This window comes from Hyphomicrobiales bacterium (assembly GCA_017642935.1).
Classification (GTDB): Bacteria; Pseudomonadota; Alphaproteobacteria; order Rhizobiales; family MH13; genus MH13.
On the sequence record JAEPOK010000002.1, the window covers coordinates 1 to 56,516 of the forward strand.

A 56,516-nucleotide genomic window follows, 5' to 3' on the forward strand; every position below is an offset into this window, starting at 1 on the left:
AGTGATGAGATCGTGGGCTTTGAGCAACCTGTAAACACTGGCCTCGGACACGAAGTAGCGCTGCGTATCGGTGAACCGCACAGCCAGTTCACGCGGCGATAGCTCAGGCTCGTCCAGTGCCATGTCGATAATCCGCTGCCGAACATCGTCCGGGATCCGGTTCCAGACGCTTGAGGGCTTGGGAGAACGGTCTTCCAAGGCCTCAACCCCACCGGTCAGATATCTGTCGTACCAACGGTAAAACGTGGTGCGGGGAACACCCAACCTGTCGATGGTTTGCTTGGTTGGCAGATGTGATTGTTCAACCAACCTGATGATCTCAAGTTTCTCGGATGCGGGATATCTCATTCGATATCTTCCCCATCCGCGATCATGCTTTTCTTGAGAAGACGAAGCTCAAGCGCTTGTTCAGCCACAACCTCCTTCAGGTCCCGCGCCTCACGACGCAAGCCCTGAACCTCGCCTGTGTTTGCTTCGCGCGCGGTGTCGCCTGCCAGTCGCTTCTTGCCGGCCTCCATGAACTCCTTCGACCACGAATAGTACTGGCTCTGGGCAATGCCTTCCTGGCGACAAAGCTCTGCGATCGTGTCCTCGCCGCGTAGTCCAGCCAGCACGATCCTGATCTTGTCTTCTGACGAATACCGCTTGCGCGTCTTACGGCGGATGTCCTTCACCGTGCGATCGGCAGAATCGGTATGGCGTTCGGGGCTATGTCTCATTCTTCACTCCAACTTGGTGAAGATGAGCCAGAAACTCTCACTTATGCAATCAGCTCAATTGATCCCGTGAGCGCTGACGGGGAACAGTCGTTTAATGGCGCCAACGGGATGTCGAGGACTATCGCAGAAAGCTGAGCTAAATCCCGCCAATCCCGCGAGAAGGAGAAAACCTTCTCTTCCCGTGGAGCCTTAGCGTTTTTCCTGTCCCGAGTGTCGATAGCGGCTATCCGCATTGACCACTCAAATCCGGTTAGTAGGAAATCTGGCTCATCACCGAGTGCGGTCACAACGGACCACGGATCAATGTTTCTATGGAGAATCCCTTGGGAATGTAGAAGCTCCACGCCTCTCACCAGCCGCAAGATGTTCGACCACAGCTGGCGACGGACCCTTGGTTGTCGGGCTTGCGCTAACTGTGGTGGCTTCCGGCTTGCATTCAGCAGTACCGCCAACGGGCTGCCTTGCCCCGGATCAAGCACCAGATAGAAGCCATCCTTGTCTTCGCCGCTTGCCAACATGGGCACGAACAATTCATCAGCGCCAGGTATCGCTGACAAACGTTGAAGCTGACGGATTTCGCTCCGCCAAATTGTCTCCAGATCCTGATCGTCAGTTGCTTTTGTTCTAGGCCAACTCTTGATCAGAACCTCAAGACCTTCGCCGTTCCTTGCAGTGTCGATGCCTGCCCGGCCGTGTTTTCGATCCGGTCTTAGAAGGTATCTATCATCGAGGGAGAACTCGGATAGAAATCCGCGCTTTGCTTTTGTTCGAGCCATTGGCTCCCCGGCTCCCCACACTCAGAGCGTCATCGTTCTTACGATGTTATCGCAAGATAGAGCTGTTCGGATGCAAAAAGCAAAATGCTGCAGCTCGGGTACTCCGCACTCAAGGTTGGCTCATTCTCTTAAAGTCAGTGGGTGTAATCATGAGAGCAGGACAGCTTTGCTTTACCTAGCCTTGGTTCGATGAAAAGGAGGCCTCTATCACGGCGAGCAAAATCATCGCTATCAAACTTATCGATAGCGGCATCCCTCTATCGCTGTGTTTCCACCTTCGTACGACCATCAATCTGTGGACCACCTAGTGCACGGACTAATGAATCCATCACATTAAACAGGATCTCGACAGCGTAGCCCACCAAGAAGGCCAGTGTGGCAGGCGCAATACTTGCCAATAAGCCAGTCTCATCCACTGGTATAAACCAACTTATGGCAATACCTCCAGTAACGCCAAGTATGACCCGGTAAAAATAAACGCCAACACTTTCGGGTCGAAAAGACATTCTTTCAATTTGGTTCGACCCAGATCTTAATATATAAACACAAACTCCGAGCAATGAAGTCAGAACAGGTAAAGCAAATCCCGATATAAGCGACACAACATTCTTCAAATTAGATATCTGGTCGCGCAATGCCTGGTCCAATGATTCACCCGGCTGTATTTCAATATCCGATCGAAGCAGTGTCTGTGTTAAATCAAAATTGTAAAGCATTAGCTGTTGAACTTGAGCTTTTCGATCTGCAACCAACGCTGACACAGCCTGATCGTTACCTTCGCTAGCAGATTCCAGCCCCGCAACAAGTGTTTCTATTGCCGTTGCAACAGTTATACCTCTTTCCAGGAGGAATGTTTCTCGCAGGGCGTTTTCTGAATTATTGATTGTCGATTCGCTTACCGATACGAAGGCCAGCGTGGCTACAACTATTATAAATATGATTGCTGAAAATATACCTATTACATTAAGTGTAAATAAATATAGTTTGGCTTGCTTTTCTCCATTATTCTTCCATTTACTTCCGGAGAAGCGCAGTGCATCAATATTTGCCGGTTTGGCGTAATTTGTCAGTCGTGAATAAGACTGCCAGAATTGAGTTTCTTCATTATGGTCAATGGTGCCTTTTTCTAGTTTCGATGTGAAACTGAGTATTTTCTGAATAAAATCAGGATCCAGAACGACGCCTTGTTCAGAAAGATAGCGAATTAAAATCTGCGCGTCGCTGGACGATTGCCGTAAGACATCGGTCCGCTGCTTAGCAAGTTGGTCTTTGTTCACAGTCTCATGTTGGCCGTCAGGCGCAGGCGGTACAACACTGGGAGACGAAGCTTTTTCAGTTATGGCCATGCGGGATAGCTCATCGATTAATTGATTAGACTGAAGCGGACACCACAGTCCGACGACATCTGGTTGATTGGACAGATGCGTCGACCTCGATGCTCAATCCAAACGTTGTAATGTCCTGGCACAACCAGCGCTTCTCTTCGTCTGGTGTCTGTTCGCCAGTCAAAGGTTGTACCTCGACCTAGACTGACCACTTCTGCATCAATTTGATTCTTATTCATGAATCCCGCACCTATCCTAACGGGGGCGAGTGGAATTCCGCGTAAGAATTGCTGGAAAACCATGAAAACTGGCTCGTTTTCAAAGTCGGGTAAATTTGAGTAACTCTTATCGCCTTGCAGCCGGACCCAAAAATATAGCCTTTGGCCTCGCCTTATCTCAATCGGGCCGACTGTACCAAGCGAGGTTTCCGGGCATCTTGAGTCCATGCTCATGATCGCAAACTCTGTGATAGCAAGGTACTCACTCATCACAGTTGGATAGTGTAAGTCTTCTAAGCACTCTCTGCCATCGATGAGGACGTCGCCCGCCTGCAATGTAGTAGACCAAGAAAAAAACGTGAAAATCAAAATAATAGGAAATAGGCGATAATAAAAAATCATTGAGGTATGTTCTAGGAATTTAATACATACAATTGTTGGTGATGCAAAAATATAATAGGCAGATTTTTTCATATTTTTTCCCCGACCACATATTTATCCGTGCGATTATTTTTCCTTCTGGATCTCGTAAGATGAATTTGAAACGTTACGTCTGCTCAAAAGGAATGAGATTTCGCGTGATGTGGCGTTGTCTTTTTGTGTTATCGTTTATCCCAATCGACATTTTGTCCTCGGGTATCAATGTGCACAAAGCTCGGATAGATGCCTATACCGCCTCTAAAGGCACCAGACTGGCGTAGGCGTTTGGCGATGTTACTCCAGTTGCCTGAATTACCAGCTCCACCGCCCAAGACTATAAAGTCAGCAGCATCAAATTGCATATGGCGGCTGTTGGTAGCACCACCAACATGGCGGTTGTAAGCAGGGTTGCGATAGACGCTGGTGAGCTGGACGGGCGCTCCAAGCTCCTCGCGAATTTGATCCAGAACATGCACCAGCGGCACCACATTTCCGTAGAGTTCAGGCGGTGGATCGGTGTTCAAGCCAACGCCGGTGTTGCTTGCGCCCTTTTCCAACAGTTCGCGCCAGTTGAAATACTCAATATGAGATAGGTTCTCCATCCAAAATCGTTCAAATGGATGAAGGTCAGCCATCTCGGCACTGAGAACCTGGGCTGGGCGCGAACTTGACGCGCCGGCGCCACCTGCCGCGCGCTCGGCTCCTTGACCAGCAGGCACAACGCCGCCTGCCGAAAGTGTGCCGCGCGTGCCATACAGTTTTTGCAACTTCGTCTTATGTTTTGAACCGGACGACGAACCAAAGTGAAACCCAACCACAGTCACAAAGGCCGTGGCCATGGCACCGAACGCGATGTAGAACACTTCTAGGTTGTTTCCAAACGTTCGGCGCGTCACGGGCTCACCTCTTATGTCCTCATAACCGCCGTTTGAATCCACCCGGACATCTTGGTTTGGAATTACCTGGTTCTGTGCATCTACAAACACCTCAATACCGATTGGGTTTTTCGCGATAAGCCAGATTAAAAGGAAAAACGCTGTCACAATAATTACCGACAAAACCGTATTGATCGACGATACCCACCAGCGTTCCGACAGAGCGGCTTTGGCTGCGTGGGCTCGGGCAGCTTGCGTGCTTTCCAAGGTTTTCTGAAAGTCTTCCAGCTCTTCCTTGTGATCCTGCTGTTCTTTGGCAAGCTCGCGTCGTCTGGCCTCCAGCTCTTCATTGTGCTTGGCCTCAAGCGCACGGTTGTCTGCCTCTGCTTGGCGGTTCGCAGCCTCTTCAATTTTAATTTTTAGCTCGGTCTGAAGGGCGGGATCGCTCTTAACGACCTTCATCTGATCTGCCGGAGCAAGGTGGCCCACAACCGCCTCCACAATATCGGCCACGTCCTTGGCCAATTGCTCCCCATCTTCATCATCGATCAGCGCGCCAATGGGCGGCAAAACAAGCTTGGCAATATCCAGTAGGGTTTGCAGTTGATCGCTCATAACACGTCTCCTGATCAGCTACGGCTTGCTCGAAAGGCTGTTTTGGCCTCTCGCGCCCAATTCAGCCGGCTATCAAAGTGTTTTTTGCCGGGCCGCTCAAATTTATCCATGAAACTGCGCGTTGCATCGGCAAGCGATCCAGTGCCTTTCAAATGTTGCAGAGCGTGCTTTTCAGAGGTCTCAAGCTCATGTTTGAGAAAGCCATAATTGGCAGCATCGTCCGATAGGTTGTCGAAGCCATTTGCTAGGCACCAAGCCTCAAAGTCTCTGCGACGAGGGCCCGTCCATTGGCACCATCCCCAGCCACCGCGAGAGCCAGGTACGATTGGCTTAATCTCTTGCAAAATCCGGAATCCGGCACACTCGTGACCAATGTTGCCAAGAACGCCGCAGGCCTGGTCCAGCGTTAGCCCAAAGTCCGCCATAAGGTCAGAGGCAATATCAGGGACCTTAAGGCGAAACAGCCCGAAGGTGCCACCAGGATCTGGGCGGGGCTCGGTTTCCACCCCGGGCAAATCAGATGCCAAAGGTGCGATGGCGCTGCCACTCCCCTGCGCGGATACTTGCTGGATACCGGGTGCATCTTCAGTGGGCACATCAATGATGAGCTCGTCTTTCTTTTTTGATCCAGACGACGACCCAAAATGAAAGCCGATGATCGTTGCGAACGCCGTCGCCAAAGTACCAATAGCAGTGAAGAAGATTTCAGGGTTTTTGAGATGATCCTCCTGTATGATGAAGATCAAAATCCAAATGAAACCGATAATGATGCCAACCGACAAGACGGGGTTGATGAGTGAAATCCAAAGCTTGTCAGTATCCGCAGCTTCCAGGGCGTGGTCACGGGCCGACTGAACAGATTTCAACTCAGCGTCCCAACGTTCCATTTTTTGCCGATGGCGCTGATCTCGTTCCGCTTTTTCGAGCTCAATGAAGGCTAGATCAATTTCCTTCTGGGCCGCCAGGGCTCGCTCCTGCTCGGCCAAAGCTTCGGCCTCGAGCGCAGAAAGGCGCTCGCGCAATTTTGCTTGAGCCTGATCATTTTCCTCCAGCTTGTTTGCGGCTGCTTTAATATCGGCTTCTGTCGGGTTGTCCTTGTTGATCCCAAGAACTTCCTTAACAGCTGCTATCGCTGCGGTTTGGACGTCACCGTCCTGTCGGTCGGCTTTGAGGACTTTGAAAAGGCTTGGAACTACCTTTACTGCTAGCCCAAGCAATCCTGATAAGAGCACACTCATGAACGATCCTCATGAATTCGTACGATTTGCCGGCGCTAATAAAATGAGTAATATTTACCTAGAAAACAATATTGATATTGATCGTGTCCATTTTACTAGTATGGATAATTACGAATGCGATCTCGAAATTTGAAGTTCACTAAAATGGCGTGCGTATAGGGGTTCGCCAAAACTGTTATTTTAACCTCGTCAAGAGCATAGTGGGGAAGCCGAGAGGCTCAGCCTCTTCTCTCCCAACAAGCAAAATAGTCACCGACCGGGTCCTCGCCCTAATGGGCTTGCGGGCCGCACCACTCGGCAACGATTTGGCTTGTCCCCTCCCATCTCCGTCCTCGCCGGAAGCAGGGTTGCATGAGCAACCCATTTCCAAAGGAGGAGACAATGGAAAACCAAACGAGAGATGTCAGAAATCAGATCATCCAGGGCAATTCAGCGGAGGTGCTAAAGGAGGTTAAGGCCGGAAGCATCGACGTGGCGATCACCGATCCACCCTATTTGGTGAATTATCGCGACAGTCATGGGCGCACCGTTGCCAATGATGCGAACGCAGAAGGGGTCTTACCGACATTCCCAGAGCTTTATCGGGTGATGAAGCCGAATAGCTTGGTCATCTGCTTTGCAGGATGGACAGCGCTTGATGCTTTTACGACCGCTTGGCGAGAAGTAGGCTTTCAGATCGTGGGACACATCGTTTGGGCGAAGGACTATGCATCCAGTTCGAGACAAACAGCGTTTCATCACGAGTCTGCTTATGTGCTGGCGAAGGGGAGGCCAAAGAAGCCGACTGTACCACTGCCGGATGTCCAAGAGTGGGTTTACTCGGGAAACAAGCTGCACCCCACGGAAAAGGCTGTAGAGATCATCAAGCCGCTGGTCGAGACGTTCTCTAAGCCCGGTGATCTGGTGCTGGACCCCTTCCTAGGTTCCGGGACGACAGCGGTTGCAGCCTCACTGATGGGCCGTGACTATCTTGGGATCGAATTGGAAGAGCGCTACTGCCAACTAGCGCGCAAGCGGCTCAAGGGCGTTGAGCGGTTTCGGTCGCGCGGGTCGGTTCAAAGCAAGAGAGCCGCTTGAATCGGACTGATCTCTGTAAAATCGGCGCCTGACGTTCTGGCCCCAGAACGTCAGGCGCTCTTACTGATAGATCAGGACGGGATGGCGTCATCCAAGCGTTTGAGACTGCGGTAGACGGTGCTTCGATGCACGCCGTGTGTGGACGCGATCTCGGACACGGTCGCCAGCTTTGCGTCGATTGAGGCCTTCGCGGCTGCGGCCTTGTCCTTCGTCATCTTGATCGGTGGGCCAAGGCGCTGGCCGCGCGCTCGCGCCGCTTTGAGCCCCTCAATGGTTCGTTCGGAGATTTTCATGCGCTCGCGTTCGGCTGCCGCAGCTTGCACGATGTAGGCCTAGCGGCCATCAGCCGACTGCGTTTCGATGTCGAAGTTCATCGCGTGAAAGCCGATACCGCGCTCGCGCAATGATCGCTCATGAAAGAGAGCGTCTTCGGTCGAGCGAAATGCGCGATCCAAGTCCCACACGAAAAGCGTGTCACCTTTGCGCAGCTCGCCAAGCATCATGTCGAAGACGGGACGTTCATCCGCGATCGCGGATAGTGTTTCGACAAAGAGTTTGTCGCACAGTCCCTCAGGCCGTTTATCTGACGGGCCGGATTTTGAGTCTTGGTGCTAACGCGCAAATATCCTATTTTCATTATAAATCAGTGCCTTAGCGGACGAAGCTGCACGCTCCCGTATGTCGCGTAAACGACCCTTTCCGCAATTCGGCTTGGCGGGGTGAAACGGCCCTTGGGCCGGTTTCCTCGTCTCCCGCTATCTTCCTGTAATCTCATATAATTGTAGCAAAATCGGGCCGGTGAAGTAAAATTTCGCATGAACGGTCGTTTATGCGTCAGGTTCACAAGACATGCTCATCGCTCATCAAGCTGGGATATCTGCTCGTTGTCGGTTCTGGTCTGAGCACAGCAAGCGTGGTGCATGCTCAGAACGCTGGGGATGTTCTGAACGAAATGGAGCCGCGTGAGCAGGCAAGTTACATCGCCGGTGTCATTGAAGGTCTGGCCTTTTCCAGGTTCCTCAATGAACGCCCAGACACGACCGGGATGCAGTGCATCTATGATTGGTACTACCAGAGCGAAACCGACCGTTGGCCCAGCATCGAGCAATGGTTCGGCAGGCACCCCGATCGTCCGGTGGGAGCCATGCTGCATGTGCTGATTGGGAGGGACTGTGGAAGCTAGCCTGACCCATCTTGCAAGCCACTTCGGACGCCACACTCATAGCCATGTTCTTGAGATGGCGCGCCGCGAGCACTGGTTCATCAAAGCCAGGGAAGACAAGAAGCGAAAAGAAGCTGAAGATGATCGCAGCGAAGCGGACTTAAGCGACTTCGGAGCAGCGCGAAGAGCTGCTACAGAGGCATGAAGAGCTTCAGATCGAGCGGGGGCAATTGCTCGACTTTCAAGGACGCCTGGACGAGGCTCGCGACCAGCTCGCGAATAGTAGCATTACTAGTGAAGCTCTTGAGGCGCTCGATAGAGAGCTCGACGAACTAATGCCAGTGGATGTTAGAGGGCAAGCAATGGCTGACTCAGGTCCACAATACTTGCCTTGCCGGCAATCAACAGACTTAACATCCAAGCACCAGAGACGGTGTTCTGCTCTGCATGAGCATCCAGCTCAGTATGCAGCGCCAACGCCCTAAATGGCGGGGGTAGCATGGCAGAAAAGGCTTGATTCCATATCAATCTGGCGATGCCTGCGCCGACTCGATTTTTTCTATCAATCGCTTGGCAGCTTGATCTCCGTTATTTGCTTCCTCTCGCATCAACACCACAGCTCTGTTGAGAGTTCGTCGATCGACGATGCTTGGGTCAGATACCAGCTGGCTAAGAATAGTTATCCGAGCTTGGCGCAGCATGTTCCTCTTCGAAAATTCTGGTAGCTTTGACCTTACAGACAAAGCATATTTTGATGCGATCACATGCGATCGTTCTTGATCGTGTTTTGTAGCGTTTGTAATAAATTCCAGCGACCGTGTAATTCTGTCGATCAAAAGGACTAGTTTATCTGTCTCAGTAGATGATTCATTCAGTTCTTGAAGAATATCCGAAGATATATGTATATCTTTCTGAATTAAGTCGTAATCGTCCTTCATATTAATTATCTTGTATTCTGCATCATTAATTTCTTTTTTCAAATTCTTTATATCAGCAAGATTTTTTTCAATGTATTCGGTGTTTTTCGCTACGTCCGAAGAAATCTTAAATGCATCAATAGCAAGCAAAAGAACATAGAATGCGGAGACAAATGCAATGATGGTTATCATTACTCCTGCAAAGCTCAGTGCATCAACCATAGATGGGAAAGTAGTAGTGGTATGATCTGAGGCGCCAGCCTCAAAAACGCCGCTGATCGCTGCACCCCCCAGCAACATACCCACCAAGATAACCAGCGCTATGCCGCCGGATTGAAGGGTGCGCCTTATCGAGAAGGCCGGGCTCGGGTCGGTATCGTGCGTCTCGTTAACCATTTGCGACAGTTCCGTTGAGGGCCCGTCGTATATGGTCAACAACATCCGTTGGCGTGTTTTCGTTCTTACTCATTATCACGACAGCGTTTTCTGATCCAAAGTCCTCCTGTGAAACGTCTCGCAAAGTAAATGCAACTATCCCACCTGTCACCATTGTCTCAGATGACATCAGGCGCTTGATCAGGGCTATTCCGGTTGACAATCCGTCTTCTGTTTCTGCAACGCCGAGTTCTTCGCCCGTCGGCATCATCAGATCGACAATCCAATAAGACCAGGTACCGCCAGACTCGATTGCCGCGAGGGCGTCATCTGCCGCTTCAAATTTCTCTACCGCTAGGCCAGGCATCTCGATGCCGAACAGTTCTTCAAATTCATCAACAACTGAGCCGCGATCGTCCACCACAGCAATTCTTAGATTAGCGACATCAAGCACAATTAAACTACCATTTCATTGGAATTCGAGCAGAAACGCGCGTCTTTATTCCAGACCCATCTAAAAAGTCACTGCCTGACTGAAGCCAGATATCACCATTCAGCGATGTGACAACCCTTTTTACATGCCAAAGTCCCAAGCCCAAACCCTGCGCACTTTTGCGATTGTCCACCTGGAACTCTTGCTCGAACACCCGTTCCTTTAGGTGGCCTGGAACTCCAACGCCGTTGTCCGTGGTCGAAAAGAGAAGACCAGGTGCGCGCTTATCTATGGGCGCGCCCAATCGATCCCACTCGCGATCTGAGTTAGCAAACATTCTTTGGACGGAAAACTCGCACCACGAATCTTTGCTCTTACGCTCTGAATATTTAATAGAGTTAGTAACTGTATTGATGAATATTGTTGATAGTATATTTATGTTTAAATCTAACAAAAGACAATAACGATCGACACGAATAGTGATATTATCATTCAAGAATCGGAAATCTTCGCAAACACGGCGGAGAGAGCGTTTCATTTGGGATAGTTCATGTTTGATTTCGTAGTTGTTCGAACCTTGAAGGTTAATTGTCTGGAGCTTCTGGTCGGTCAACTCTGTATTCATCTTGACCATTGCATGTCCTAGCCGGGTTGCATCTTCAATGCGCTCCACAGTAGACTGCCAAGAGTAGTGATCTGGATGTCTTTTATTTTTTGCGAGGAGACTTTGAATATCGAAGAACGGCTGTGAACTTTCGTGTGCTAAGATGCGCGAGTTGTTTCTTCGTCGCCGTTTTTCCGCTGCTGTCTCCGTGAAGGCCTTGAGGTGACTGCCTACGTCGATCATTAGTTCCCTGTCATCAAACCCAAAATCATTCACAAAGTACGGCTTACCTTCATTTTCTGTTCCAGCGCCATGCAGTGGGCATCTTGTCATCTTCCCATCGAAGACGTAGACGATCCGATCGCGAGGCCCTTCTCCATTCTGTTGCCACACCAGAGCTGAGCGCCGCTCGCCCTGGGGATCTGTGGTTAGACCGGGCAGTATCGTTGCTCCGGCATCGCTACCTAATCTCTCCCAGATGCTTCTGGCTTGTTTTTGAGTTAGCTCCTGTTCGTTGCCGCCGGCTGAAATCACCTTAATCGTTTTATTTCGGAGTGATTGTATCGAAAGACGATACGCATTCTTTGTCCGCGTGCAGTTTCGGCGGACGAATTCCAAAATCTGGGGGCTTTCTGGATCGTGGTTTTCTGATAAATGATCAGTTAAACATCGGACAATTTGCTGACGCTTGGCAGTAAATGAATTGTAAATCATATTTCCGATGCATGACTGCACCAAGCTTAAGTCAAGGTCATGTAAATCGGCCGCACGAGTGCCTGGGCGGCAATAAAATAAGCAAAAAAAACGAGGGCGGCCGTCACTGATATTTTTTGCGTGTTCTGTGTCTATTGGTAAAAAAACGAGCTCATCTAAATCGTACTTACTTACGGTCTCTTCAGAATGGAACAAATCCCACGCGCCTTGCGCGGAAATTGAATAATTGTATCGTTTGCGCTCTAGAAAATAATCGGATTGCAAAAGGCTCTTTATGCTTGCACATTCCGTCGTGCAAATAAATTCGTTTATGTTTTCGCCGTTGCAGCCCAACTGAGGAAAGAAGTGAATACTGGATCGACTATAAATAGACACTGTTTCACAGCAAGCATTATATCGCCACAAGCTTGCAAAAATAATATTATCTTTTAATCGCCTGCAAAAAAAATGTAAAAGTGCTTGAATAGAGTTGAGTTGCATACTAGAAGCAAGTTCTAGTAACTCAAGAATGTCAGCTCTATTGAGGTTAGACTTCACTGATGAAAACAATCTATGATTGGTTGTCGGTTGACTAGGAGATCCTGAGCGGTCGTTACAATTAAGTGGCAATCATGTCAGTTGATCATGCAAATACAAATAAGGCGACTGCGTCAAGCGGGGATGCGAATATACTATGTGTCGTTATGGAACTTAGTTTCTGGCACTTGTCACCTAGAGCGATGGCGTTTGACCGACGGAGATGTAGCAGGTTCAGTCTTGCTCTGAACTGTTTTGCGCGATGATGAGTAGAACTGCGAGATCTCACGGTGTCTAGTCATGGCGACATAGATGAGGTTCTCATCCATCGTTGAGCTTGAAAGAACAAAGCTGCGGTCGACCGTGCAGCCTTGGGCGCGATGGATTGTTACGGCGTAGCCATGATCGATGTGACGAAAGCGGCTGCGTGGGGTCGTAATGCTCTTTTGACTTTCATGATCATCACAGTCGATTTTCGCCGACACTCGGTTACTATCGATACCCGTTACTGTACCCAACATCCCGTTTCTCACTCCGAGTTCTTTATCGTTCCGGGTGAAGAGAATGCGATCGCCTTCGGCGAAGACTCGTGGCCCCATATCCGTCTCGACTAGCAGTTCGGGTACTGCACCTTCGAGTTCTTTTGTGGCTTGCCGTATCGCTTGATTGATCGCGTACACGTCCTTGTGCCGATGCGCCAATGCGAGCCGTGAGCGGTTTGGCCCATGTTTCTTCAGGTCTTCCATGTAGTCGCTGACCAGACTGGCGATCGCGTCATCAGCCGTCTCGTAATGATGTACCGCCTCTTCGTCGGCATAGGCTTGCAACGCTACCTCGGTGAAACCTTGCGCCAGGTCTTTTGACGCGGCGCGCTGCCATGCGTGCCTCTGGCGCCTGATGTCTGTGAGCTTAGCGGCACCTGCTGATTTGACGATGTCCCGGAAGGGCTCGCCAGCTTCGATCGGTTGAAGTTGTTCTAGGTCTCCAACAAGAACAATTTTGCAGCCAAGTGCGTTTAGGCGCGCCATGACCCGGTTCAGTTGGCGTGTACCAACCACGCCCGCTTCGTCGATGACCACAATGTCTCCGCAACCGATGGGCTCATAGCCGTTCTCCCAGCTTGTCTCCAAAGAGGCGAGGGTGCGTGATGGGATGTCGGATGCACTTTCCAAGCTATCAGCTGCTTTCCCGGCGAGCGCCGCGCCGTGGACCGTGTAACCCTGTCGCTCCCAGGCATCGCGGGCAACGGACAGCAGCGTGCTTTTGCCGGTTCCAGCAAGACCAACAACAGCAGACAGTTGGTTAGCGCCAAGCACATGCTCAATGGCTGCTACCTGTTCATCGCTCAGCGCTGCACCGACAGAACGTTTCAATCGTTTGTTCTCTCGGACAATGGCCCTAGCGGCTGAAAGCTTCGAGACCTTGAACCTACCGAGACGCGCCATCTCCGAACTGGTTGAGGACAGTTTCCGTTCAACCTGTTGGAACGACCGTGTGGTGAAGCGCTGCTCACTGTCCGCTTCAAGTGACACCAACTCGTTTGATCGCAGTGCGGTATCGATCGCGAATTGCAAATCGAGCGGATCATCAAGGAACTCCGACAAGGCACCGGCGATGTCGTTGCGCGTGAAGGACGCCTCACGCTGTGAGATATGCTCCAAGATCAGCGATGGATTGCGCCTAAGTTGGCCGACCGAGAACGCCGGCCGCTCTCTTGGCAGGATGAGCGGTTGGCGTGGATCAGGCGCATAACGTTTAGCGGTACGCCGTTCGAAAGATCGGGCCTCAGCTTCAAGCGCGTGCTGCGCGTTGATCAGGTCGAGCTGCTGATCGAGTTCGCGCCGCTCGGATAGGTGCCGTTCGATCACCCCCTCGGTCTCGCGACGATCAAGCGTGTCCCGCCGTTTGGCTTCTGCCTCGAGTGCTTTGAGCTTGCTCTGGTACTGTCCGGTCAGGCGGCTCCATGCGGCGGCAAAACCCGTGGGCAAGCTGGCTTGTGCTGCTTGTAACTCAGCGGTCTTCCGAACGGCTTGGTGGTCCTGAAGCTCTTGGCGCTCTGCACGCTGACGAGCGACCAGCTCATCCAATCTGGCTTGGTGCTCAGAAAGTGCCTTATCAAGCGACGCGTCAGGATGCTCAAACACTTGAGCATCAAGCCTGGCTTGCGCCTCTTCGATGCTGGGGAGCTGTTCTTCGCTGCCCAATCGCGCTCGGAGTTCTTTGGGTTTGACCCCACACCAGCGGGAGAGGGAGTAGACCTCACCCGTCACATCGACAGCGACGAAGCCGCGACGGTCACCGCGTGCCAAGGCAAATCCCTGATCTGACAGAGCAGCCCTGAATGCCACCAAGGAGTCAGACATGTCCCAACAGGATCGAAAGAGGGCTTTCAGTTCCTTGGGGTCACATTTTGCGCGTTTCGCTTGGCTGGCTTCAGCATGGGAGTAGTTAAGCGGGTCACGCTTCTGCGCATCTTGCAGACCAAGAGGCATGTCCCAACCGTGCTCTTGATAGAGAGATCGGGGGATAGCGGTCAGCTTGCGCTTGAAGTGCGGAAGGTTGATCCCCTTCCTCTGCTCTGCGTCAATACGTGACCAGACACAATGGGCATGCCGACGCCCGAGCTTCTCATGGAATACGATGGCCCGAGGCTGACCGGTCAATCCCTGCTCTCGCTCAATGGCGTCGATCGTTGCTTCGAAGGTCTCGATTGGGACCGTTTCCAGCTTCGGCGGGTTGAGGCTCAGCGAGAACAGATATTGCTGGCACTTGGTGCCCGTCGCGATTGCCTCGACCTCGGCAAACGCGTCACCAAGATCATCACCGACAAAGCCACGCAGTTCGTGCACCACCGCATGCTCGTTGTCCTCGACATTCAAAAGGTGACGCTCGAGCTCCTGTCCATGACCTCGACTGTTCGCGTTCAGGATCACCGAACAGCCCTCACGACCGGCCGCCGAGCGCTTTCAAAAGCAGCCCGCGCATTGCCACGACATGTCGGTAGGCCTCCTCAATCTGCGTCACGGCTTCATCGTCCATCTGCAACGCGCCGATATTGGCTTGGTAGGCCAGCTGGTTGAGGTTGTTGGCGATCCGTGATTGACCCAGCAGACCAAGCACTTGGGCTATGGTCTTATGATCAACCACCGGGTTCATCAGACGCCGTTTGCGTTTGGACAGGCTCTCATTCAGCGCAACGGCTCGAATGTAGGTGCTCAGCGCCATACCGTCAGCCAGTTCGCCCAAACGAGCATAGTCCGCTTCTGACAATCGAATGGTCACGCGCGGGCAGTCCCGAGGTGTGCCGTTACGCTCTTTGGAGCGCCGCTGATGATCAGCAGCACCTCTGCTCGCACTCTCGCCAAATGCATGTGTGAGCCCGCTCATGGTGATGGCCCCGAACGGCGCGGTGCTGATCGCGAGGGTGAAACCTGCGACGGATTACGGTCTCGCTCGATCTGATCCAGCTTATCGAGCGTGTGGATAAGTTCCGGATTCGATGAAAGAAATCGCCCCCAGTCTTCCAACTCGTCTAAGATCTCAGAAGCCTGAACGGGTTCTATGTTGTTCCGGTCAACTGCACCATTGCTATCCCACTTCACACTGAAGAACGACGGCAAAACGTTCCGGAACAAAGCCAGACGATCTGGTCGTTTGTCGCGACTAAATCACGCTTTGTCGCGACGATTTGGTGGCTAAACACCAGCACTCAGGCGCGGCTGTGGTTTTTGGGTAACGCTCGCTTAACCGTGAACACCGATCCTTGGACCGTTCAATCGTCGCCCCATGTTGGCCGCAATTCTAAGGCGTGACACCTCTCATGCGCATGGTTCTGGCTCTTTGTTGTGTTCTGCTGGTGACCGCCGTCAATGGTGGTGGGCTCGCGCTCGCCAAGAGCTTGGATGACCGAGCGATCGCCCCTGAAGCTGGTTTGATCGTTACCGATGCGGGCTTGGTCCTCGACAACTCCTACGCCGTCGACCGGCAGGCGGAAGCCACGCCGGTTAGGATCGCAAGCGCCATGCCCGTCGCGCCGACCGGCCCTTGCACGTCTGCCGATTGCGCCTGGTTGATTCCCAGTGCAGGCATGCCACCAATCTCCCAGACGGCGCAGCCCGTCACCGACAGCGCCAGTATCCTCTTGGCTATGGCAGAAGCACTGCAATTGCCACCTCCGCGCGTTTAGACCGCTGCCACCTTTTGGTGTGAACCAAGGCGCCAGCGCGGCGTTGAGGGTCACGACCTGTTGCATGCGCGAGTACCGCTGGAGAGCTCCATGAACGCCCCCTTTGCCAACACCCTCTTTAAGACTGCGCCGTTTGGTCGATCGATGACGAACGCGGCCACGTCGAAAACCTCGTCGACCCAGTCTCCGACACGCCGTCAGTTTCTTGCTGGCGCCGCCACCCTGTCCGGGCTTGCCGTTTCAGGGTGCATGACCGCCAATGTGGCCGAGCCGCAGCTCGTGCCCAATGCGGACGTTCGCCCAAGCCCTTATCTTTCCATGTATGCCGCGCTGCCGCAGGAGCAGTTTCCGATTCCGGCGGTGGATCTCAGCCAAGTCGAGGAGCGGTACCTGCGGCGCCAAGTGGATTACACGACCAGCGAGCCAGTGGGTTCGGTGATCGTCGATACCCGCAATTTCTTTCTCTACCATGTGATGGAGAACGGTAAGGCGATGCGCTACGGCGTTGGGCTTGGCCGGGCGGGATTTGAGTGGTCGGGTCGCGCCCGTATCGCTTGGAAACGACCCTGGCCGCGTTGGACACCGCCGGACGAAATGGTGGCCCGCCAGCCGGAACTTGAACCCTTTTCGATCGCCAATGGCGGCATGGATCCGGGGATCGACAACCCGCTCGGCGCCCGTGCGCTCTACATTTTTGAAGGCGATGTCGATACGCTTTATCGTCTGCACGGCACCAACGAGGTTTGGTCGATCGGCAAGGCGGTTTCTTCGGGCTGCGTGCGCCTGTTGAACCAGGACGTGATCCACCTTTATGGCCGCGTGGCAACCGGTTCGCCGATCTTGGTGGTCTAAGGCGCAGGCAATCAGCCGACCTTCGGGCGATTGAAAGGCAGCGCCGGCAAGCGCTAAGGTTGCAGCGATACGGGCCTAACTCGGTGAACTTTACCGGTTTGGCCCGCCCGCTGCATATCCTACCTGAGTGGCCAACCTTGGCGTTTTTTCCATCTGCACATGCCAACCGTTCTTGCCTGCATGGGCGGTCAGCGGTCCTGAACCGCCAACTGCCGCTATTGATGTTTGCCATCACATTGATGCTTGGCCTGGCCGCCTGTACCCATTTGGCAAGCGCGCCATCGCCAATCGATCCGTCGGTTGAGCGAGCGACGCTCGCCGATCTCAATGCGGTGTGCTGCCGGCAGGCTGAAGAGTTCCCAAGGCCGCTGGTGGCGATTGCCGATCTTGGCGCACCGGTCTTCGGGCGTATCACGCGTCTGTTCGAATCGCGCCCGGGTTATCTCAGCGACAAACTCGATGCGCAGGCACATTTGCGTCCGCAGTTCCGCCCGCTCGACATGGCGCTCATCACCTCCGATGCGCGGCTATCCAACAATCTCCTGCCGGGCGCCTTTTCGCACGTGGCGATTTATCTGGGCACAGAGAGCGAGCTACGCCGGATGGGTCTCTGGGACCATCCATCCATCGTCCCGCATCAAGCTGAGATCGCAGGGGGCGGCGTATTTATTGAGGCCGTTTCACCTGCGGTTCATCTCGCGCCTTTTGATCATGTGTTCAACGCTGACCGTCTGGTCTTATTGCGCTCGCATCTTCCTTCAGCCTCCGCCCGCCGGGAGGCCATCGCCCATTTCTACAGCCATATTGGCACGCCGTTTGATTATCGCTTTGATGGCTCGACCGAGGACTGCCTGTTTTGCACCGAGCTTGCTGAACATGTGTTGCAGCAATTGGCGCTTGAGTCTGCGCCAATCTACGATCGCCCGGTTCTTCTGCCGGACCAGATCATCCTAACGGCGCTCAATGGCAGCCGACGATTGACATTCGTTGATTATGTCGAAGCCTATCCATTGAGATGGGAGGTCGGTAGCCGCGCGGACCTCATCGCCAAACTTCATACGCGCTGGCGCGGCGATCCGGGCGCAGCGAGACATCCGATTACGGCGGGCTTGAATTAAACCCATGCGGCGGAGATTACTTCGCCTTTTGGCACGCAGGGTCGGGCAAAGACGATCTTGAAGCGGTTTCGCGCCGTTTGCGGGTGAACATACCGCTGAACTAGCGGACCGGTCGCCTCTGCCGCATTGTTGACATGAAATCGCCTTGCGACGATCACGCCGGGCAATGAACCAAATCGGCGCCGGGTCGTATTGTAGCTAACCGTCCCCTCAACCTCTTTGGTGAGTTTCATGCGCTTTGTTCTTGTTTTTTGTGCCGCGCTGCTTGCATTGCCGGCCTACGCTTCCTCCTTTTCAGCCAATGAGATCCGCTCCGACATTATCGGACACACGATCTATCTCGCGACGCCGTTTGGTGGTGAGTTTCCGCTGAACTATCGCCCAGGTGGCCGCGTTGACGGCGATGGCGAGGCCTTGGGCTTGGGTCGCTGGGTACAGCCCCAGGACGCTGGACGCTGGTGGATTGACGGCAATCGCCTCTGTCAACAGTTTGAGAATTGGTACAATGGCTCGCCCATGTGCTTTGACCTGACGCGAACGGGCGATCGCACGCTGAACTGGGTGCGCGACAATGGCGAAACAGGACGCGCCCGCATCGGCAGTGCTCTCTAGCGGCGGAGTTGGATAGGCCGCTTCCCCGGCTATGACAACCGATTCAAGACGAAAGGCCCGGTGATCGCTTCACCGGGCCTTTTTCTTTCGCTCGCAAGTGGTGATCAGGCTGTCAGAAATGATCGACTAGCCTGGGCCATTATGCCGTGCTCATTCGTCGAGCGCGCCATCCCAGAGACAATGCAACGGCACGATCCCTGCATGGACGGCCTGCTCAAGCGTGAGTTCACGTCCCGTGTGCGAACCGACAATCACCGCGCATGAGATGATCGATGCCACGCCTACAAAGACCAGAATTGGAACCCACGGTGTCGATGCTGAGCCGGATGCCACGATCGACGAGCTGTACATCGTTGCCTGGCTTTCCGTTGGTGCCAGCGTTGCACTGGTGAAGATCAGCGCAATCGCCAGTGTGAACAGTTGCAGGTACTTTTTCATCACTATGTCCCCCTGTTGCCCCACACGGACGTAAGGGAAGCACAGATGCAGTGAGCCGGCAAATCACGGTTCCATGGCATGTCACGTGCAAAGGCCCAGTCGAGTAGTCGACTGGGCCTTGGTCTGCAGTCTATGAGACGAACCTATTCGCCGTTTAGGTGCAGGTCGAACAGGCAGTGAAGTGGGAACAGGCCAGCGTGAACCGCTTCTTCTAGCGTCAACTCGCGCCCTTCCTCTGCACCGACGATCATCGCGCAAGCGATGATGGAGGCAACTCCAGTGCCTATGAGGATGACTGGCCAAGGGTTCAACGAAGACCCACCGCCTGCACTGCCGCCGCTCATCATCATTGGCATCTGTGTATAGTAATCGCTAGCCCCGGCGACGTCTGCCGATGTGATCGTTGCGACCGGTTGCACAGCCAAGGCTAGAGCGAGGGCTAGCGCGAAATAGCGCACCTTTTTGATGAACGTTTTCATGATGAAATTCCTTAATGTGTGTGAACGTCTCTCCGTCCTTAACGGAACGTAAACACAGGAAAATTCGCATGAAAATCAGAAGCTTGCGGTAAGCTTAAGCGGCAAGGTTAGCTGGCTTGGTGAATGGCTTTGGTTAACGCGGTTAACCTTCCAGAGACGCAAACTCTGCAGAACCCAGATCGCGCAAGACCCAGCCTAGGGATGGCTCCAAGTCACTGGCAACAAGATTGGGGCCTGCGTGTTGGCCCGCCGCGCCGTGTAGCCAAACACCCAGCGCGACTGTTGCGGCCGTGTCATCGGGCGGCCGATCACGAGCGGCAGACTGCGCCAACAGTCCGGTGAGGATACCTGTCAGGACGTCTCCCGACCCTGCGGTCGCAAGCCAAGGTGGTGCATTGCCGTTGACAAAGGTGCAATCAGCGCTACCGTTGGGATGCGCAACCACCGTATCGGCGCCCTTGAGCACCAGGATCGCGCCGGATCGCTCTGCCGTCTCCTTGGCCCGCTCAATCTTCGATGATTGCGACAGCTTACCGAACAAACGTGCGAATTCACCACCATGGGGCGTCAGGACGGTGCGCGCTTTTCGTGCCTTGATGCATTCAAACAGCGGTTCGGCCATCCCGGCAAAAGCGGTCAGCGCGCCAGCATCCAGAACAAGGGCGGCGTTGGACTCCAGGGCAACATAGACCAACTGCCGCGTCGCTTCGTCCGGCGCGAGACCCGGACCGAGTGCACAGGCAGTCAGGCGATCGTCACGCAGCAAACGCGCCAAGTCATGGGCGTCGTTGCAAGGCGCGCGCATCAGCGCCGGATAAAGCCCAACGCTACCGCTCATCGTTGCGTTCGGCGCGGCGAGCGTCACGAGCCCCGCTCCAACCCGCAACGCTGATGATGCAGCCAGAAACCCAGCACCGGCTTTTTTCGGTGGTCCGCCGACCAGAAGAGCGTGGCCGCGTGCGTATTTGTGGGCGTCAGCGGAATGCTTTGACAACCGTGCTGCCAGATAGGAGCCGGTAAGCTGGGCGGTGTAACCGGCTTCGCCAATGGCGTGCTCGTGAATGCCGATATCCGCCACAGAGATCGCACCACACAGCTCCCGCCCTGGAAAGAGAACATGGCCAGGCTTCATCCGGTGGAAGGTGACCGTGGCGCTTGCTCGGACAACTGCGCCCAACGCCTTTCCGTTTGCGCCATCGAGCCCGCTCGGCAGATCAACAGCAAGAACCGATCGACCGGAGTCGTTCAAGACGCTCACCAACCGGGCGGCCTCACCATCAAGCCCGCGCGTGAGCCCGGCGCCAAAGAGAGCATCGATGAGGAGATCCTGGCCGGCCAAGTGATCGGCATCGACTTGCTCTGATCGCAGGACAGGGCCCTTCCAACCTTGATAAGCCCAGTGCGCATCGCCGTTTAGAGCCTCAGGGTCACCAAGTGATGCGACCGTCACCGCATATCCCTGATATGCAAGCAAGCGCGCGGCGACATAGCCATCGCCACCATTGTTGCCCGGGCCCGCCAGAACCAAGATCGATCCACCGGCTGGCGTCATGGCGGCGGCTTGGTCGGCAACAGCGGTCCCGGCGCGCTCCATCAGATCGATTCCGGGCGTGCCCTGCGCAATCGTGAAGGCATCGCAGGCGCCCATCTGATCAGGGGACAGCAGTTCACGCATCAAAGCGGGCCATCATCGACATCGCCATCGACGACCGCTGAAGCAAGCCCATATCGAAACCCTGCCCGCGCGAGAGCAGCCAGATCGCGATCGCGCTTGTCAGCGCGGTTCGTGGTCCGAAACGGCCCGAGTCGCCTGCGCTGCGCATAGCGCCAAGCAGCGGCTTCATCGTCCCGGTCGTCATGGTCCAACGCGTGGTCGATCAATTCATCAGAAACGCCTTTGGCCTTCAGCCGCGCCTGAATGGCCTGCGCAGAGGCGCCGCGGCCACGCTGCTGATAGACTTGGTTTTCCGCGAAGCGCTTGTTGTCGATGAAGCCAGCGGATACCGCTTTTGCCACTTCGTCTTCGACCATTGTCTGGTAGTCCGATGGCTCTTCGCCATGGGCGCGTGCGGCTTTGTAAACGCGTCGTTCGAGCATGGCCCGAAAACTGGCTTCGCTGGCCTCATAGCGATCGAGGTAGGCGAGCGCGATGGTATGAAGGCGCCTCTCCGTCATCTTACGCGGGCGACGTTTCTTGGCACGCTTGGCGGCGCGCAGTATGCCGTCTTCGCCGGAGTCCAACGCGTCCGCGTCTCGCTCGTTGTCAACGAAAGAACCCTGGTCCGGAAGGGACCATTCAGAATTGCCCGTCATCATGGGCCAAGGGTCACCAGCGCGGTGCTCCGCTGTCAACCACGGTTGGCGCAAAAGAAAACGCCCGGTGATCAGAACGACCACCGGGCGTCAGAGTGAAATGGACGACAGTGCTTAAGCAGCAACCTGGCGCACAATCACGCGCGAACCGACGCGCACGCGATCGTAAAGCTCTTCCACATGCTCGTTGACCATGCGGATGCAACCTGAAGACATGGCCTGACCAATGGTCCAAGGCGCGTTCGTGCCGTGGATCCGGTAAAGCGTGTCGCGACCACCGCGATACAGATAGAGCGCGCGAGCGCCGAGCGGGTTGTCAACGCCACCAGGCATGCCGCCGGCCCATTCGCGCAGCTCAGGCTGGCGACGGATCATAGCCGGCGGAGGCGTCCAAGTCGGCCACTCGGCTTTACGACCAACGACGGCGGAACCGGCCCAGCGGAAGCCATCGCGGCCAACGCCAATGCCGTAACGGCGGGCGCTGCCACCTTCTTGGACATGGTAGAGATAGCGATTGGCGACATCGATGACGATGGTGCCTGGGCGCTCACGGCCCGAATAGGACACATCCTGCGGCAACCATTGGCGGTCGATGCGGAAACCCTGTCGTGACGCGGTGGCCGGATCAAGGCCGACCGAGTCGAGAAACGCGTCGATAGCGCTGTCGGCCTTGGCGGTGGAAGCGATAGCTGCAGTGCCGGCGGCACCAAGCAGCAAAGAACGGCGAGAAATCATTGGAGCTGTCTCCGAACTGGATTGAAGGTATCGAAAGTGGGAAGGGGAAAAGTCAAATCTCAGACCAAAAGCCTTGGCGGGCCGCGTAAAGCCGGTTGGTCGATGCCGATAGGGGACGTCTGGGAAAGAAAGAACCCGACGACCTGCCCACACGGCGTTGCTTGCTGCATCGCCGTTGGCAGGACGGTCTTGTCCATCGCGCATGAGCTTGGCAGCACGGCTGCAATTTCAACGTCGCCAGGAATGGAAAGCACAACCGGCAACATGGGCGCCTCGGGCGTCACATAGAGCGAGGCAAAACCCGTAATGGCGGCGATACGCGCGTCATACCCGCCATATTGCGACAGATGGTCGGCGTATTTTTGAGCATAGGACAACGAGGGAATGACTGTGCTTGCAGCAACAAGCACTGTCATCATCACAAGCGCAACGCAGCGCGCAATGAGCCTCAAACCAATCATGGCCGGACCATGGCGTGATTTGGGCGGCATGGCCAGACCCCATTGCGGCGCGAAACGGACCTCATCGGTGCCCTTAGGGCACTCTTTGGCGCATTGTTGCTTACGCGCCACAAAATCAGATGCCAGCGCAACACGGGTGACGGGATCTCGCGCCATCATTGCCTGATTCCCCCGGCCTTGCGGTCGTTGGGCGCCTGCGATCGCCCGCCTGCTCCATGCGGTTCGCGCGCGTGCAACACCCAGCTAATGACTTCGGCGACCGCCTGATAAAGCTCTTCAGGGATCGGCTCATCGAGCGGCGCGTTCTCTAACGCGCTGGCAAGCAAAGGGTTTTCGTCGATGGCAACGCCGGCTTCCTCAGCCGCGGCGATGATTCGCTCGGCAAGTGAGCCTTTTCCCGTGGCAACAACGATCGGCGCAGTGCCGTCCTCATCGTAGCGCAGCGCGACGGCGATCGTCGGCGGCTGGGCAGTACTGTTGAAGGGTGCTTTTTCCGCCGTCATGAGGACATATCCACCCGATGTTGGATGTTTTCCGATGGCGCTGGATCGCTGGGCATGTCCTCGGCGGGCGCGAGCGTCAGGCTATCAATCACCAGGCCGAGCGCCTGCAGGCGTTCCACCAGCGCCACGCGCGAGGAATCAAGACGGGCAAGAACGCTTGGTTCATGCGCCCAGACGGCAATGTCCAGATGCGGCTCCGCGTCGATCTTTGCGGGCGTCTGATGCAGCGCGACCAGGCCCTCAACGCCGCCCAGCGCTTGGCTTTCGAAGGCAAATCGGAACCGCCAACTGGTCAGGCGGTCGTCGCGGTCGTTCTCCGAGCCGCCATCCCGGTCAATGGCGACGCCCAAAACGGCAGCTTCTTGGCCGATCAGCAATGGAACATCCCAACGTAGCGCCGGGCCTGTGTCGCCAACACGTTGGTTGCCGGTATCGCCGCCGGCCTGCAGCAGGTTTAGCCGAGACAGCGCTGCTTCGGCCTTGCCTTTCAGCGTCTGCAGAACGGATGGATCGGTCAGGTCGGGTGCGTCGAGCGGCAAAGGATGGGCCAACAGCCGACTCGGCTGTGCGCCGTTTGGCAAGGGTGGCGGCGTGGCTGGCTGACCAGCTGACTTGCCTGGGGCATTGGGATGGGGCTGCTGTGCCGTGTTGTTCGACGATGACGATGTCGCCTGCGACGCTTGAGGCGTGGGCTTACCGTCGCCATCAGGCATCGCTAGGCCAAGGGCGCGAACTAGGGCGCCGAGCGCGGTCTGCATCGGTGTTTGAGCTGGCTGGGGACCGCCAGTGGATATCGCAGTTGAAGACGCCAAGCCTGAGCGTGCACCTTCGACAACGCTCTTTAGCGTGGTGGAATCTATCGGCGCATCAGCGTCCAACGCAAAGCCCATGATCCGGCCTAATGCCGCATCCAATCCCTTAGGCAGACTGGGTTGTCCAGTGAGCTTTGCGACATCGGCAAGCAGCGGTGCGAACGACGATTGGCGTGCCGCATCAGCTCGCACGACAGACGGCGACGTCTGCGCCGCGCTTGAAACCGTGACGCCAAGGCGCGGCGCGTTCGCGCCACCTTCGGCCTGCACAAGAACCTGCGTTCCAGATGGCGGTGGGGTGGTTCCGGCAGGCAATGGCAGGCTTGTCTGCACTGTGCTTGCTGGAGATCCCGTGGCGCCTTGTGGCAGCGACAGAGTAAGCGGCAAGCTCGACTGCGCACCTCCGCTGCCGCCAGGCGCTGGCTGACCGACCGAACCGGACAATGGCTTGCCCAGCGTTTGAAGAAGGGTCAACAGCGCTTGCGCACTGATCTGCTGTGGTTGGCCAGATGCTGGCGCGCCGGTTCCAGCCATCGATGCGCCCGCGACCAGGCCAGCAAGCGCAGAGGACTGCGCAACCGGCGCAACGCGCGAGCCCGCGCTGGCCACCGATTGGCCGGACGGCGCTGCCTGCGAGGCAGGTGATGTGGAAGAGACCGGAGCCATCATCATAACCATCGTCTAATGCGCGCAGGTTAAAGAATGCCTGATTCGAACCCTCAACGTCACGTCAAGCGATTTTGGGCCTTCCTGCGCTGGGCATTGCATACCCGCCCCACACCGCTTGCCGGCAAGCCAACAAGAAGGCGCGAGGCGGGGCAGAGCGGCCAAGGGTCGAGGCGGTGGGGCTTGCACCCGACCTCAAGCCATCTCTACAACTTGGCTGCCCGTCGCGGATTGTGATCCGTGCAGGCCTGCCGTTGTTGCAACGCCCGCATCGTGCCGGTCTGGATAGAGTGTCGCTGTGTTCTGCGTCACAGTTTCGGCGGGGACCCGCGTTTTTCGACGACACGTGGTGAGGACGAACAGACCTTATGGAACCGAGCCCATCTCCGCTGGCTGACGGACGTCAATCGGACCGTGCGCTGGCGATCCGGCGCGGCGTAGCGCGTTTCTTTGCGCAGTTGGGTGCGACCTGTCTGTTTGAAGCCAGTTTGGCGAACGGGCGCCGCGCCGACATTGTCGCGCTTTCGCCGGACGGTTTGATCACCATTATCGAGGTGAAATCCTCGCCTGCCGATCTGCGTGCCGACACCAAGTGGCCGGACTATATCGATTTCTGCGACCGTTTTTCGTTCGCGACCGCGCCGGACGTGTCGCAGGATATCTTTCCCCAGACAGAGGGCCTGATGATTGCTGATGGGTTCGGGGCGCATATCGTTCGCGAATCGCAGTTGATCAAACTGCACGCCTCGCGCCGCAAAGCCTTAACGTTGCGGCTAGCCCGAAACGCCATTGGGCGTCTGCATCGGCTGGATGATCCAACCGGCGGAGCGCCAGAGGCCTGATCCCAAATACGAAAAACCCCGCCTGCCGAATGCAGACGGGGTTTTTGGGAAGTGATGGCTAACTTACTGGCAGAAAGTGTAGTTGCCGGAGTAGGCCAAGAAGTAACCGGTCTGCGGGTTGAACGAACGATAGCGGTTCGAGCAGTAGGAATACCAAGCTGGGGTCCAAGGTGCAGGGCGGGCATGCACGACGACCGGCTGCTGGTGGTAGACAACGCGCGGCTGGTGGGCCTGGGTAAGCGCCGAGCCGACGATCGTGCCGGCGACAAAACCGATGCCGCCTGCGACATATTCATTGGCGTGGGCGGTGTTGGTGGTGGTGGCCGTAGCGCCAGCAATGGTGGCAACAGAAACAACAGCAGCAACGAGAGCTTTTTTGGGAGCGAAGGTCATTGGGTCATCCTCTTGGCTTCAAACCCGGCCGGTTGGGTTGGTTGGTCTTGGTGGCCGCGTTTCGATGATGGGAGATTGCCTGACCTGGCTTGGTTCAACTGTGCCACGCATCACAGTTTGCTCACTTGTCGAAAAACGATTCTGACCGGTGGAAAATTGCCCGGAGTGACCGGCACAAAAAAACCCGCTGGTTGCATGACCAGCGGGTTTTTGCTGGGTTAGACTGGTCCTACTGGCAGAAGCGATATTGGCCAGAGACGTGCAGCCAGTAACCGGTCTGCGCATTGAAGGACCGGTAGCGCTGCGAGCACGAGGCATACCAAGCCGGCGTCCAAGGTGCCGGGCGACCGTGCACGACGACCGGCTGTTGGTGAACAACCACGGTCTGTGGCTGGTGGGCCTGGGTGAGCGCTGAGCCAAGAATGGTGCCGGCAACGAAACCAATACCGCCGGCGACATATTCGTTGGCCTGGGCGGTGGTCGTGGTGCCAATAGTGCCAGCAAGCATGGCGACGGAGAGAGCGGCGGCGATCAGAGCTTTTTTAGGAGCGAAGGTCATTGGGTCATCCTCTTGGTTCAAACCGGCCGGTTGGGTTAGGAGAGCGTGTGGCCGTGTTTCGATGATTGGAGAATGACGTAGGGGCTGGCGGGTCTCTGTGTCGCGCATCACACAAACCCACTTCAGGCGAAAACTGCGCATTTCTAGGATGAATGCCGGCACTCGTATAAGTAGTAAGCCACCTTTTCAGCTTAACCCGGAAATACACTTAGAACCTGAGGGAAAGCCTTCAAATACTAGGCCTTTTTTAACGCTTGCCCGCCATGGTCCGTGCCAAGACTACAACTCGGGGTTAAGAGCGGGCATCTGATGACTGATAGAATTGGTTGCGAAGGGTGCAAGAACGCAGACGCCAATGCGTTCGACATCCCGTTCACGATGGCCTTTCAGCCGATCCTCGATGTGCATGCGGGTCGCATCTGGGGATACGAATCGCTGGTTCGCGGGAAAAATGGCGAGGGCGCGGGCAAGGTCCTTGCGCAGGTCACCGAAAAGAACCGCTACGCTTTCGACCAAGCCTGCCGCGTGACGGCCATCGAACTGGCCGGCGCAAAAATGCCGGCAAATTCCGATGCGATGCTGTCGATCAATTTCATGCCGAACGCCGTTTATGAGCCAAAAGCCTGCATCCGCGCGACCTTGGCAGCGGCCTCCAAAGCGCGGTTCAGCCTGCGTCGCCTTATGTTCGAGTTCACTGAGAACGAGCAGTTTGCCGACGTCGATCACGTCCAGCACATCATCAAAGAGTACAAGAAGATGGGATTTGCCACCGCGATAGATGATTTCGGTGCAGGGTTCTCTGGCTTAGGTCTGCTGGCCCGTTTCCAAACCGACATGATCAAGATCGACATGGAACTGGTGCGAGGGATTGAGAATTCCCCAAGTCGCCAGGCCATCGTTTCCGGCATTTTGGCCATGTCGAAACTGATGAAGTTGAAGGTCTTGGCCGAAGGGGTCGAAACCGAAGATGAGATGTACGCGCTCGTCGACGCCGGGGTGACGTTGTTGCAAGGCTACTATTTTGCTCGTCCTGAGCTGGAAACCTTCGTCACCGAAGATGACATTCCCGCCCTTGCCCGCGCCGTGACAGCCTTGTCGGAAACAACCGCCGAGCACGCCGCCGTCGCCTAAGAACATCCGGCGGCTATCGGCCTAGCGCCCGACCAGCGGGTTTACAATTTCTATTTCATGTATATGCACACATGAGATGGATGAGATCGATCCCAACCTCTTTCGCAGTCAATGCGTGCTGACCAAATCACGCCGGGCGGCGCGTTCGGTGTCGCGCCACTTCGGCCGGCTGATCAAGCCGCATGGCGTCACGCCGTCCCAAGCCTCTTTGCTGTTTGCGCTCTATGGCAGCGAGGCTGCTTCGGTCTCGGAACTGGCCGATGGCATGGCCATCGAACGCTCAGCGCTCACCCGCAATCTGCGCCTTCTGGAGGAATCCGGCCTGGTCGAGGCGCAGATCGGCGGACGCGGCGGCGCCAAGGCCTACCGCCTCTCGTCGATCGGGCAGGCCAAACTCATGGAGATGGTGCCGCTCTGGCACAAAGCGCAGGACGCGTTGCGGGCCAAGATCGGTGAGGATCAATGGCGCCAGATGCAAGCAACACTTGCCCTGCTGGCCGATCTCTAGCCTCTTTTTTGACTCAATATGTGCATATGCACGAAAGGAAATGCTCATGACCCCCACAAGCAAAGACCCCATCGTGGTCACCGGCATGGGCTTGGTGACGCCGCTCGGCTGTGGCGTGGAGGCCGTGTGGGATCGCTTGGTCAAGGGAAAGTCGGGGCTTCGCCGGGTCGACCGGTTCCCGGTCGATGATCTGGCAACGCAGATCGCCGGTATGGTGCCCGGCGCCGAAAATGATGACGCCGGCCTTGATCCCGATACCGTCGTCAGCACCAAGGACCGCAAGAAAATCGACCTCTTCACGCTCTACGCTCTGGCGGCGGCAAGTGAAGCGCTCGATCAGGCCGGCTGGCATCCAGAAGACCAGAGGCAGAAGGATCGCACGGCGACACTCATCGGCACAGGAATCGGCGGGTTTCCCGTTGTGACCCAGGCGGTGCGCACGCTGGATGAGCGGGGACCACGGCGCCTGTCACCCTTTGTTGTGCCGCAATTTCTCGGCAATCTAGCCGCTGGCAATGTGTCAATCCGCTATGGCTTTCGCGGCCCCATCGGCGCGCCGATCACCGCCTGCGCCGCCGGTCTGCAAGGTATCGGTGACGGTATGCGGCTGATTGCAACCGGCGAAGCCGATGTCGTGCTTGCCGGTGGTACCGAGGCTTGCGTGGACCGATTGGCGCTCGCTGGCTTCAACGCTGCACGGGCTCTCTCGACCGAGAACGATGACCCAGCACGCGCCTCCCGTCCCTATGATCGCTCGCGTTCCGGGTTCGTCCTGTCGGAGGGCGCCGGGCTGATCGTCATCGAACGCCTTTCCCATGCCGAGGCTCGTGGCGCGACGCCGCTGGTCACCTTGGAGGGCTATGGCACCAGCGCCGACGCCTACCATCTGACGGCTGGCCCAGAAGATGGGTCCGGGGCAGCGCTTGCAATTATACGGGCACTGGAGATGGCGCGCACAACGCCAGAAGCCTTCTCCTACGTGAACGGTCACGCCACATCGACGCCCGTTGGCGATGCTGGCGAGGTCGCGGCGCTGCGGTCTGTCTTCGGTGACAGGCTGCCCAAGGTTCCGATCTCGTCGACCAAATCAGCCACGGGCCATTTGCTCGGGGCGGCGGGCGCCGTTGAGGCGATCTTCACCGCGCTGGCCATCATGAAGGGCGCAATCCCGCCGACGCTCAACTTCAGCCAAGCTGATGAGGGCGCCGAGGATTTGGACTTCGTGCCGGACCTTGGGCGTCAAGCCACTGTCGACCGCGCGCTCTGCAACGCGTTTGGCTTTGGCGGCGTCAATGCGGCGATGGTGTTGGCGAAACCCTAGGGCGCCGTGTCATCGACGATGCGCCCGTCTTCCAAGGTGACGATCCGGTCGGCCAGATCGAGAATGCGGTTGTCATGGGTTACCATCAGAGTCGTGGTGCCCCGCTCTCGCCCGAGCGCCTGAAGCATCTCAACGACCGTCTGTCCGCTCTGCTTGTCCAGAGCGGCGGTTGGTTCGTCGGCGAAGATGATCTGCGGGTTGGACACCAGCGCCCGCGCGATCGCAACGCGCTGTTTTTGCCCGCCTGAGAGGTTGCCAGGCAGATAGGTTCGCCGATCGCTTAAGCCGACCAGGTCGAGCATGTGATCAGCCGCGCGGACCTGCGCGGCCTCATCGCCCTTGCCATGCACCTGCAGGCCCATGACGACGTTTTGCCGGGCGGTCAGGCTGTCATGCAGATTGTGCGCCTGGAAGATAAAACCGAGCTCACGGCGCAACATCACCTGCTCCTGCTCGCTGGCGCCGTTGAGTTCGCTGCCAAGCAGGTTCACCGACCCGTCCTGAACGTCGCGCAGACAACCCATCAAGGTCAGAACGGTGGTCTTGCCCGAGCCGGACGGTCCCATGAGGATGGTTAGCGAGCCGCGCTTCACCTTAAGCGACACATCGAACACCGCCTGCTTGCGCGCATCGCCCTCGCCAAACCAATGGTTGAGCCCCTGAACGGCGATCGGAAGGTCTTTGGACATGTCCGGCACACTCTAAAACAGGTCAGCGGGATCGGCCTGCGCCAGGCGCCGGGTGGCAATGGCGCCAGACAAGGTGCAGGCGAGGATCGTGCCGCCCAGCACCGCGAGCGCTCGGGCGACGTCCATCTCGATCGGCAGGCCGGTGGCCGACGACATGCCGGTGTAAATGGCGAGCGAAATTAATAGTCCGGGTATGAAGCCAAGAACCGCCATGATCACCGCTTCCTCAAACACAATGCCCAGGAAGAAGCGCTGCCTGTAGCCCATCGCTTTGAAGGTCGCATACTCACGCAGATGATCGGCAACATCGGTTGAAAGCACCTGGTAGACGATCACCACGCCGACGATCGCACCCATAACAACGCCGAAGCCAAAGATCAGGCCGGTCGGGCGCTCGGTCGTCTGATAGGACACATCATCAGCGATCGCATGGTCGAGCGGGCGCACAATCACCGCATCGCTGGCGATGGTCGTCGTAATCGTCTCCGAAAGGGCTGCCAGGTCCTGCCCTTGCTCAGCTCGGATCAGGACGTGTGACGGCGTGCCAGCACTGCGCCGTGGAAACAGCCGCAGAAACGTTTGGTCGGATACCAACAGATTGCCGTCGGCGGAAAACCCGGCGCCAATTGCAAAGGTTCCAATGATGTCCATGGAGACGCCACCAAGCTCGGCGGCGAGTGGCTCGTTCAAGCTAGGCAAGTCATCTGGAGCAAACGCCACCCCACGGCTCATCCGATCGAGAAGTGCAGTGTTTGGCAGACGTAAATCGGACAGTTGTTCGGCATAAGCCGGATTGACCACGTTGCGCGCTTCAGGCGGCAGGCCATAGACCTGGAGCGCGGTCGTACCGCCATCCTGGCGCACCCAATCGACCACGCCGAGATAGAGCGGCGCAGCCTCGGCGACGCCGGGAACCGACAGCGCTTGGAACATGCGTTGCCGCGCGACAGGCGAGCCATCGGCGAGCGTGTTGGCATCGCTGGCCGACATCAGGATGTCGGCGTGGAGCGGCTGATAGGTGAGATCGATTGTTCGATTGAGGCCGCCAGAAATGCCAAGCTGGGTGAACACCAGGATATTGGCAAACGCCACCCCGGCCAGCGCCACCGTGAGACGGCTCTTGCTATGGGTGAGTTGCAGCCAACCGATAGGGATACGCCCCAGAAGGCGCGAGAGAAGCGCCGTCATGAGCCATTATCCGTTCCCTCTTGGGTGGCCCTGACGCGCGCCACAACTTCCAATCCACTTAAAGAAGCCGCACGCCCGGTCGATTCCCCATCCAGGAGGACCGTTACATCCACGACCCGGGCGTCGGTGTTGGCGGCTGGATCATCGGCCAGAAGCGTCTGGCGGCCAACTTCCAGACCAATGCGTGTCACCTCGCCAGACAGCGGCTCCTCTCCCAAGGCCTCGGACGACAGATGCACCTGCTGGCCGAGAGCGACGCGTCGGATATCAGCCTGATAGACTTCAAGCTCGGCGATCATGCGCGAGGTATCGGCAAGCGTTGCAACACCGTCATTGTCTGGGCGCTCGCCGATGCGCGTATTGATGGCAAGGATCACACCGTCGGTCGGTGCAACCACACGTGCCTGACGCATATCGCCCTCCGCGCGGGCGAGATCGGCCTCGGCGGCACGCAAATTCTGTTCAGCCAAACGAATGTCAGCTTGGGCAACGCTGCCGCCATTCTCAAATCGTGATAAGGTGGCGGTCATGCGCTCCAGCTCGCGCTGCGCATCGGCCAGTGCCGCCTGTTCCCTGTCGAGAGCGGCTTGCGAACTGATGTCGCGTTCGAAGAGCTGCTCTGTGCGGGCAAGGTTCGCTTCGGCGAGCTCCAACGCGGACTGCGCTCGGTCGCGATTGGCCAGCGCTTCCAGGCGGCTCGCTTCAACAGAGTCTTCGGTTTGCTCCAAAGCAGCCTGGCGCACATCGACCGCCGCGCGTGCCGTGGTCAATGCCGAGGCGAGTTGGTCTTCATTGTCGAGGGTTGCGACCAGATCGCCTTGCGCCACGGTGTCGCCTTCACCGACGAGGATCGACGCGACGCGGGCATCGCCCGACCCAAAGGGTGCGGCGAGCGTGATGATATCGCCTTCGGGCAACAACCGACCAAGCGCGACCACATCGTTCGGCGTCACATCAACTGCGCCCTGCTCCAGGCGTTCAAGCAGAACAGGCGACACGGCAATCGGATCGGATGTGCCTCCGCCAACTTCCAGGCCAGTCAGTGAATAGATGGCCCTTAGCGTTGGCGGCTGGAAGTAAAGCGCAGCCGTCCCTGATAGAACGACGATGACTATCAGAACCGGTAGCCGCCAGAGATGGTGCATCCAGGCAAGCGGATGCGGACGAACTGTCGTTTCACCTTTCGCTTTGCCGGTTTCCTCAAGCGGCAGAGCGACGACCTTCGGCGTTTCATTGGGCGCAGGCACGCAGGCACCTCCAAGCGTTGACCACAAGTCATCGGCTTTATGCCATGCGCCGGAGCGCGAATGTGAAACTTTGGTTAGAAAAGCTTAGGCGGTTAGCGCGGGGCGCGCTTGGCCAAGATGCGTTGCAGGGTGCGGCGGTGCATGTTGAGGCGGCGCGCTGTTTCCGACACATTGCGGTCGCACATTTCATAGACCCGCTGAATGTGTTCCCAGCGCACGCGATCGGCGGACATCGGGTTTTCCGGCAAACCCATATCCCCATCCTCGGTCTGCATCAGCGCTTTTTCGACCATGTCGGCGTCGGCAGGCTTTGCCAGATAGTCGGTGGCGCCCATCTTCACCGCGCTAACAGCAGTGGCAATGTTGCCATAACCGGTCAGAACCACAGCCCGCGCTTCAGGTCGAGCCTCGCGCAGCGCCGAAACCACGTCCAAGCCGTTGCCGTCCTCAAGGCGCATGTCGACGACCGCAAAAGCGGGCGCCGATTTGCGGACCTCTGAGAGGCCTTCGGCAACCGAGCTTGCCAGACGAACGTCAAAACCACGCGTTTCCATGGCGCGACCAAGACGCGTCAAAAAAGGCTTGTCGTCATCGACGAGCAAGAGGGTGCGTTCGGTTGTGAGGCCATCGTCAAGCGGAGCGGCTGTCTCGGTTGAAAGGTCCATCACACTGGCTTCTCGGATCATGGGTTCGGCCCAAAGCTGTCAAAAGAGTTGGTCAAGTCTGTGCATAATTTACGGGCAATAAGCGCCGTCAGTTCATCGCCACCTTCATATATGACAGCTTGCCATAAGGAAAAGGGATTGCTTATCAATACCGGTGCACGATCGGGTGATCACTGCACGGTTTCTTCCACCGACAGTTTGGGCGTCACGTCGACCTGATCGCGTGGGAAGCTGATGATCACGCTGGCGCCGCGCAATGATCCGATGCCGTTGCCCACACTGACGGAGGCACCGGCGCGCTCCAAAAGTGTCTTGGCGATGAAGAAGCCGAGGCCCAGGCCGCCGCCTAATCCGCCGCCGGCCAGCGGATCAATCGGCTTAGCGGTGCCTGCATGGTCCTCAACGCTTTCGCTACGGCCGCGCCGCCGCGACACATAGGGTTCGCCAAGCCGACCCATGACATCGGCAGGGAACCCTGGGCCATCATCTTCGATGGTGATCTTCACGGTGCGATCGTTCCACGAGCCGATGACGCAGACTTCCTTGCGCGCAAAGTCGATGGCGTTCTCGATCAAGTTGCCGATGCCATAGCTCAGCGCCGGATCAGCGCGCAGCATGGGCGAAGGCCCATCGCCATCGGTTTTCACGGTGATCGGGACGGAAAACTCGCGGTGCGGGGCGACCAGATCATCGAGTATCGCATCAAGCGTCTTGGTGGAAATCACCGTATCGGGGCTGACGCCCAGCGAGGACAGTTTGCCGAGAATCGTTCGGCACCGTTCGGCCTGCGCCTGGATGAGCGCAATGTCCTCGCCAAGGGGGGTCGCCGGATCGATCTCGCGGCTGATTTCTTTGGCAACGACGGTGATGGTGCCAAGCGGCGTGCCCAGTTCATGAGCGGCGGCCGCAGCCATGCCGTCGAGTTCAGAGAGGTGCTGTTCACGTTCCAGCGCCAATTCGGCGGCGGCGAGCGCGTTGGCCAAGTTGCGGCTTTCATGGGCCACGTTCCAGGCATAGGTGCAGATGAAACCGATCGCGACCAGCAGCGCGGCCCAAACGCCAAGCCGGTAGACCAGAGGAAAGGCTGGCGGCTGCGCGGCAGCCCAGGGCAGAGGCATGTGCCAGAGCGCCAAGGCGGAAATCAGCACCGAAACCAGGATGCCAAGCGCCACGGTGGTTGGAAGTCGCAAGATCGTGGCGGAGATCAAAACGGGCGCGAGCAGAAGCACAGCAAAGGGATTCCCGAGGCCGCCGGTCAGGTACAGCAGCGAGGCCAACTGCACCTGATCGAAGGCCAGGATGAAAGCCGCGCGCCGGTCACTGATTCGCGTCGATCGCGGATAGCCCCACCACAGATAAAGGTTGAGCAACACCGACAGTGCGATGACGCTCAAACACTCCATGATCGGCAGCGGATAGCCGAAACCGAAGGCAACCGCACACACAGCAATCAACTGGCCGGCAATGGCCAACCAGCGCAGGCGAACCAGCGTATCCAGTCGAACGCGTTGGGCGGAGACATCTGTTAGCATGTGCGAAAGCCTTGTGTGCAGTGCAGCATTATGTCATGCTGCAGTCCAACAACCCTTACGCGGAAAGTCGCAGGGGAAACCATCTTCTCTTGCTCTATGGTTTTGAGGCAGAGTGTCTGCGCAACGTGCCTCAACAATCAGGACACCGTCGATGCTTCAAATTCAAGTGGATGCATCGACGCAAGCGGCAAACGTTTGGTTTCTAGCGCACCGTAGGGTGACACAAAGACTGTAGAGTGGAGCAAACGGTTCGAGGCAGATCAGGGAAGCAGTAAGACTAAAGTCGCATGGTGGCACGTCCACTCCGCGTCAGTTAACGACGCGCGCTATCGTTGAAAGCGAGGCAAACGCGGCATTTGAGTGGATTAAGGTGTCATAAAGCTTAACGGCGCAAACTCATGACAGTTTGATCTGGGGACAACTTGGGCAGCTTCGCACACTATGCGGTAGCTGTGGCAAGGAACGGGCAAAGTGAATGCGATGCCCGCGAACCGTGAGTAAGACTGGGGACTAAAGCGTGCCTGCTTATACGATGTATGAATGGACCCATGCCGCCCTTGCGCCAGCCCGCGCAACGGCAGATCTGACAAAACTGACCTTCACCAACCCGCTGAACCCTCTGGCTGCGACGCCCTTTGGCAAGCAGATGGCGGCCGGTGCCGAAGTTTTTGAACGCATGACCCGGCGCTACGGTAAACCGGCGTTCGGCCTTGAAGATACGCTGGTCGGCGGCACCCGCTGCGCGGTCAGCGAAGAGGTTCTCTGGGAGCGGCCATTCTGCAAGCTCCTGCATTTCAGACGCGATCTACCGGCCGAGCGCAGCTACAAAGACCCCAAAGTCCTGCTGGTCGCGCCGATGTCTGGCCACTATGCGACGCTGCTGCGCGGCACCGTTGAAGCGTTTTTGCCACGTCACGATGTCTACATCACCGATTGGGTCGATGCCCGCGATGTGCCGCTGGCGGCCGGCAATTTCGATCTAGACGATTACATCGATTATGTCCGCTCGATGCTGCAGCGCCTTGGCCCGGACACCCATGTCGTGGCCGTTTGTCAGCCGGGCGTTCCGGTGCTCGCGGCCGTTTCGCTGATGGAAGAGGATGACGATCCGGCGATCCCAACATCGATGACCTTGATGGGCGCACCGATCGATTCGCGCATCGCGCCGACCGAGGTCAATGGATTTGCCGATGGCAAGGAGCTGGGCTGGTTCCGCCGCAATCTGATCAAGACCGTGCCGTTCCCCAATGCAGGCTTTATGCGCCCCGTCTATCCAGGGTTCCTGCAACTGTCGGGCTTTATGGGGATGAACCTCAACCGGCACATCGACGCCCACAAGGAATTCTTCAACCATCTGGTCGATGGCGACGGCGACAGCGCTGAAAAACATCGCGAGTTCTATGACGAGTATCTGGCTGTCATGGATCTCACCGCGGAGTTTTATTTGCAAACCATCGAGACGGTGTTCCTGAACCACTCGCTGCCGACCGGCACAATGATGCATCACGGCCGGTTGGTGGACCCATCGAAGATCACACGCTGCGCGGTGCTGACGATCGAGGGTGAAAAAGACGACATCACAGGTCGCGGCCAAACCAAGGCGGCACTCGACCTTTGTTCAAGCCTCGACGATGATCTCAAAGCCCATTATGAGCAGCCGCGCGTAGGTCATTATGGCGTGTTCAATGGCTCGCGCTTCCGCTCCGAAATTCAGCCGCGCATGACCGATTTCATGCTGTCGGCGGAATGGCGCCGCAACGGCTCGAAGGGCCGCAAGCCTGTCAAATCAAAACCTTCCATGCCCGCGCCGGCCAATGACACGGCTCCTTCGGGAGATGCGTTTGGGCGCGCTGAAGCTTGACTTACCCAATTAAGTCATTGAAATTTTTAAGAAAAGACGCCAGTCCGGCGTCTTTTTTTGTGTTTGTTCTTGAAAGCAACAAACGGTCCCACCACGTCTTGTTCGTAGCAACACGATGACAAGGACAGACACACACATGATGACGCAATCAGCCCATTACACCGGCCGCCGCCAAAGCTGGCTACGCCCGGCTTGGACACCGGCAACCATCGGTTTGATGGTGCTCGGTTTCATCATTGCCTGGCCGCTGGGCTTCGCCATGCTCGCCTACATCATCTGGGGCGATCGCCTGGACGACGTGAAACATGATTTTCGCCGCAGCTTTGGCCGTTTCAAACGGGAGATGGATATGAAGGGTTTTTCCGCCGCTGATCGTGGCACCGGTAACGTCGCATTCGATGAGTTCCGCAAGGCCGAGATCGAGCGTCTAGAAGCCGAGCGCCGCAAGCTTGACGAAATGGTCGATGAGTTCGACGCCCATCTGCGCAATCTGCGCCGCGCCAAAGACCAGGCCGAGTTCGACGAGTTCATGAAGTCGCGCCACAATCATAATGGCGACCACCCGGTGACGGGTGATGCAGCCGGCCCGAACCCGGCGCCTGCCACCTAAGGCGCTAAGCGACCTCCCTAGCACGCGCTGCAAGCCGCCTCAGCAATGAGGCGGCTTTATGGTTGGGTGAAGTTGGAGGGGTTCAGTTTGTGATGATAGATCTGCGGATCTAATTGCGTTTCGCTGCGATCACATTGATAACAGCCCTGGCGCTATCGTAGCACACGGCGCATCTTTTTCAGAGATGAATGCTGCATTGGAGCACGGCCCAAAGCCAAAGATAATCGAGATACGCGTTGCAGATGAACGGCACCATAAGCTTGTGCCAACAGGCGATCTGAATGCGGAAGCGATAGCTACTATTTGGATTATAAGATCGAGTGGCGTCTTGAACAGGCTGATCTAAGATAAAAAATGCCTTGTAATTAAGGCTTATTGAATCAATATTACAAATATGAAGAACATAAACACACTCGATGTCGGTAGAGCATTCTTGGGTATAACTGCAACTGTAATTGTAGTGCCAACGCTATGGGCCGATTTTATTTACCCATATTGGAAGTCCGCTTACGAACACTGGTCTATGAATCGGCAAATCAGTGAGTTTGAAAGCGCAATAGTAATCATACCTGCATATTCATGCGATTGGGTTACGGCCGGAAACATTTTTAACGAGTTGAACGACGAATCAAAGGATGGAGAAGTAGACCTTCACCGCTTTGGTTTTACTGTTTCGGAAGCTTGGTACGGAGAAGAAATATATCTGATGCCAGACGGAGCATCCTCGATGCTGGTTGCTACCCAGTACGGTTCGGTCACACTCTTTAAGGACGGTTTGGTCGTTTATATTTCGACCCAACAACGAAATTTGAATGGCAACGATGAGAGCATTGCGCTTACGTTACGCAATGAGAACGGAGTTGAGATCACGCGTGAAATAACAATCGATATGCGAGAGCAAACGGTCACTGCAAATGCGTTTGCCGACTACGGAAATCAGGTCGGAGAAATGACGCAAGCTGACGGGCTTGAATACTACAAGTCAAGCCTAAATGAACTGGCAATTACGCTTGGCTGGACGGAGAGCGATCGTATTGTTGGTATAGATGGTAGCAATACAATTTTAACTTGGACTGGCGACGACTATATAATCGGAGGGGATCAGTCGGATTTCCTATCAGGCGAACAAGGCAACAACACCCTTGTTGGTAGGCTGGGGGGTGATGTGTTCAGCCTGCATGGAGACAAGGTGCTTGATGACATCTTTGATGTTATAAAGGATTTCACGCCAGGCGATGGCGATGTGATCCACCTCTCATCCATCATTGGTGAACGAGTCAGCCCCCTGAATTACATGCACTATTTAAAACTCGAATACGGGGCTGATTATGCAAGCTTGTTGGTAGATCAGGATGGAGATGCAACTTCGACAACCTGGTCTGAGGTTGCGCGATTGGAGTACCATTCGGAGTTCCAGGTTAGCCAGTATAGCCTTTTAGAGCTTATCGAACGTGGACAGATTACGTCGAGTTCGCATGTGCCGAATGTCTTCCGAACGCCCGATGGCAATTTGGCGAGTATATAACGACACGCCAAATGCCATGACTGATAATGCCAAAAGGCTCGACCTTCACTAATGAGCGCTTAAGTTCGGAACCCGTGTCTCAATCAGATGACTGCAATGTGATGATCAAAAAGGACGATGGTCAATCCAACTGGCACCATTGTGATGATACGAATAAATTTTTAGTGTTGAAAGAAACGCTGCGCGTTGAGTTGAGGGATTGCGACGTCGCGCTTCAGCCAAGTGACTTTTCGTCATTCTAAAAAGGTTGGCGCGTAGGCTGGTGGCTGAGCAGAACGTGCGTTTTTGTCCATAAACCAAGAGGCGGCCAAATACAGAGATACAGAAACTGCGGCTAAAAAGGGCCTTTTAACGCTGCTATTCACGCGAACCGCATCATGCTGCACAAAGGGCTCAAACTCGCCGTTCGCGCACTATTCAAAACTCTTAGCAAACACCATCTCGTCGTTCTTGAAGCTTTTGAACTCCAGCGCGTTGCCCGCCGGGTCCTTGACGAAGAAGGTACCCTGCTCGCCGGGCTGGCCTTCAAAGCGCACATAGGGCTCGATGATGTAGTCGATACCTTCTTCGGTGAGGCGCGTGTGCAGCGCGTCCCAATCATCCCAGTCCATCAGCACCCCGAAATGGCGCACCGGCACCGCTTTGCCATCGACCCCATTTTGAGCCGCTTCACCAACTTCTTCAGGCGCCAGATGCGCGACGATCTGATGGCCAAAGAGGTTGAAGTCCACCCACCCATCCGTTGACCGGCCTTCCGAACAGCCCAGCAGCCCACCATAGAAGCCGCGCGCCGCCGTCAAATCGTCGACAGGGAATGCCAGGTGAAAACGCGGGCGTTTGGTCGTATCAGTGCTCATGGGGTCACCCTCTCGATTCGTTTCCTCTCTCGTTATCGAACGCCGTCCGATGTTCAAGCCCTTACTGACAAACCTGCAAGCCGGTCGCAGGCGTATCTCCTCGGTGCTGCCGAACCTGGAAATGCCGACGACTGTGGACGTGCGTGGCGAGCCACGTCCATTGCGGGTTCGGGTGCATGCCAACGCGCGGCGCATGATCCTGCGTTTTGACGTGCGAACGGGCGAGGGCAAGCTGACCGTACCGCGCGGCACACCGGCAAGCGCTGCACTCACCTTCCTGTCACAAAGCCGGGGTTGGATCGACGGTCACGCGCCGGAGCTTCCAAGCGCGCAAGGCGCGCTTCACCCGGACAGTTTGCCCTTTTTCGGCGAGGAACACCGCATAGTCCCGACCGGCAGAATTCGCGGCACGGTGTCCCGCGATGCGGAAAACACGCTTCGTGTGCCAGGCGCGCCGCACCGCATCATGCCAAGGCTGGCCCAGTTCCTAAAAAGTGAAGCCGAACAGTCGCTTACGCCGCTTGTGATGGAACTTTCAGGACAGTTGGGCAAGCGTCCCTCGGCCATTCGCTACCGCGATCCGCGCTCGCAATGGGGCTCCTGCTCGTCAGCGCGGGTGGTCACTTTGTCCTGGCGCGTGATGATGGCGGCACCCAAGGCCCAGCACTATCTGGTGGCCCATGAGGTGGCGCATTTGGTCGAGATGAACCACAGCCAACGATTCTGGAAGGTGGTCGCCAGCCTCGATCCGAACTGGCGGGCAGGCCAAAAGGCGCTCAAGGCAGCCGAAAAACGCTTGATGGCGATCCGCTTCTCCTAAGAAGGCGGTGGTTTCACCCGAGATCCGGCGCGTGCGTTCACGACAATCAGGGCGACGATGCTCATCAACAGCGTGAACACCACGCAGAATACGAACAGCGCCGTCGAAAACCAGTCCTGGCGGTCCACATAGGCAACGTCGCGCGACACGCGCACGGTGACTGAACCGCCCAACGGATAGGCATCGCGCAAGGCATCCTGGGCTTCCAGACGGCTCGTAAAAACGCCATCGGGCGGTTCAACGCCATAAAGCGCAAGCAACCGGCCGGAGCGTTCCTGCGCCAGGCGCACCTGCACATCAATGACGTCAGGGCGGCGCCAACCACCCGGCGGTCCATCGCGCGGCTCGACAATATCGGCAACCTGCACCAAGGCGTCGGTTCTCTGGGCAAACAGCGTCCAGATCGGTGGCGATGCCAAAAACCAAGCGGCAAGTGCGATGCTCAGCGGCACGAAGATGCCCACCAGGATCAAAACGACCGTGCCCGTTTTGGCGCCGCCTCGTATCAAGAGGAAAGCGAGCAGGCCTACAAAGACAAGAAAGAGAAAACCGAACATGGCGGCCAGCCTTAGCCGATCGGCCTAAAAAATCGACCCCAGAAAACGGCTGAGCGGATTGGATCCGCCCGATGGCGGTTGGCTTGGCAACACAATCGCAGAGGGATCATCGCGCCGGGCTGGCACGCCCTGGCCCACAGCAACGCCCGGAATGGGCTGATTGCCAATGATCGCTGCAGGATTGAGTTGCGCAAGGCTCGCCGCGTCGGTGCCGGGTAGCATGGCGATCGGCACACCGACATGGGCATCGGTCATATAGGCCTGCCAGACTTCAGCGGGCAGACCGCCGCCGGTCACACCATCCATGGGCGAATTGTCATCATGGCCGAGCCAAACGCCGGTTGTGAGATTGGCCGTGTAGCCGACGAACCAGGCATCGCGCAGACCTTGCGTGGTGCCGGTCTTGCCAGCACCGGTCCAGCCTTCAAGCGCCGCGCGGCGACCGGTGCCGATGATCAGCGTGCGCGAGAGCATCGCGTTCATCGCCCGGCTATGGGTAGGATCGATGACCCGCCCAAAGCCAGATGCGTCGCGAACATAAAGCACGTTGCCGGCGTCATCGCGCACGCGCAGTACGACATGCGGGGCCACCGCAAAGCCACCATTGGCAAAGGGTGCGTAGGCCGCGGTCAACTCCAAAGGTGAGACTTCTGACGTGCCAAGGGCGATGGAGGCGTTGCGCTCCATCTCGGACTGGATACCAAGGCGCTGGGCTGTGTTGATCACCCGCTGCGGGCCGACCTCGTAGGCAAGCTGGGCGGCAATCGTGTTGAGCGAGAGCGCCAGCGCATCGGCCAGCGTGACCGGACCGCGATACTCGCGCGAATAGTTCTCAGGCGACCAATCACCGAACCGCACCGGTACGTCATTGCGCATGGTGGCCGGTGAAAGGCCTTGTTCCAGCGCCGCCAGATAGACGAACGGCTTGAAGGCGGAGCCAGGTTGGCGGAAGGCATCAGTGGCGCGATTGAACTGGCTTTGCTGATAGTCGCGCCCGCCGACCAAAGCCCGCACGGCCCCGGTGCCATCCAGCGAAACGACAGCTCCTTGCAATTCACCATCGTTCTGGTCGGCCAAGGCTGTACGCAAGGCAAGCTCGGCACGGGCCTGAAGATAAGGGTCGATGCTGGTTTCAACCGTGATGTCGCCTTCGATCAACGGCAAGATCCGGTCCAACTCGTCCATCACATAGTCGGCCACATAATTGGCGGCGCCACGCCGCGCGCGATCCATCGTGGCGGCGGGATTGTTGCGCGCCAGCGTCATCTCTTCTTGCGTGATGAAACCTTCTTCCACCATTGCCTGCAGCACCGTGGCCGCGCGCGCCTCGGCCCCTTCAGGGTTGCGCGTCGGCGCCCAGCGAGAGGGTGCGCGCAGGAGACCGGCCAAAATGGCCGATTCAGCCAGAGTAACCTGGCTTGCCGGTTTGCCGAAATAACGTTGCGCTGCGGCATCCACACCATAAGCGCCCGCACCGAGATAAACCCGGTTCAGGTAGAGCTCCATGATCTCATCTTTGGAGTAGGTCGCTTCCAGCCAAACGGCGAGAATAAGCTCCTGGATCTTCCGGCTGATTGTGCGGTCGGCGGTCAAGAACAGGTTTTTCGCGAGCTGCTGCGTCAGCGTTGAGCCGCCCTGCACAAACCGACCGGCCTGGGCGTTCACCACCATCGCGCGGGTCAGACCAATTGGATCAAGGCCGAAATGGCTGCGGAAGCGCCGGTCTTCAATCGCGATCACAGCATTGGGCAAATAGGCCGGCAGCTGCTCCAAGCGAATTTGCTCGCCGCCCGTGTCACCACGGTTGGCCAGAAGCTGTCCATCATTGGCGATGATGCGTACATTGGGCGGACGCTCCGGTACCCGCCACTCAGATGCGGGCGGCAACTGCATGGCGTGATAGGCGATGACACCAGCAAGACCGATCACACCCCAGATTGAGAGCACAAAACCCCAGTAGAGCGAGCGACCGAGAAACCGGCCGAACCAGCCACGCCCTGATCCACCGCCACGACCACCGCGTTTCTTGCGCTTGGCCTTGGTGCGGCGCTGCGCAGGTGCGCGACACGCCGTATCGCCTTGCGGACGTGCAACAGGACGCGAAGGACCGCGCGAAGGCCCATCAAAGCTCGGCTCGATGCGTTGATCGCGGGCAGGTGCACGGTGTGATGGGCGTCGCGAACGCGCCATGGAGGCCTCAATTCGTTAATGCAGCGGGCGTCAGGTAGGACCCGGATCACCTCCTACAAGAAGCGCCTTTGGCCTTAAGACCACGTAAAGACTTGCGAAGGTCGATCGAAACCCGCTGACGTTACGGGCGGCTTAACCCTAACCGGTACAATTCGTCGAAAACGCGGCTCAAACTTGGTAGTTTTACGCGGGGAATACGGACGGGCAGCTACTTTTCGACTCAATTGGGTCCAAGCGAAAGAACCGCGCTATGCGTTTGTCCGGTGCCACTGCCAACTCCGCCAGCACTGCCTCGCCGTCGGCTGTGAAGCCTGCCCTGTTCACGACCCCGGAGGGACGCGTCGATTGGGTGGACGTCGCCAAAGGCATCTGCATCCTTTTCGTGGTGATGATGCATTCCACGCTCGGCGTCGAAGAGCTCACCGGCGCGACCAGTTGGATGGGTACCATCGTGGAATGGGCGCAGCCCTTCCGCATGCCGGACTTTTTCTTCATTGCCGGCTTGTTCCTGGTCCGCACCATCGATGCGCCCTGGCAGCGTTATCTCGACCGCAAAGTGGTTCACTTTGCCTATTTCTATGTGCTTTGGATGGTCATCCAGGTGGCCATCAAACATGGCGCTCTAACCGGCGATGTCACCGGGTCGCTGCACTTGATGCTGCAGAGCCTCTATCAGCCGTTCGGCACCCTTTGGTTTGTTTACATGCTGCCGATCTTTTTTCTGGTCGTGCGGCTGACGAAGCATCTGCCGGTCTGGTTGATGCTCGGCATTGGCGCAGCGCTGGAAATCGCGCCCATCGGCACCGGCTATCTGTTGGTGGACGAGTTCGCCTCTCGCTTTGTCTACTTCTACGCAGGCTATGCGCTGGCGGGCTATGCCTTCGCACTGGCCGACAAAGCCACCGCACGTCCAATGGTCGGCTTGATGGGTCTGTTTGCTTGGGGCGTGATCAACACCGTGGCTGTTTTCACCGATGTTGAAGTCTTTGGTGCGACCTATGCCATCGCCCATCTACCATTCGTATCTCTGGCGCTCGGTGCGATGGGTGCGCTCGCGGTCATCACTACGGCAGCGTTGGTGACGCGCACGCTGGTTGGCAGGAGCTTCTCCTACATGGGCGCTCGCTCCATCGTCATCTATCTGGCGTTCTTCCTGCCAATGGTCGTGGCGCGTGAGGTCGGATTCCGGCTCGGTCTGATCCCCGACACCGGTACGTTGGCGCTGATCACAACGCTCATCGCGGCTGTCTCGCCACTGCTCGGCTACTGGATCATCCAGAAAATCGGCTTTGGTCGCTTCCTATTCGAACGTCCGGCCTGGGCCTATATTGACGCGCCTCGGAGCGGACAACGGGTGACAATCGCACCGGCTGAATAACAGTTCAAAGCCCGATTTCTGATCTGGTTTGGTGGGCGCGTTCCTCTTAAGGTCGCGCCACCATGACAGATGCTTCGACCGACGCTCCAACGCGCCCGCTGACCTCCGACGACCATCTGATGCTCGTCGATGGCTCAACCTACATATTTCGCGCCTACCACGCCCTGCCACCGTTGACCCGCAAATCCGACGGCTTGCCTGTCGGCGCAGTGTCGGGGTTCTGCAATATGCTGTGGAAGCTGCTCGCCGAACCTGATCCGGAGCTTTTGGGATCGCCGCCGACGCATTTTGCGGTGATCTTCGACCATTCTTCCTATTCGTTCCGCAACGACATCTATCCCGACTACAAGGCGCACCGGCCCGAGCCGCCGGAAGATCTGCGCCCGCAATTCCCGATCATCCGCGATGCCACCCGTGCCTTCAACGTCGCCTGTATCGAGCAGGAGGGGTATGAGGCCGACGACCTCATCGCCACCTACACCACCCAGGCGGTGGACGCGGGCGCGCATGTCTCCATCATCTCCTCCGACAAGGATTTGATGCAGCTGCTCACCATGCCCAACGTGGTGCTGGTGGACACGATGAAGGACAAGCGCACCGGCCCCGATGGCGTGGTGGAGAAGTTCGGCGTGCCGCCGGAGAAGATGATCGATCTGCAGTCACTTGCCGGTGACTCGGTCGATAACGTACCAGGCGTCCCGGGCATTGGCGTGAAGACCGCTGCGCAGCTTCTGGACGAGTTCGGCGATCTGGAAACATTGCTCGCCCAAGCGGAGACCATCAAACAAAACAAACGCCGCGAAAACTTGATCGAGTTTGCCGATCAGGCCCGCGTTTCCAAACAGCTGGTGACGTTGAAACCTGATGTGCCGGTGGCCGAACCGCTGGAAACAACGCTTGTGCGCGATCTTGATGGCGAGCGATTGATCAGCTTCCTGAAAGCCATGGAGTTTACCACGCTCACCCGCCGCGTGGCTACCAAAACCGATACCTCCACCGATGAGGTGCAAAGCGCTTCAGTATCCACCCCTGGCTTTGAAGGGGCCAAGGTCGAAGACCGTGTCAAAGCCGACGGCGAGATGACGCCGGCGGCTCTCGCTGAAAAACGCGCCAATGAGGCTGCGTCCGTCACCATTGACGCGACAAAGTATGAAACCATCTTCGATCCGGCGAAGCTCGAAGCTTTGTTTGATGAGGCGCGCTGGTCCGGCATTTTAGCGTTTGACACCGAGACCACTTCGCTTGATCCGATGCGCGCCGACCTGGTCGGCTTCTCCTTCGCCCTGGAGCCCGGTCGCGCCTACTATGTGCCGCTGATCCACACCTCCGGCGATGATCTGCTGGGCGATGGCCACGACGACCGCCAAATGCCCGCCGAAAAAGCGCTAGGCCTGCTGAAAGCCGTGTTGGAGGACCCGGCCATCCTGAAGATTGGCCAGAACATGAAGTACGACATCTCGATCATGGCGAACCACGACATCGAGGTTGCCCCGTTCGATGACACGATGCTGCTTTCTTATGTTGCAGGCGCTGGCACCGGCGGTCACGGCATGGATGAGCTGTCGACCAAATGGCTGGGCCATACGCCGATCCCCTACAAAGAGGTCGCGGGCTCCGGCAAGTCGATGATCACCTTCGATAAGGTGCCCATCGACAAGGCCACCGAATATGCCGCCGAAGATGCCGACATCACGTTGCTTCTGTGGCGGACGCTGAAACCGCAGCTCATCCCGCACAAGGCGGTCACCGTCTACGAAACGCTGGAACGGCCTCTGGTACCGGTGCTCGCGCGCATGGAGCGCAACGGCATCAAGGTCGACCGGCAGATGCTCTCGCGCCTGTCCGGCGATTTCGCGCAGGGCATGGCCTCGCTGGAAGCTGAAATTGCCGATATTGCCGGCGAGGATTTCAATGTTGGCTCCCCCAAACAGCTTGGCGATATTCTGTTCGGCAAAATGGGTCTGCCTGGCGGCAAGAAAACCAAAACTGGCGCTTGGGCAACGCCTGCCTCGGCGCTCGAAGATTTGGCCGCCGAAGGGCACGAGCTGCCGCGCAAAGTGCTTGACTGGCGGCAGTTACAGAAGCTGCGCTCCACCTACACCGAGGCCTTAGCGCAGGCCATCAACCCCGACACCGGGCGCGTGCACACGAGCTTTGCCTTGGCCGCCACGTCCACCGGACGCTTGTCGTCCTCCGACCCTAACTTGCAGAACATCCCTGTGCGCACCGAAGCAGGGCGGAAAATCCGTAAGGCGTTCATCGCGGAAGATGGCTGCAAACTGGTGTCGGCTGACTACAGCCAGATCGAGCTGCGCGTTTTGGCGCATGTTGCCGACATTGATCAGTTAAAGCAGGCCTTTGCCGATGGCCTAGACATCCACGCGATGACGGCAAGCGAGATGTTCAATGTGCCCATTGAGGGCATGGACCCGATCGTGCGTCGGCAGGCCAAGGCGATCAATTTCGGCATCATTTACGGGATTTCGGCCTTCGGTCTGGCGAACCAGCTGGGCATCTCGCGCTCCGAGGCCGGCGATTACATCAAGACTTATTTTGAGCGTTTCCCCGGCATCAAACAGTATATGGATGACACCAAGGCGTTCTGCCGCGACCATGGCTATGTGGAGACGATTTTCGGCCGCCGGGCGCACTATCCCGATATCAAGGCGAGCAACCCAGCGATGCGCGCCTTCAACGAACGCGCCGCCATCAATGCGCCGATCCAGGGTTCAGCGGCGGATATCATTCGCCGCGCGATGATCCGCATGGACCGCGCTCTGGCGGACGCGAAGCTGAATGCAAAAATGCTGCTTCAGGTGCATGATGAATTGATCTTTGAGGTGCCAGAGAGCGAGGTGGATGCCACTTTGCCGGTGATCGAGAAGGTGATGATCGACGCGCCAAACCCAGCGCTGGAGCTTTCCGTACCTCTGGAAGTGGACGCCCGCGCTGCGGATAACTGGGACGACGCGCATTAGTGGTGCTATGTCATCCTTGTGCTGGTCACAGGAAAGACGTCACTCTAAACCCGCACAAAAACCCCATCGCGGCGTTCATCACCAGCGCCTTCCACTGAAATGCGGCCATCGGCATTGACCCGCCGCTCAACACCATGGGCACCGCCGAAGAACATGGACGGCTCGTCCCAGATCCGGTGGTCTTCAAAGGCGCGTTGCAGCGGTTCAGGATCACCGTCCGGCTCGGCGTCCAAGCAGCCTTCCTCCACATGCACGCGCGGCGCGCGGATGGCATCTTCCAGCGGCTCACCATGTGCGCCCCAGCGCAACAACACCTGCGCCATGGCAGAGCGGATACGGTTGGAACCGCCCGACCCCAGCGCCAGCAGACCACCCTTGTCGTCGCCGACCAAGGTTGGCGCCATCATCGACGAGAGACGTTGGTCTGGCTGCCAGGACCCTGGACCATCGGCGAGCAGATCATCCTCGCCGAGCATGTTGTTGAGCATGAACCCGCAGCCGAGCACGATCGCGCCATTGCCTTCACCATTGGACACTGTGATCGCAACCGCGCGCCCATTCCTGTCGACCACCGAAACATGGGTCGTGCCGCGTGACGCCACCGAGGCTGGCTTGCCGCCCATCATACGATCATCAAAGCCTTGCGGCTTGCCAAGATCTCGCCATCGCCGATCCACAGCATCAAGGGCCTTGGCAAAGGCCAGAGGGTCGTAGCGATCGCTGCCTTGGTAGCTGGCAAGAACGGCGGCGATCAGGCCGCCACCCGCTGATGGTGCAGGATTGGTGTAGAGTTTTCGTGTTTGGCCCACCGCGCTCCGGTCGTCACCGCCCGACCGCTCGGTTGGCGACGCCTGGACGGGCATTGGTCTTGTCAGCGGCTCCCGCCAGACCGGTTCATAGGCACTGATATCCTCAAAGGTCAGATGCCCGCCATCCACGGCTTCCACCATGAGGTGCGCGATTTCGCCGTCTTTCGCCAGTCGAACGCCTTCGCGGGCAATCGCGTCGAGCGCATCGGACAGTGGCGGATTGACGATGCGGTCGCCCGCGTCGAGCAGCGCGCCGTCACGTGTGTTGAGGGCGCGTGCCTCTGGCGTGGCCACCAGGATTGGTTCCACGATGGTGGCGAGCTTGGCCTGAAACGGCGAGATCGTGACGCCTTCCTTGGCGAGCGCAACCGCAAACTCAGCCAGCCGTACCATCGGCAGCGTGCCGTAGCGCGCGTGCAGTGTGAACAGACCTGGCAGGAAACCGGGGGTGGCCACCGACCCCGGACCAATGTGAAAGCCCTGGGTCACGCCGCCGAAATCAGCCTCCACGGCGTTCAGCCCATCATGACGTTTGCCATTGGCGCGTTTCGGCGTGTGGACGAAAAAATCAAGGCAGGCCGGCGCGCCACCGTCGGACACCAGGGCAAAGCCGCCGCCCGCGGGCGAGGCCAGCACCGGTTCGCACACACAGGCCGTGAACATGGCGGCAATGGCAGCATCCACCGCCGTGCCGCCATCGGCCAAAATCTCCGCGCCTGCCTGAGCCGTCAGTGTGTGCCCGGCGGCGATGCCACCCTGTTCTTTCATGGGCAGCGGTATAGCGCTTTATTCGGCCGCCTCAAGAAATCCCGGCGCCGCATCGAGCACGGATTGCCCGACATGGGGGGCGTAGGCTTCAAAATTCTTGGCAAACATACCCGCCAACTTGGCCGCCTGCGCGTCATAAGCGTTCGCATCGGCCCAGGTTTGCCGCGGATGCAGCAGAGATGGGTCGACACCCGGCACATGGGTTGGCACCAGCAGACCGAAATGCGGATCGGGCTCGAACGTTGCATCCTTCAGATGGCCGTCGAGCGCAGCGTGGAGCAGCGCGCGTGTTTGCTTGATTGGCATACGCTTGCCGGTGCCATAGGCTCCGCCGGTCCAGCCGGTGTTGACCAGCCAGCAATCCACCGCGTGTTCGCCAATCAGCTTACGCAACAGATCGCCATAAACAGAAGGATGACGCGGCATGAAAGGTGCACCGAAGCAAGTGGAGAAAGTGGCTTCCGGCTCAGTGACACCCATCTCCGTGCCCGCCACCTTAGCCGTGTAACCGGAGAGGAAGTGATACATCGCTTGCTCAGGCGTCATTTTGGCCAGTGGTGGCAGCACGCCAAAAGCATCGGCGGTAAGCATGATGATGTTGGTCGGATGGCCAGCGCGGCCGGACAGCAGTGCATTGGGAATGTAGTCGATGGGATAGGCACAGCGCGTGTTCTGCGTGCGTGATCCGTCGTCAAAATCGGGAATGCGCGTGTCTGGATCGATCACGACATTTTCCAGCACCGTGCCGAAACGCTTGGTTGTGGCGTAGATTTCCGGTTCCGCCTCCTCCGACAGATTGATCGTCTTGGCGTAACAGCCACCTTCGAAATTGAAGACACCCTCTTCGCCCCAACCATGCTCATCGTCGCCGATCAGGGTGCGTTCAGGATCGGCGGAGAGCGTCGTTTTTCCTGTGCCGGAGAGGCCAAAGAAGATCGCCACACGGCCTTCATCATCCACATTGGCCGAGCAGTGCATGGGCATCACATCTTCAGTGGGCAGCAGGAAGTTGAGCATGGAGAAGACGGACTTCTTCATCTCGCCGGCATAATGCGTGCCACCGACAAGGACGATTTTGCGTGTGAAGTCGCAGGCAATAACCGTCTCCGAGCGGCAGCCGTGGCGCCCTGGGTCCGCCTTGAAACTGGGCAGATCGATGATGGTCATCTCCGGTGCAAACGAAGCCAGCGCCTCTCGCTCCGGGCGCAGAAGCATCGTGCGGATGAACAGCGAGTGCCACGCTTTCTCCGTGATCACGCGCGTCGGCAGTTGGTAGCGCGGATCAGCGCCGCCATGCAGGTCTTGCACGAAGAGGTCCATGCCTTTGGCGTGGTCCAAGAAATCCGCATGCAATATGTCGAACGCCTCTGGCGTCATCGCGCCATTGCCGTCCCACCACACGGCGTCTTCGGTCGTGGCATCGCGCACAATGAACTTGTCCTTGGGCGACCGTCCGGTGTGCTTGCCTGTGTCGGCCCGCAAAGCACCACCAGCGACCAGCTGAGCCTCGCCGCGGGCGACTGCCTGCTCATAAAGCGCTGGCGCCGTGAAGTTCCAATACACATCGCCAAGATCAAAAAGTCCTGCGGTGTTCAGTTCTACATCAGCGTTCCAGAGCCCGTGCTGTGCCACGTTGCGGTTTCCTCGTGTTCGCGTTTGGGCGCCGAAAACCTTACCTTCTCGGCTTTCCCACCCCCGGCTCCAGCCATGCTGCACTGCAGCGTCCAAACCGAGGGTGGCGAGGCTTTACGGGGTTGGCCAAACCTGAACAACAGTCGGCGGACGCGAATTGATCAACATCATGAACATTCCCAGACAAAAGCGTTTTCGGTGCTCAATCGGGCGGCAGAGCCGTCCTTTAAGCAACTGAAATGCTAGCCAGACTAGACCTTTGCGTCGTTGTCGGCTGTCGGGGACGAAAAGTCCAAAACCGTGAAATGCCGGCCGACAGCATCAAGCCGCAACAGGCTTTGATCGCCTTGCCATAATTTCCGCGCAATCCAATCGACAACCGGTGCCCAAGCATCCGGGCTGGAGCTGAGCCGCGATGCGTTTGCCGATCCGTCAAGCGCACGCCACCCGACGCCGCCAAATAAGGCGGCGGCGTCGCGGACAACCGCGCATTTTCACCATGTGGAAAGCGCAGAAGACCAATTGTGGCAAATCATGCTACAGCCGAACCATGAAAGAGCTTAGCCTTGCAAACCGATCGTATGTCGCTTGTCCGACCGTCGCCCAAAGGAGCAACCATGCCGACCATTGCGCTGGTTGACGACGACCGCAACATTCTGACCTCCGTGGCCATCGCGCTGGAGGCCGAAGGCTATCGCGTGGAAACCTACACCGATGGCGCGTCGGCGCTTGACGGCATGCAGATGGCGCCGCCCGACCTGGCGATTTTCGACATCAAGATGCCACGCATGGACGGCATGGAGCTGCTGCGCCGGTTCCGTCAAATCTCAGATCTGCCGGTGATCTTTCTCACTTCCAAAGACGATGAGATTGACGAGCTCTTCGGCCTGAAAATGGGCGCCGATGACTTCATCAAGAAGCCGTTCTCGCAGCGAGTTTTGGTTGAGCGTGTGCGCGCGCTTCTACGCCGGGTTCAAGCCCGCGCCGGTGGCGGAAATGGCCATGGTGCCGTGGTGCCAGAGGTGAAGGCCAACGGCGAAGAAGCCGGCCAGGTGCTCAAGCGCGGCGACCTAGTGATGGACGAGGATCGGCACGCTTGCACCTGGAAAGAGAAGCCGGTGACGCTGACCGTGACCGAATTCTTGATCCTGCAATCCTTGGCGCATCGCCCGGGGATCGTGAAAAGCCGCAATGCGCTGATGGATGCGGCCTATGACGATCAGGTGTATGTTGATGATCGCACCATCGATAGCCACATCAAGCGCCTGCGCAAGAAATTCAAGCAGGTCGATGATAGCTTCGATATGATCGAAACGCTTTATGGTGTCGGCTACAAATTCAAAGAGAGCTGAGTCCGCGCGGGGCTTGGCCTTGTCGCGAGTATGTTAGGGCTGGATGGTAGACCGCAGCGATGACCAGATCAGGTTCGCTGAAACCGACGTAGGCCGGGCCGATGGGTCCGACCTACGATCGAGCCCGATTGGCCGTTTTGTGCGCGCCTGGCGGGTGCGCCGCGCTCGTCGTAGAGCGGCTACACGGTTCACCATTTTCTCCTCGCTCACCCGTCGCATTTTGATTTTGAACCTGGTGGGGCTGGTGGCCCTGGTGACGGGTATTTTGTACCTCAACCAGTTCCGCGAGGGGCTTATCGATGCGCGCGTGCAGAGCCTGTTGGTGCAAGGCGAAATTATCGCAGGCGCCATTGTTGCCTCGGCCAATGTCGATGACGACAACACCATCGTTATCGATCCGGAACGTCTGTTGGAGCTCCAGGCCGGCGAGAGCCTATCTGTTTTTGACGACCCGCTGGAAAGCCTGGAATTCCCGATCAACCCGGAGCGTGTGGCGCCAATTCTGCGTCGCTTGATCACGCCAACAGGCACGCGGGCGCGCATTTATGATCCTGAGGGCAGCCTCATCATCGACAGCCAGGCGCTTTATGCGCGCGGGGCGATCCTGCGGTTTGATCTGCCCACGACCACCGGCAACGAGCCGGGCTGGTGGGACAAGATTTGGCAACGCGGACAACTCTATCTGCGCCGTTTCGACATGCCGCGTTACGAAGAAATCGGAGGCGCCAACGGGATGGTGCTGCCGGAGGTCCGCTCTGCCATGGCGGGGGAACCGGCAAGCATCGTGCGCGTCAATGATCGCGGCGAATTGGTTGTCTCAGTGTCGGTGCCTATCCAACGGTTCCGCGCCAACCTCGGCGCGCTGTTGCTCTCCACCCAGGGCGGCGATATCGACGCGATCATCTTCAATGAGCGCATGTCGATTTTGCGCGTCTTTCTTGTGGCGGCTGGTGTGATGGTAATCTTGTCGCTCCTCTTGGCAAGCACGATTGCCGGGCCGGTGCGCAAGCTTTCCGATGCTGCCGACCGCGTGCGTTACTCGGTGAAAGCGCGTGAAACGCTGCCAAGTTTCCAAGGCAGGCGCGATGAGATCGGCCATTTGGCGACCACGCTGCGTGGCATGACCGATGCGCTCTACAATCGTATGGACGCCATTGAGAGTTTCGCCGCCGATGTCAGCCATGAGCTGAAAAACCCACTCACCTCGTTGCGATCAGCGGTGGAAACCTTGCCGCGGGTGACCAGGGAAGAAAGCCGTCAACGGCTGCTTGAGGTGATCGAGCATGATGTGATGCGGCTGGACCGGTTGATCTCCGACATCTCCGATGCCTCGCGTCTTGATGCCGAACTTGCCCGCGAGGACGCGACGATCATCGACGTGAAGCCGTTGATTGAAGCCGTCATCGGCGTGCAGCGCGAGCTGGCAGCCAAAGACAGCATCTCCATCAAACTGGCGTTCACCCAGTCTGGCGACCAGGGATTCGTGCTTGATGGTCACGAGTCACGCCTTGGCCAAGTGTTCACCAATCTGCTCGACAACGCCCGTTCGTTCTCGCCGGACGGCGGCACGATCCATGTGCGCGTGCGCCGCGAGGAAGACGCCATCGTCATCGATATCGAAGATGAGGGCCCTGGCCTGCGGCCCGATGTTTTGGAGCGCATTTTTGAGCGCTTTTACACTGACCGCGCCGAACAGTCGGGCTACGGCAACAATTCCGGACTTGGGCTCTCGATCTCCCGTCAGATCATAGAAGTGCACGGTGGCACGATCGAAGCAGGCAACCGTTCTGGCCCAGATCCAGATACACCCGGCGGCGCTCGCTTTACGGTGCGTCTGCCGGCAAGCTCAGACGACCAAGCCTAATGGCCGCAACCGAAGAATCGACCGCCGAGGGCAATGCGGCGGTGCATGCCACGGCCTTGGCTTTGGGCGGCGTCGGCATCATGATCCAAGGCCCGTCCGGCGCCGGGAAGTCCCGTTTGGCCTTCGCTCTGCTGGAAGCGGCCGGTTGCAAGCCATCCTCCAGCAAGGGGTCGCAGACCGACGCGGCAACGGCGCTGATCGGCGATGATTACATCACGCTCGATCCTGGACCCGACGGCTACAATCTTCTCGCCAGTCCCGCGCCGAACCTTGCCGGGCTCATTGAAGTGCGCAGCATCGGCATCCTTGGGCTACCCTGGCGAGCGTCGACCGTGGTCCAACTCAGCGTTGAAATGGCGCCTTTGGAAGACCTTGAGCGCCTGCCGGAAACCGAAATGATCGACGTGCATGGGCATGCACTGCGGCACCTGATGGTGCCAATCGGCGACCTTGCCCACCAGATGGTTCTGGTGCGAACGGCCGCCTCGTTGATCACCCGTTAGCAGGCGCACAAAAAGCGCGTGAAGGACCGCTTCAACCCCTTGCCTTCGCTTTCAAAGGGGTGAAGGATGCGCCACCTTCAAAGGGTGCGTTGCCGCGCCCGGATGCTTTAAGGGCCTCATGATCGGTCTTCTTCTCGTCACCCATGGCAATCTCGCGTTGGAGTTCAAATCCGCGCTGGAACATGTCGTCGGGCCGCAATCGCAGCTCGAGACCATCTGCATCGGCCCAGATGACGATATGGAAGCGCGCCGCAGCGATATCGTTCAGGCGGCCGAGCGCGCCGACACCGGCAATGGCGTGATTGTCCTCACCGACATGTTCGGCGGAACACCCTCCAACCTTGCCATTTCGATCATGGACGATGCCAAGGTCGAGGTCCTTGCCGGCGTCAATCTGCCAATGCTGGTGAAGCTTGCCAGCATTCGCGGCGATATGGTGATGGCCGACGCGGTCGCTCATGCCAGCGAAGCGGGCCGCAAATACATTTCGGTGGCCAGTCAGATCTTGGATGCCGGATGAGCGAAGCCGCTGAAACCCAGATTCCCCCAGCCCCGCATGCCCAGACCGGCCGCGTCTTGACGATCCGCAACAAGCGTGGCCTTCATGCCCGCGCGTCGGCCAAATTCGTGCAATTGGCCGAGAGCTTCGATGCGGAGATCACAGTGACCAAGGGTGAGCAGTCGGTAGGCGGTACCTCGATCATGGGATTGATGATGCTGGCCGCCGCGCCTGGATGCGACATCACCGTCGATGCCACCGGACCGGACGCTGACAAGGCGTTGTCGGCGGTGTGTGCCCTTGTTGATGATGGCTTCGGCGAAGAAGACTGATCGGGTTTTTAGGCGCGGGCGAACACATGCGCCGCGACGGCCAGATCTTCTGCAGCCGTGCCGACGGATTTGAACAGGGTGGTCTGATCGTAAAACCGTCTACCGGCCCGTTCACCGCGGCAAAGGTCGAACAAATCGCCTGCCACATCATCAGCCGAGAACCGACCCTCTTCGATCGGGATGGCCAGGTCACCGGACTCCTTCAAGGCACCCTCGCGCGTATCGCAGAAGACGCGTGCCTTGGTGATGGCGTGGCTGTCACTCTCACGCATCGTTGGCTTGAATGCGCCGACCAGATCAACATGCTGGCCGGCCGACAGCCACATACCCTCTATCAGCGGCACCTCACTCATGGTTGCGCTGGAAACGATATCGGCGCCGCGAACAGCCCCTTCCAGATCATCGGTGACCGCGATGCGGGCAGGGATATCGGACAACCGACTGGCCACCTTTTCGGCGCGCTCCGGTGACCGGTTCCAGATCAGCACATGCTCGATCGGCCGCACCGCGCAATGGGCGCGAATGAGGTAGGGTGCAAGCGCACCGGCGCCTATCATCAAAAGCCGTTTGGAGTCGGTGCGTGACAGATAGGATGAGGCCAGCGCCGAGGCCGCAGCCGTTCGCCAGAGTGTGAGTGCCTGGCCGTCGAGCAGCGCCAGTGGCACACCGCTTTCCCCCGATAAGAGCAGATACGCGCCGACAACGCTGGGCAAATTGCGCAGCTTGTTGTCGGGCACGACCGACACC

The 56,516-nt window shown here is 57.6% G+C and carries 55 protein-coding genes and 1 pseudogene (1 of these 56 running past the window's edge); 21 read left to right on the plus strand and 35 right to left on the minus strand.

Annotated features, from left to right (window positions below; genetic code table 11):
* The 6 genes and pseudogenes from JJ917_09335 to JJ917_09360 all read right to left on the minus strand — a co-directional run bounded on the left by JJ917_09335 (nt 1) and on the right by JJ917_09360 (nt 6,186).
* Nucleotides 1-719: pseudogene (locus JJ917_09335) on the minus strand (transposase).
* A gap of 41 nt (nt 720-760) precedes the next feature.
* The gene (locus JJ917_09340; protein MBO6699022.1) at nt 761-1,495 is read right to left on the minus strand and encodes a protein kinase family protein; all 735 of its coding nucleotides are present in this window, start codon (nt 1,493-1,495) and stop codon (nt 761-763) included.
* Between the two features lie 257 nt (nt 1,496-1,752).
* The gene (locus tag JJ917_09345; GenBank protein ID MBO6699023.1) at nt 1,753-2,841 is read right to left on the minus strand and encodes a hypothetical protein; all 1,089 of its coding nucleotides are present in this window, start codon (nt 2,839-2,841) and stop codon (nt 1,753-1,755) included.
* Between the two features lie 17 nt (nt 2,842-2,858).
* The gene (locus JJ917_09350) at nt 2,859-3,512 is read right to left on the minus strand and encodes a hypothetical protein (protein MBO6699024.1); all 654 of its coding nucleotides are present in this window, start codon (nt 3,510-3,512) and stop codon (nt 2,859-2,861) included.
* A 128-nt stretch (nt 3,513-3,640) separates the two neighbouring features.
* A complete protein-coding gene (locus tag JJ917_09355) occupies nt 3,641-4,948 on the minus strand; it encodes a hypothetical protein (GenBank protein MBO6699025.1) in 1,308 nt (435 codons plus the stop codon).
* Between the two features lie 14 nt (nt 4,949-4,962).
* Nucleotides 4,963-6,186: a hypothetical protein gene (locus JJ917_09360; protein ID MBO6699026.1), complete on the minus strand. Its 1,224-nt coding sequence runs from the start codon at nt 6,184-6,186 to the stop codon at nt 4,963-4,965.
* Nucleotides 6,187-6,567: 381 nt separating this feature from the next.
* Here JJ917_09360 and JJ917_09365 point away from each other — a divergent pair, with 381 nt between their 5' ends.
* Nucleotides 6,568-7,263 (plus strand): DNA methylase, encoded by a 696-nt coding sequence (locus JJ917_09365; GenBank protein MBO6699027.1) that lies wholly within the window; start codon nt 6,568-6,570, stop codon nt 7,261-7,263.
* A 71-nt stretch (nt 7,264-7,334) separates the two neighbouring features.
* Here JJ917_09365 and JJ917_09370 read toward each other — a convergent pair whose 3' ends face one another.
* Together JJ917_09370 and JJ917_09375 are read right to left on the minus strand one after the other, a co-directional pair.
* The gene (locus tag JJ917_09370) at nt 7,335-7,586 is read right to left on the minus strand and encodes a helix-turn-helix domain-containing protein (GenBank protein ID MBO6699028.1); all 252 of its coding nucleotides are present in this window, start codon (nt 7,584-7,586) and stop codon (nt 7,335-7,337) included.
* Nucleotides 7,587-7,595: 9 nt separating this feature from the next.
* Nucleotides 7,596-7,829 (minus strand): recombinase family protein, encoded by a 234-nt coding sequence (locus JJ917_09375; protein MBO6699029.1) that lies wholly within the window; start codon nt 7,827-7,829, stop codon nt 7,596-7,598.
* A 263-nt stretch (nt 7,830-8,092) separates the two neighbouring features.
* Here JJ917_09375 and JJ917_09380 point away from each other — a divergent pair, with 263 nt between their 5' ends.
* Complete coding sequence (locus JJ917_09380) at nt 8,093-8,446, plus strand: hypothetical protein (protein ID MBO6699030.1); 354 nt, start codon at nt 8,093-8,095, stop codon at nt 8,444-8,446.
* Nucleotides 8,447-8,949: 503 nt separating this feature from the next.
* On the opposite strand, the gene JJ917_09385 is transcribed toward JJ917_09380, so the two are convergent.
* The 5 genes from JJ917_09385 to mobC form a co-directional block, all read right to left on the minus strand.
* Nucleotides 8,950-9,738 (minus strand): hypothetical protein, encoded by a 789-nt coding sequence (locus tag JJ917_09385; GenBank protein MBO6699031.1) that lies wholly within the window; start codon nt 9,736-9,738, stop codon nt 8,950-8,952.
* On the minus strand, nt 9,731-10,171 hold the full coding sequence (locus tag JJ917_09390) for a hypothetical protein (protein MBO6699032.1): 441 nt from the start codon (nt 10,169-10,171) through the stop codon (nt 9,731-9,733). The genes JJ917_09385 and JJ917_09390 overlap by 8 nt, the downstream gene beginning before the upstream one ends.
* 7 nt (nt 10,172-10,178) lie before the next feature.
* Entirely contained in the window at nt 10,179-12,005 is a 1,827-nt protein-coding gene (locus JJ917_09395) for a sensor histidine kinase (GenBank protein ID MBO6699033.1), read from the minus strand.
* A gap of 170 nt (nt 12,006-12,175) precedes the next feature.
* Nucleotides 12,176-14,917, minus strand: coding sequence for an AAA family ATPase (locus JJ917_09400; GenBank protein ID MBO6699034.1), 2,742 nt, complete (start codon nt 14,915-14,917; stop codon nt 12,176-12,178).
* A 10-nt stretch (nt 14,918-14,927) separates the two neighbouring features.
* Nucleotides 14,928-15,371, minus strand: a complete 444-nt coding sequence (mobC, locus tag JJ917_09405) for a plasmid mobilization relaxosome protein MobC (protein ID MBO6699035.1) — start codon at nt 15,369-15,371, stop codon at nt 14,928-14,930.
* Between the two features lie 433 nt (nt 15,372-15,804).
* On the opposite strand from mobC, the gene JJ917_09410 reads away from it, so the two are divergent.
* The 3 genes from JJ917_09410 to JJ917_09420 all read left to right on the plus strand — a co-directional run bounded on the left by JJ917_09410 (nt 15,805) and on the right by JJ917_09420 (nt 18,140).
* The gene (locus tag JJ917_09410) at nt 15,805-16,170 is read left to right on the plus strand and encodes a hypothetical protein (GenBank protein ID MBO6699036.1); all 366 of its coding nucleotides are present in this window, start codon (nt 15,805-15,807) and stop codon (nt 16,168-16,170) included.
* Between the two features lie 144 nt (nt 16,171-16,314).
* The gene (locus JJ917_09415) at nt 16,315-17,022 is read left to right on the plus strand and encodes a L,D-transpeptidase (GenBank protein MBO6699037.1); all 708 of its coding nucleotides are present in this window, start codon (nt 16,315-16,317) and stop codon (nt 17,020-17,022) included.
* A gap of 221 nt (nt 17,023-17,243) precedes the next feature.
* Entirely contained in the window at nt 17,244-18,140 is an 897-nt protein-coding gene (locus JJ917_09420) for a hypothetical protein (protein MBO6699038.1), read from the plus strand.
* Here the strand turns inward: JJ917_09420 and JJ917_09425 are convergent.
* On the minus strand, nt 18,137-18,373 hold the full coding sequence (locus tag JJ917_09425) for a hypothetical protein (protein MBO6699039.1): 237 nt from the start codon (nt 18,371-18,373) through the stop codon (nt 18,137-18,139). The two genes, JJ917_09420 and JJ917_09425, sit on opposite strands and share 4 nt — an antisense overlap.
* On the opposite strand from JJ917_09425, the gene JJ917_09430 reads away from it, so the two are divergent.
* Nucleotides 18,372-18,752: a hypothetical protein gene (locus tag JJ917_09430; protein ID MBO6699040.1), complete on the plus strand. Its 381-nt coding sequence runs from the start codon at nt 18,372-18,374 to the stop codon at nt 18,750-18,752. The two genes, JJ917_09425 and JJ917_09430, sit on opposite strands and share 2 nt — an antisense overlap.
* Before the next feature lie 150 nt (nt 18,753-18,902).
* On the opposite strand, the gene JJ917_09435 is transcribed toward JJ917_09430, so the two are convergent.
* The 8 genes from JJ917_09435 to JJ917_09470 form a co-directional block, all read right to left on the minus strand.
* Nucleotides 18,903-19,190, minus strand: a complete 288-nt coding sequence (locus tag JJ917_09435) for a hypothetical protein (protein MBO6699041.1) — start codon at nt 19,188-19,190, stop codon at nt 18,903-18,905.
* 143 nt (nt 19,191-19,333) lie between these two features.
* Nucleotides 19,334-19,669 carry a hypothetical protein gene (locus JJ917_09440; GenBank protein MBO6699042.1) on the minus strand — a complete coding sequence of 112 codons (336 nt, stop codon included), beginning with the start codon at nt 19,667-19,669 and terminating at the stop codon, nt 19,334-19,336.
* Between the two features lie 142 nt (nt 19,670-19,811).
* Entirely contained in the window at nt 19,812-21,344 is a 1,533-nt protein-coding gene (locus JJ917_09445) for an NAD(P)H-hydrate dehydratase (protein MBO6699043.1), read from the minus strand.
* Nucleotides 21,344-21,844 carry a RecX family transcriptional regulator gene (locus tag JJ917_09450; protein MBO6699044.1) on the minus strand — a complete coding sequence of 167 codons (501 nt, stop codon included), beginning with the start codon at nt 21,842-21,844 and terminating at the stop codon, nt 21,344-21,346. Before JJ917_09450 ends, JJ917_09445 begins: the two co-directional genes overlap by 1 nt.
* A gap of 252 nt (nt 21,845-22,096) precedes the next feature.
* Nucleotides 22,097-22,717 carry a L,D-transpeptidase gene (locus JJ917_09455; GenBank protein ID MBO6699045.1) on the minus strand — a complete coding sequence of 207 codons (621 nt, stop codon included), beginning with the start codon at nt 22,715-22,717 and terminating at the stop codon, nt 22,097-22,099.
* A 59-nt stretch (nt 22,718-22,776) separates the two neighbouring features.
* A complete protein-coding gene (locus tag JJ917_09460; protein MBO6699046.1) occupies nt 22,777-23,337 on the minus strand; it encodes a hypothetical protein in 561 nt (186 codons plus the stop codon).
* Complete coding sequence (locus JJ917_09465; GenBank protein ID MBO6699047.1) at nt 23,334-23,681, minus strand: EscU/YscU/HrcU family type III secretion system export apparatus switch protein; 348 nt, start codon at nt 23,679-23,681, stop codon at nt 23,334-23,336. The genes JJ917_09460 and JJ917_09465 overlap by 4 nt, the downstream gene beginning before the upstream one ends.
* Entirely contained in the window at nt 23,678-25,165 is a 1,488-nt protein-coding gene (locus JJ917_09470) for a hypothetical protein (protein ID MBO6699048.1), read from the minus strand. Before JJ917_09470 ends, JJ917_09465 begins: the two co-directional genes overlap by 4 nt.
* Before the next feature lie 362 nt (nt 25,166-25,527).
* On the opposite strand from JJ917_09470, the gene JJ917_09475 reads away from it, so the two are divergent.
* A complete protein-coding gene (locus tag JJ917_09475; protein ID MBO6699049.1) occupies nt 25,528-26,001 on the plus strand; it encodes an MmcB family DNA repair protein in 474 nt (157 codons plus the stop codon).
* A 63-nt stretch (nt 26,002-26,064) separates the two neighbouring features.
* On the opposite strand, the gene JJ917_09480 is transcribed toward JJ917_09475, so the two are convergent.
* Both JJ917_09480 and JJ917_09485 read right to left on the minus strand, forming a co-directional pair.
* On the minus strand, nt 26,065-26,394 hold the full coding sequence (locus JJ917_09480) for a BA14K family protein (protein ID MBO6699050.1): 330 nt from the start codon (nt 26,392-26,394) through the stop codon (nt 26,065-26,067).
* Between the two features lie 229 nt (nt 26,395-26,623).
* A complete protein-coding gene (locus tag JJ917_09485) occupies nt 26,624-26,953 on the minus strand; it encodes a BA14K family protein (protein MBO6699051.1) in 330 nt (109 codons plus the stop codon).
* 309 nt (nt 26,954-27,262) lie between these two features.
* Here JJ917_09485 and JJ917_09490 point away from each other — a divergent pair, with 309 nt between their 5' ends.
* The 3 genes from JJ917_09490 to fabF all read left to right on the plus strand — a co-directional run bounded on the left by JJ917_09490 (nt 27,263) and on the right by fabF (nt 29,913).
* Nucleotides 27,263-28,084, plus strand: coding sequence for an EAL domain-containing protein (locus JJ917_09490; GenBank protein ID MBO6699052.1), 822 nt, complete (start codon nt 27,263-27,265; stop codon nt 28,082-28,084).
* A gap of 76 nt (nt 28,085-28,160) precedes the next feature.
* Entirely contained in the window at nt 28,161-28,592 is a 432-nt protein-coding gene (locus tag JJ917_09495) for a winged helix-turn-helix transcriptional regulator (protein MBO6699053.1), read from the plus strand.
* 46 nt (nt 28,593-28,638) lie between these two features.
* Nucleotides 28,639-29,913 carry a beta-ketoacyl-ACP synthase II gene (gene fabF, locus JJ917_09500; GenBank protein ID MBO6699054.1) on the plus strand — a complete coding sequence of 425 codons (1,275 nt, stop codon included), beginning with the start codon at nt 28,639-28,641 and terminating at the stop codon, nt 29,911-29,913.
* Here the strand turns inward: fabF and JJ917_09505 are convergent.
* The 5 genes from JJ917_09505 to JJ917_09525 form a co-directional block, all read right to left on the minus strand.
* The gene (locus JJ917_09505; protein ID MBO6699055.1) at nt 29,910-30,602 is read right to left on the minus strand and encodes an ATP-binding cassette domain-containing protein; all 693 of its coding nucleotides are present in this window, start codon (nt 30,600-30,602) and stop codon (nt 29,910-29,912) included. The two genes, fabF and JJ917_09505, sit on opposite strands and share 4 nt — an antisense overlap.
* 12 nt (nt 30,603-30,614) lie before the next feature.
* Nucleotides 30,615-31,790 (minus strand): FtsX-like permease family protein, encoded by a 1,176-nt coding sequence (locus tag JJ917_09510; GenBank protein MBO6699056.1) that lies wholly within the window; start codon nt 31,788-31,790, stop codon nt 30,615-30,617.
* Entirely contained in the window at nt 31,787-33,037 is a 1,251-nt protein-coding gene (locus JJ917_09515; GenBank protein ID MBO6699057.1) for an HlyD family efflux transporter periplasmic adaptor subunit, read from the minus strand. The genes JJ917_09510 and JJ917_09515 overlap by 4 nt, the downstream gene beginning before the upstream one ends.
* Nucleotides 33,038-33,129: 92 nt before the next feature.
* Nucleotides 33,130-33,702, minus strand: a complete 573-nt coding sequence (locus tag JJ917_09520; protein ID MBO6699058.1) for an ActR/PrrA/RegA family redox response regulator transcription factor — start codon at nt 33,700-33,702, stop codon at nt 33,130-33,132.
* Between the two features lie 170 nt (nt 33,703-33,872).
* Nucleotides 33,873-35,234, minus strand: a complete 1,362-nt coding sequence (locus JJ917_09525) for an ActS/PrrB/RegB family redox-sensitive histidine kinase (GenBank protein ID MBO6699059.1) — start codon at nt 35,232-35,234, stop codon at nt 33,873-33,875.
* Between the two features lie 532 nt (nt 35,235-35,766).
* Between JJ917_09525 and JJ917_09530 the strand changes: the two genes are divergently transcribed.
* From JJ917_09530 to JJ917_09540, 3 genes are all read left to right on the plus strand, one after another.
* Nucleotides 35,767-37,095, plus strand: a complete 1,329-nt coding sequence (locus JJ917_09530) for a polyhydroxyalkanoate depolymerase (protein ID MBO6699060.1) — start codon at nt 35,767-35,769, stop codon at nt 37,093-37,095.
* A gap of 139 nt (nt 37,096-37,234) precedes the next feature.
* On the plus strand, nt 37,235-37,705 hold the full coding sequence (locus tag JJ917_09535) for a DUF2852 domain-containing protein (protein MBO6699061.1): 471 nt from the start codon (nt 37,235-37,237) through the stop codon (nt 37,703-37,705).
* Between the two features lie 433 nt (nt 37,706-38,138).
* Complete coding sequence (locus JJ917_09540; GenBank protein ID MBO6699062.1) at nt 38,139-39,230, plus strand: calcium-binding protein; 1,092 nt, start codon at nt 38,139-38,141, stop codon at nt 39,228-39,230.
* Nucleotides 39,231-39,643: 413 nt separating this feature from the next.
* On the opposite strand, the gene JJ917_09545 is transcribed toward JJ917_09540, so the two are convergent.
* A complete protein-coding gene (locus JJ917_09545) occupies nt 39,644-40,087 on the minus strand; it encodes a VOC family protein (GenBank protein ID MBO6699063.1) in 444 nt (147 codons plus the stop codon).
* A 49-nt stretch (nt 40,088-40,136) separates the two neighbouring features.
* On the opposite strand from JJ917_09545, the gene JJ917_09550 reads away from it, so the two are divergent.
* The gene (locus JJ917_09550; protein MBO6699064.1) at nt 40,137-40,907 is read left to right on the plus strand and encodes a M48 family metallopeptidase; all 771 of its coding nucleotides are present in this window, start codon (nt 40,137-40,139) and stop codon (nt 40,905-40,907) included.
* Here JJ917_09550 and JJ917_09555 read toward each other — a convergent pair.
* Nucleotides 40,904-41,464, minus strand: coding sequence for a hypothetical protein (locus JJ917_09555; protein MBO6699065.1), 561 nt, complete (start codon nt 41,462-41,464; stop codon nt 40,904-40,906). The two genes, JJ917_09550 and JJ917_09555, sit on opposite strands and share 4 nt — an antisense overlap.
* 24 nt (nt 41,465-41,488) lie before the next feature.
* Nucleotides 41,489-43,654, minus strand: a complete 2,166-nt coding sequence (locus JJ917_09560; GenBank protein ID MBO6699066.1) for a penicillin-binding protein 1A — start codon at nt 43,652-43,654, stop codon at nt 41,489-41,491.
* A 250-nt stretch (nt 43,655-43,904) separates the two neighbouring features.
* Between JJ917_09560 and JJ917_09565 the strand changes: the two genes are divergently transcribed.
* On the plus strand, nt 43,905-45,032 hold the full coding sequence (locus JJ917_09565) for an acyltransferase family protein (protein ID MBO6699067.1): 1,128 nt from the start codon (nt 43,905-43,907) through the stop codon (nt 45,030-45,032).
* A 98-nt stretch (nt 45,033-45,130) separates the two neighbouring features.
* Nucleotides 45,131-48,010: a DNA polymerase I gene (gene polA / locus JJ917_09570; protein ID MBO6699068.1), complete on the plus strand. Its 2,880-nt coding sequence runs from the start codon at nt 45,131-45,133 to the stop codon at nt 48,008-48,010.
* A 44-nt stretch (nt 48,011-48,054) separates the two neighbouring features.
* On the opposite strand, the gene JJ917_09575 is transcribed toward polA, so the two are convergent.
* Nucleotides 48,055-49,587 (minus strand): gamma-glutamyltransferase, encoded by a 1,533-nt coding sequence (locus JJ917_09575; protein ID MBO6699069.1) that lies wholly within the window; start codon nt 49,585-49,587, stop codon nt 48,055-48,057.
* An 18-nt stretch (nt 49,588-49,605) separates the two neighbouring features.
* The gene (locus JJ917_09580; GenBank protein MBO6699070.1) at nt 49,606-51,219 is read right to left on the minus strand and encodes a phosphoenolpyruvate carboxykinase; all 1,614 of its coding nucleotides are present in this window, start codon (nt 51,217-51,219) and stop codon (nt 49,606-49,608) included.
* 617 nt (nt 51,220-51,836) lie between these two features.
* Here JJ917_09580 and JJ917_09585 point away from each other — a divergent pair.
* From JJ917_09585 to JJ917_09605, 5 genes are all read left to right on the plus strand, one after another.
* The gene (locus JJ917_09585) at nt 51,837-52,571 is read left to right on the plus strand and encodes a response regulator transcription factor (protein ID MBO6699071.1); all 735 of its coding nucleotides are present in this window, start codon (nt 51,837-51,839) and stop codon (nt 52,569-52,571) included.
* A 43-nt stretch (nt 52,572-52,614) separates the two neighbouring features.
* Nucleotides 52,615-54,435, plus strand: a complete 1,821-nt coding sequence (locus JJ917_09590) for a sensor histidine kinase (GenBank protein MBO6699072.1) — start codon at nt 52,615-52,617, stop codon at nt 54,433-54,435.
* Nucleotides 54,435-54,938, plus strand: coding sequence for an HPr kinase/phosphatase C-terminal domain-containing protein (locus JJ917_09595; GenBank protein MBO6699073.1), 504 nt, complete (start codon nt 54,435-54,437; stop codon nt 54,936-54,938). Before JJ917_09590 ends, JJ917_09595 begins: the two co-directional genes overlap by 1 nt.
* 118 nt (nt 54,939-55,056) lie before the next feature.
* Nucleotides 55,057-55,458 (plus strand): PTS sugar transporter subunit IIA, encoded by a 402-nt coding sequence (locus JJ917_09600; GenBank protein MBO6699074.1) that lies wholly within the window; start codon nt 55,057-55,059, stop codon nt 55,456-55,458.
* Nucleotides 55,455-55,769 carry an HPr family phosphocarrier protein gene (locus tag JJ917_09605; GenBank protein ID MBO6699075.1) on the plus strand — a complete coding sequence of 105 codons (315 nt, stop codon included), beginning with the start codon at nt 55,455-55,457 and terminating at the stop codon, nt 55,767-55,769. Before JJ917_09600 ends, JJ917_09605 begins: the two co-directional genes overlap by 4 nt.
* A gap of 8 nt (nt 55,770-55,777) precedes the next feature.
* Here the strand turns inward: JJ917_09605 and JJ917_09610 are convergent, their stop codons facing one another.
* Nucleotides 55,778-56,516, minus strand: partial view of an ornithine cyclodeaminase family protein gene (locus JJ917_09610; GenBank protein ID MBO6699076.1) — the 3' portion only. 224 nt of this gene lie beyond the right edge of the window; the window shows 739 of its 963 coding nt (coding positions 225-963); the start codon falls outside the window, past its right edge; it ends in the stop codon at nt 55,778-55,780.

What these genes read in the sequence shown, in the direction of transcription:
- JJ917_09340 (MBO6699022.1), bottom strand. Translation starts at nt 1,495, where the DNA reads ATGGCTCGAACAAAAGCAAAGCGCGGATTTCTATCCGAGTTCTCCCTC.
- JJ917_09345 (MBO6699023.1), bottom strand. Translation starts at nt 2,841, where the DNA reads ATGGCCATAACTGAAAAAGCTTCGTCTCCCAGTGTTGTACCGCCTGCG.
- JJ917_09350 (MBO6699024.1), bottom strand. Translation starts at nt 3,512, where the DNA reads ATGAAAAAATCTGCCTATTATATTTTTGCATCACCAACAATTGTATGT.
- JJ917_09355 (MBO6699025.1), bottom strand. Translation starts at nt 4,948, where the DNA reads ATGAGCGATCAACTGCAAACCCTACTGGATATTGCCAAGCTTGTTTTG.
- JJ917_09360 (MBO6699026.1), bottom strand. Translation starts at nt 6,186, where the DNA reads ATGAGTGTGCTCTTATCAGGATTGCTTGGGCTAGCAGTAAAGGTAGTT.
- JJ917_09365 (MBO6699027.1), top strand. Translation starts at nt 6,568, where the DNA reads ATGGAAAACCAAACGAGAGATGTCAGAAATCAGATCATCCAGGGCAAT.
- JJ917_09380 (MBO6699030.1), top strand. Translation starts at nt 8,093, where the DNA reads ATGCGTCAGGTTCACAAGACATGCTCATCGCTCATCAAGCTGGGATAT.
- JJ917_09385 (MBO6699031.1), bottom strand. Translation starts at nt 9,738, where the DNA reads ATGGTTAACGAGACGCACGATACCGACCCGAGCCCGGCCTTCTCGATA.
- mobC (MBO6699035.1), bottom strand. Translation starts at nt 15,371, where the DNA reads ATGAGCGGGCTCACACATGCATTTGGCGAGAGTGCGAGCAGAGGTGCT.
- JJ917_09410 (MBO6699036.1), top strand. Translation starts at nt 15,805, where the DNA reads ATGCGCATGGTTCTGGCTCTTTGTTGTGTTCTGCTGGTGACCGCCGTC.
- JJ917_09415 (MBO6699037.1), top strand. Translation starts at nt 16,315, where the DNA reads ATGACGAACGCGGCCACGTCGAAAACCTCGTCGACCCAGTCTCCGACA.
- JJ917_09420 (MBO6699038.1), top strand. Translation starts at nt 17,244, where the DNA reads ATGTTTGCCATCACATTGATGCTTGGCCTGGCCGCCTGTACCCATTTG.
- JJ917_09430 (MBO6699040.1), top strand. Translation starts at nt 18,372, where the DNA reads ATGCGCTTTGTTCTTGTTTTTTGTGCCGCGCTGCTTGCATTGCCGGCC.
- JJ917_09425 (MBO6699039.1), bottom strand. Translation starts at nt 18,373, where the DNA reads ATGAAACTCACCAAAGAGGTTGAGGGGACGGTTAGCTACAATACGACC.
- JJ917_09435 (MBO6699041.1), bottom strand. Translation starts at nt 19,190, where the DNA reads ATGAAAAAGTACCTGCAACTGTTCACACTGGCGATTGCGCTGATCTTC.
- JJ917_09440 (MBO6699042.1), bottom strand. Translation starts at nt 19,669, where the DNA reads ATGAAAACGTTCATCAAAAAGGTGCGCTATTTCGCGCTAGCCCTCGCT.
- JJ917_09445 (MBO6699043.1), bottom strand. Translation starts at nt 21,344, where the DNA reads ATGCGTGAACTGCTGTCCCCTGATCAGATGGGCGCCTGCGATGCCTTC.
- JJ917_09450 (MBO6699044.1), bottom strand. Translation starts at nt 21,844, where the DNA reads ATGACGGAGAGGCGCCTTCATACCATCGCGCTCGCCTACCTCGATCGC.
- JJ917_09455 (MBO6699045.1), bottom strand. Translation starts at nt 22,717, where the DNA reads ATGATTTCTCGCCGTTCTTTGCTGCTTGGTGCCGCCGGCACTGCAGCT.
- JJ917_09460 (MBO6699046.1), bottom strand. Translation starts at nt 23,337, where the DNA reads ATGATGGCGCGAGATCCCGTCACCCGTGTTGCGCTGGCATCTGATTTT.
- JJ917_09465 (MBO6699047.1), bottom strand. Translation starts at nt 23,681, where the DNA reads ATGACGGCGGAAAAAGCACCCTTCAACAGTACTGCCCAGCCGCCGACG.
- JJ917_09470 (MBO6699048.1), bottom strand. Translation starts at nt 25,165, where the DNA reads ATGATGATGGCTCCGGTCTCTTCCACATCACCTGCCTCGCAGGCAGCG.
- JJ917_09475 (MBO6699049.1), top strand. Translation starts at nt 25,528, where the DNA reads ATGGAACCGAGCCCATCTCCGCTGGCTGACGGACGTCAATCGGACCGT.
- JJ917_09480 (MBO6699050.1), bottom strand. Translation starts at nt 26,394, where the DNA reads ATGACCTTCGCTCCCAAAAAAGCTCTCGTTGCTGCTGTTGTTTCTGTT.
- JJ917_09485 (MBO6699051.1), bottom strand. Translation starts at nt 26,953, where the DNA reads ATGACCTTCGCTCCTAAAAAAGCTCTGATCGCCGCCGCTCTCTCCGTC.
- JJ917_09490 (MBO6699052.1), top strand. Translation starts at nt 27,263, where the DNA reads ATGACTGATAGAATTGGTTGCGAAGGGTGCAAGAACGCAGACGCCAAT.
- JJ917_09495 (MBO6699053.1), top strand. Translation starts at nt 28,161, where the DNA reads ATGGATGAGATCGATCCCAACCTCTTTCGCAGTCAATGCGTGCTGACC.
- fabF (MBO6699054.1), top strand. Translation starts at nt 28,639, where the DNA reads ATGACCCCCACAAGCAAAGACCCCATCGTGGTCACCGGCATGGGCTTG.
- JJ917_09505 (MBO6699055.1), bottom strand. Translation starts at nt 30,602, where the DNA reads ATGTCCAAAGACCTTCCGATCGCCGTTCAGGGGCTCAACCATTGGTTT.
- JJ917_09510 (MBO6699056.1), bottom strand. Translation starts at nt 31,790, where the DNA reads ATGACGGCGCTTCTCTCGCGCCTTCTGGGGCGTATCCCTATCGGTTGG.
- JJ917_09520 (MBO6699058.1), bottom strand. Translation starts at nt 33,702, where the DNA reads ATGGACCTTTCAACCGAGACAGCCGCTCCGCTTGACGATGGCCTCACA.
- JJ917_09525 (MBO6699059.1), bottom strand. Translation starts at nt 35,234, where the DNA reads ATGCTAACAGATGTCTCCGCCCAACGCGTTCGACTGGATACGCTGGTT.
- JJ917_09530 (MBO6699060.1), top strand. Translation starts at nt 35,767, where the DNA reads ATGTATGAATGGACCCATGCCGCCCTTGCGCCAGCCCGCGCAACGGCA.
- JJ917_09535 (MBO6699061.1), top strand. Translation starts at nt 37,235, where the DNA reads ATGACGCAATCAGCCCATTACACCGGCCGCCGCCAAAGCTGGCTACGC.
- JJ917_09545 (MBO6699063.1), bottom strand. Translation starts at nt 40,087, where the DNA reads ATGAGCACTGATACGACCAAACGCCCGCGTTTTCACCTGGCATTCCCT.
- JJ917_09550 (MBO6699064.1), top strand. Translation starts at nt 40,137, where the DNA reads ATGTTCAAGCCCTTACTGACAAACCTGCAAGCCGGTCGCAGGCGTATC.
- JJ917_09555 (MBO6699065.1), bottom strand. Translation starts at nt 41,464, where the DNA reads ATGTTCGGTTTTCTCTTTCTTGTCTTTGTAGGCCTGCTCGCTTTCCTC.
- JJ917_09560 (MBO6699066.1), bottom strand. Translation starts at nt 43,654, where the DNA reads ATGGCGCGTTCGCGACGCCCATCACACCGTGCACCTGCCCGCGATCAA.
- JJ917_09565 (MBO6699067.1), top strand. Translation starts at nt 43,905, where the DNA reads ATGCGTTTGTCCGGTGCCACTGCCAACTCCGCCAGCACTGCCTCGCCG.
- JJ917_09575 (MBO6699069.1), bottom strand. Translation starts at nt 49,587, where the DNA reads ATGAAAGAACAGGGTGGCATCGCCGCCGGGCACACACTGACGGCTCAG.
- JJ917_09585 (MBO6699071.1), top strand. Translation starts at nt 51,837, where the DNA reads ATGCCGACCATTGCGCTGGTTGACGACGACCGCAACATTCTGACCTCC.
- JJ917_09590 (MBO6699072.1), top strand. Translation starts at nt 52,615, where the DNA reads ATGGTAGACCGCAGCGATGACCAGATCAGGTTCGCTGAAACCGACGTA.
- JJ917_09595 (MBO6699073.1), top strand. Translation starts at nt 54,435, where the DNA reads ATGGCCGCAACCGAAGAATCGACCGCCGAGGGCAATGCGGCGGTGCAT.
- JJ917_09600 (MBO6699074.1), top strand. Translation starts at nt 55,057, where the DNA reads ATGATCGGTCTTCTTCTCGTCACCCATGGCAATCTCGCGTTGGAGTTC.
- JJ917_09605 (MBO6699075.1), top strand. Translation starts at nt 55,455, where the DNA reads ATGAGCGAAGCCGCTGAAACCCAGATTCCCCCAGCCCCGCATGCCCAG.